The 57,671-nt window shown below is 52.3% G+C and carries 56 protein-coding genes, 1 tRNA gene and 1 pseudogene (2 of these 58 cut by a window edge); 28 read left to right on the forward strand and 30 right to left on the reverse strand.

From position 1 onward, the window contains the following. A protein-coding gene (locus HRU10_00325; GenBank protein ID NRA25679.1) for a glucosidase crosses the window boundary here: on the forward strand, nt 1-2,307 show its 3' portion. 363 nt of this gene lie to the left of the window's left edge; only the last 2,307 of its 2,670 coding nucleotides appear in the window; its start codon lies off the left edge, out of view; the stop codon is at nt 2,305-2,307. Nucleotides 2,308-2,389: 82 nt separating this feature from the next. On the opposite strand, the gene hprK is transcribed toward HRU10_00325, so the two are convergent. The 4 genes from hprK to HRU10_00345 all read right to left on the reverse strand — a co-directional run bounded on the left by hprK (nt 2,390) and on the right by HRU10_00345 (nt 5,325). Beyond that, complete coding sequence (hprK, locus tag HRU10_00330) at nt 2,390-3,337, reverse strand: HPr(Ser) kinase/phosphatase (GenBank protein NRA25680.1); 948 nt, start codon at nt 3,335-3,337, stop codon at nt 2,390-2,392. 156 nt (nt 3,338-3,493) lie between these two features. Next, nucleotides 3,494-4,264, reverse strand: coding sequence for an LPS export ABC transporter ATP-binding protein (gene lptB / locus HRU10_00335; GenBank protein ID NRA25681.1), 771 nt, complete (start codon nt 4,262-4,264; stop codon nt 3,494-3,496). 12 nt (nt 4,265-4,276) lie between these two features. Further along, nucleotides 4,277-4,882, reverse strand: coding sequence for a hypothetical protein (locus tag HRU10_00340; protein ID NRA25682.1), 606 nt, complete (start codon nt 4,880-4,882; stop codon nt 4,277-4,279). After that, nucleotides 4,879-5,325 (reverse strand): hypothetical protein, encoded by a 447-nt coding sequence (locus HRU10_00345; protein ID NRA25683.1) that lies wholly within the window; start codon nt 5,323-5,325, stop codon nt 4,879-4,881. The genes HRU10_00340 and HRU10_00345 overlap by 4 nt, the downstream gene beginning before the upstream one ends. Nucleotides 5,326-5,392: 67 nt before the next feature. Here HRU10_00345 and HRU10_00350 point away from each other — a divergent pair, with 67 nt between their 5' ends. After that, nucleotides 5,393-5,671, forward strand: a complete 279-nt coding sequence (locus HRU10_00350) for a hypothetical protein (protein NRA25684.1) — start codon at nt 5,393-5,395, stop codon at nt 5,669-5,671. A 71-nt stretch (nt 5,672-5,742) separates the two neighbouring features. On the opposite strand, the gene HRU10_00355 is transcribed toward HRU10_00350, so the two are convergent. The 4 genes from HRU10_00355 to HRU10_00370 are packed head-to-tail and all read right to left on the reverse strand — an operon-like array spanning nt 5,743 to nt 9,068. Next, entirely contained in the window at nt 5,743-7,113 is a 1,371-nt protein-coding gene (locus HRU10_00355; protein ID NRA25685.1) for a hypothetical protein, read from the reverse strand. Beyond that, nucleotides 7,079-7,711, reverse strand: a complete 633-nt coding sequence (locus HRU10_00360; protein ID NRA25686.1) for a hypothetical protein — start codon at nt 7,709-7,711, stop codon at nt 7,079-7,081. Before HRU10_00360 ends, HRU10_00355 begins: the two co-directional genes overlap by 35 nt. A gap of 13 nt (nt 7,712-7,724) precedes the next feature. Further along, a complete protein-coding gene (locus HRU10_00365; protein NRA25687.1) occupies nt 7,725-8,249 on the reverse strand; it encodes an HAD-IIIA family hydrolase in 525 nt (174 codons plus the stop codon). A 3-nt stretch (nt 8,250-8,252) separates the two neighbouring features. Beyond that, nucleotides 8,253-9,068, reverse strand: a complete 816-nt coding sequence (locus tag HRU10_00370) for an AAA family ATPase (protein NRA25688.1) — start codon at nt 9,066-9,068, stop codon at nt 8,253-8,255. Nucleotides 9,069-9,202: 134 nt separating this feature from the next. Here HRU10_00370 and HRU10_00375 point away from each other — a divergent pair, with 134 nt between their 5' ends. After that, the gene (locus HRU10_00375; protein ID NRA25689.1) at nt 9,203-9,586 is read left to right on the forward strand and encodes a septum formation initiator family protein; all 384 of its coding nucleotides are present in this window, start codon (nt 9,203-9,205) and stop codon (nt 9,584-9,586) included. 51 nt (nt 9,587-9,637) lie between these two features. Here the strand turns inward: HRU10_00375 and HRU10_00380 are convergent. Together HRU10_00380 and HRU10_00385 are read right to left on the reverse strand one after the other, a co-directional pair. Next, nucleotides 9,638-9,724 (reverse strand) — tRNA-Tyr (locus HRU10_00380). A 205-nt stretch (nt 9,725-9,929) separates the two neighbouring features. After that, entirely contained in the window at nt 9,930-10,829 is a 900-nt protein-coding gene (locus HRU10_00385; GenBank protein ID NRA25690.1) for a LysR family transcriptional regulator, read from the reverse strand. A 77-nt stretch (nt 10,830-10,906) separates the two neighbouring features. Here HRU10_00385 and HRU10_00390 point away from each other — a divergent pair, with 77 nt between their 5' ends. Beyond that, the gene (locus tag HRU10_00390; GenBank protein NRA25691.1) at nt 10,907-12,346 is read left to right on the forward strand and encodes an NADP-dependent isocitrate dehydrogenase; all 1,440 of its coding nucleotides are present in this window, start codon (nt 10,907-10,909) and stop codon (nt 12,344-12,346) included. A gap of 3 nt (nt 12,347-12,349) precedes the next feature. Here HRU10_00390 and HRU10_00395 read toward each other — a convergent pair whose 3' ends face one another. Both HRU10_00395 and HRU10_00400 read right to left on the reverse strand, forming a co-directional pair. Beyond that, nucleotides 12,350-13,006 (reverse strand): SGNH/GDSL hydrolase family protein, encoded by a 657-nt coding sequence (locus tag HRU10_00395; GenBank protein NRA25692.1) that lies wholly within the window; start codon nt 13,004-13,006, stop codon nt 12,350-12,352. A gap of 18 nt (nt 13,007-13,024) precedes the next feature. Next, nucleotides 13,025-13,918 carry an exosortase/archaeosortase family protein gene (locus HRU10_00400; GenBank protein ID NRA25693.1) on the reverse strand — a complete coding sequence of 298 codons (894 nt, stop codon included), beginning with the start codon at nt 13,916-13,918 and terminating at the stop codon, nt 13,025-13,027. A 125-nt stretch (nt 13,919-14,043) separates the two neighbouring features. On the opposite strand from HRU10_00400, the gene HRU10_00405 reads away from it, so the two are divergent. After that, complete coding sequence (locus HRU10_00405; protein NRA25694.1) at nt 14,044-14,394, forward strand: hypothetical protein; 351 nt, start codon at nt 14,044-14,046, stop codon at nt 14,392-14,394. 182 nt (nt 14,395-14,576) lie between these two features. Here the strand turns inward: HRU10_00405 and argS are convergent, their stop codons facing one another. From argS to HRU10_00425, 4 genes are all read right to left on the reverse strand, one after another. After that, nucleotides 14,577-16,340: an arginine--tRNA ligase gene (argS, locus tag HRU10_00410; GenBank protein NRA25695.1), complete on the reverse strand. Its 1,764-nt coding sequence runs from the start codon at nt 16,338-16,340 to the stop codon at nt 14,577-14,579. Between the two features lie 164 nt (nt 16,341-16,504). Beyond that, nucleotides 16,505-16,783, reverse strand: a complete 279-nt coding sequence (locus HRU10_00415) for a hypothetical protein (protein ID NRA25696.1) — start codon at nt 16,781-16,783, stop codon at nt 16,505-16,507. 397 nt (nt 16,784-17,180) lie between these two features. Further along, the gene (locus tag HRU10_00420; protein ID NRA25697.1) at nt 17,181-17,651 is read right to left on the reverse strand and encodes a cytochrome c; all 471 of its coding nucleotides are present in this window, start codon (nt 17,649-17,651) and stop codon (nt 17,181-17,183) included. A gap of 2 nt (nt 17,652-17,653) precedes the next feature. Further along, nucleotides 17,654-19,231 carry a 2,3-bisphosphoglycerate-independent phosphoglycerate mutase gene (locus tag HRU10_00425; GenBank protein ID NRA25698.1) on the reverse strand — a complete coding sequence of 526 codons (1,578 nt, stop codon included), beginning with the start codon at nt 19,229-19,231 and terminating at the stop codon, nt 17,654-17,656. Between the two features lie 437 nt (nt 19,232-19,668). On the opposite strand from HRU10_00425, the gene HRU10_00430 reads away from it, so the two are divergent. Continuing rightward, nucleotides 19,669-20,079 carry a BlaI/MecI/CopY family transcriptional regulator gene (locus tag HRU10_00430; protein NRA25699.1) on the forward strand — a complete coding sequence of 137 codons (411 nt, stop codon included), beginning with the start codon at nt 19,669-19,671 and terminating at the stop codon, nt 20,077-20,079. Next, complete coding sequence (locus HRU10_00435) at nt 20,076-21,590, forward strand: M56 family metallopeptidase (protein ID NRA25700.1); 1,515 nt, start codon at nt 20,076-20,078, stop codon at nt 21,588-21,590. Before HRU10_00430 ends, HRU10_00435 begins: the two co-directional genes overlap by 4 nt. Before the next feature lie 178 nt (nt 21,591-21,768). On the opposite strand, the gene HRU10_00440 is transcribed toward HRU10_00435, so the two are convergent. The 6 genes from HRU10_00440 to HRU10_00465 all read right to left on the reverse strand — a co-directional run bounded on the left by HRU10_00440 (nt 21,769) and on the right by HRU10_00465 (nt 26,620). After that, nucleotides 21,769-23,187, reverse strand: coding sequence for an MATE family efflux transporter (locus HRU10_00440; protein NRA25701.1), 1,419 nt, complete (start codon nt 23,185-23,187; stop codon nt 21,769-21,771). A gap of 50 nt (nt 23,188-23,237) precedes the next feature. After that, the gene (locus HRU10_00445; protein NRA25702.1) at nt 23,238-23,651 is read right to left on the reverse strand and encodes a hypothetical protein; all 414 of its coding nucleotides are present in this window, start codon (nt 23,649-23,651) and stop codon (nt 23,238-23,240) included. A gap of 215 nt (nt 23,652-23,866) precedes the next feature. After that, complete coding sequence (locus tag HRU10_00450) at nt 23,867-24,409, reverse strand: GNAT family N-acetyltransferase (protein NRA25703.1); 543 nt, start codon at nt 24,407-24,409, stop codon at nt 23,867-23,869. Nucleotides 24,410-24,414: 5 nt separating this feature from the next. Continuing rightward, nucleotides 24,415-24,876 (reverse strand): hypothetical protein, encoded by a 462-nt coding sequence (locus HRU10_00455; GenBank protein ID NRA25704.1) that lies wholly within the window; start codon nt 24,874-24,876, stop codon nt 24,415-24,417. Nucleotides 24,877-25,029: 153 nt separating this feature from the next. Further along, the gene (locus HRU10_00460) at nt 25,030-25,950 is read right to left on the reverse strand and encodes an aldose epimerase (protein NRA25705.1); all 921 of its coding nucleotides are present in this window, start codon (nt 25,948-25,950) and stop codon (nt 25,030-25,032) included. Between the two features lie 19 nt (nt 25,951-25,969). Further along, a complete protein-coding gene (locus tag HRU10_00465) occupies nt 25,970-26,620 on the reverse strand; it encodes a tetratricopeptide repeat protein (protein ID NRA25706.1) in 651 nt (216 codons plus the stop codon). Nucleotides 26,621-26,738: 118 nt separating this feature from the next. Between HRU10_00465 and HRU10_00470 the strand changes: the two genes are divergently transcribed. The 8 genes and pseudogenes from HRU10_00470 (at nt 26,739) to HRU10_00505 (ending at nt 33,796) form a co-directional block, all read left to right on the forward strand. Continuing rightward, nucleotides 26,739-30,212 carry a DEAD/DEAH box helicase gene (locus tag HRU10_00470; GenBank protein ID NRA25707.1) on the forward strand — a complete coding sequence of 1,158 codons (3,474 nt, stop codon included), beginning with the start codon at nt 26,739-26,741 and terminating at the stop codon, nt 30,210-30,212. A 245-nt stretch (nt 30,213-30,457) separates the two neighbouring features. Next, nucleotides 30,458-30,688, forward strand: coding sequence for an AbrB family transcriptional regulator (locus HRU10_00475; GenBank protein ID NRA25708.1), 231 nt, complete (start codon nt 30,458-30,460; stop codon nt 30,686-30,688). Then, nucleotides 30,689-31,078 (forward strand): type II toxin-antitoxin system death-on-curing family toxin, encoded by a 390-nt coding sequence (locus tag HRU10_00480; protein ID NRA25709.1) that lies wholly within the window; start codon nt 30,689-30,691, stop codon nt 31,076-31,078. Between the two features lie 230 nt (nt 31,079-31,308). Beyond that, complete coding sequence (locus HRU10_00485) at nt 31,309-32,196, forward strand: DMT family transporter (GenBank protein NRA25710.1); 888 nt, start codon at nt 31,309-31,311, stop codon at nt 32,194-32,196. Between the two features lie 158 nt (nt 32,197-32,354). Continuing rightward, nucleotides 32,355-32,612 (forward strand): hypothetical protein, encoded by a 258-nt coding sequence (locus HRU10_00490; GenBank protein NRA25711.1) that lies wholly within the window; start codon nt 32,355-32,357, stop codon nt 32,610-32,612. Further along, nucleotides 32,609-33,031, forward strand: coding sequence for a PIN domain-containing protein (locus tag HRU10_00495; protein NRA25712.1), 423 nt, complete (start codon nt 32,609-32,611; stop codon nt 33,029-33,031). Before HRU10_00490 ends, HRU10_00495 begins: the two co-directional genes overlap by 4 nt. A 16-nt stretch (nt 33,032-33,047) precedes the next feature. Next, nucleotides 33,048-33,443, forward strand: a pseudogene (locus tag HRU10_00500) (redoxin family protein). Between the two features lie 80 nt (nt 33,444-33,523). Then, entirely contained in the window at nt 33,524-33,796 is a 273-nt protein-coding gene (locus tag HRU10_00505; GenBank protein NRA25713.1) for an antitoxin, read from the forward strand. Between the two features lie 18 nt (nt 33,797-33,814). Here HRU10_00505 and purU read toward each other — a convergent pair whose 3' ends face one another. From purU to HRU10_00525, 4 genes are all read right to left on the reverse strand, one after another. Continuing rightward, nucleotides 33,815-34,678, reverse strand: a complete 864-nt coding sequence (purU, locus tag HRU10_00510) for a formyltetrahydrofolate deformylase (protein ID NRA25714.1) — start codon at nt 34,676-34,678, stop codon at nt 33,815-33,817. A 6-nt stretch (nt 34,679-34,684) separates the two neighbouring features. Continuing rightward, nucleotides 34,685-37,918 (reverse strand): carbamoyl-phosphate synthase large subunit, encoded by a 3,234-nt coding sequence (carB, locus tag HRU10_00515; protein ID NRA25715.1) that lies wholly within the window; start codon nt 37,916-37,918, stop codon nt 34,685-34,687. Nucleotides 37,919-38,125: 207 nt separating this feature from the next. Beyond that, nucleotides 38,126-38,899: a ribonuclease III gene (gene rnc / locus HRU10_00520; GenBank protein ID NRA25716.1), complete on the reverse strand. Its 774-nt coding sequence runs from the start codon at nt 38,897-38,899 to the stop codon at nt 38,126-38,128. 3 nt (nt 38,900-38,902) lie between these two features. Then, the gene (locus tag HRU10_00525; protein NRA25717.1) at nt 38,903-39,682 is read right to left on the reverse strand and encodes a ParA family protein; all 780 of its coding nucleotides are present in this window, start codon (nt 39,680-39,682) and stop codon (nt 38,903-38,905) included. A 156-nt stretch (nt 39,683-39,838) separates the two neighbouring features. On the opposite strand from HRU10_00525, the gene HRU10_00530 reads away from it, so the two are divergent. The 5 genes from HRU10_00530 to HRU10_00550 all read left to right on the forward strand — a co-directional run bounded on the left by HRU10_00530 (nt 39,839) and on the right by HRU10_00550 (nt 45,973). Further along, on the forward strand, nt 39,839-41,263 hold the full coding sequence (locus HRU10_00530) for a hypothetical protein (GenBank protein ID NRA25718.1): 1,425 nt from the start codon (nt 39,839-39,841) through the stop codon (nt 41,261-41,263). Continuing rightward, the gene (locus HRU10_00535; GenBank protein NRA25719.1) at nt 41,256-42,500 is read left to right on the forward strand and encodes a hypothetical protein; all 1,245 of its coding nucleotides are present in this window, start codon (nt 41,256-41,258) and stop codon (nt 42,498-42,500) included. Before HRU10_00530 ends, HRU10_00535 begins: the two co-directional genes overlap by 8 nt. Next, complete coding sequence (locus HRU10_00540; protein ID NRA25720.1) at nt 42,500-43,327, forward strand: hypothetical protein; 828 nt, start codon at nt 42,500-42,502, stop codon at nt 43,325-43,327. The genes HRU10_00535 and HRU10_00540 overlap by 1 nt, the downstream gene beginning before the upstream one ends. Then, entirely contained in the window at nt 43,324-45,597 is a 2,274-nt protein-coding gene (locus HRU10_00545) for a hypothetical protein (protein ID NRA25721.1), read from the forward strand. The genes HRU10_00540 and HRU10_00545 overlap by 4 nt, the downstream gene beginning before the upstream one ends. A 115-nt stretch (nt 45,598-45,712) precedes the next feature. Beyond that, a complete protein-coding gene (locus HRU10_00550) occupies nt 45,713-45,973 on the forward strand; it encodes a hypothetical protein (protein ID NRA25722.1) in 261 nt (86 codons plus the stop codon). Between the two features lie 95 nt (nt 45,974-46,068). Here HRU10_00550 and HRU10_00555 read toward each other — a convergent pair whose 3' ends face one another. The 3 genes from HRU10_00555 to HRU10_00565 form a co-directional block, all read right to left on the reverse strand. Further along, entirely contained in the window at nt 46,069-47,964 is a 1,896-nt protein-coding gene (locus HRU10_00555) for a metallophosphoesterase (GenBank protein NRA25723.1), read from the reverse strand. Between the two features lie 135 nt (nt 47,965-48,099). Beyond that, nucleotides 48,100-48,834, reverse strand: coding sequence for a hypothetical protein (locus tag HRU10_00560; protein ID NRA25724.1), 735 nt, complete (start codon nt 48,832-48,834; stop codon nt 48,100-48,102). A gap of 183 nt (nt 48,835-49,017) precedes the next feature. After that, the gene (locus tag HRU10_00565) at nt 49,018-49,920 is read right to left on the reverse strand and encodes a cell surface protein (protein NRA25725.1); all 903 of its coding nucleotides are present in this window, start codon (nt 49,918-49,920) and stop codon (nt 49,018-49,020) included. A 32-nt stretch (nt 49,921-49,952) separates the two neighbouring features. Here HRU10_00565 and hemW point away from each other — a divergent pair, with 32 nt between their 5' ends. From hemW to HRU10_00580, 3 genes are all read left to right on the forward strand, one after another. Next, nucleotides 49,953-51,152 (forward strand): radical SAM family heme chaperone HemW, encoded by a 1,200-nt coding sequence (hemW, locus tag HRU10_00570; protein ID NRA25726.1) that lies wholly within the window; start codon nt 49,953-49,955, stop codon nt 51,150-51,152. Next, a complete protein-coding gene (locus tag HRU10_00575; GenBank protein ID NRA25727.1) occupies nt 51,140-51,844 on the forward strand; it encodes a DUF429 domain-containing protein in 705 nt (234 codons plus the stop codon). The genes hemW and HRU10_00575 overlap by 13 nt, the downstream gene beginning before the upstream one ends. Before the next feature lie 83 nt (nt 51,845-51,927). Continuing rightward, entirely contained in the window at nt 51,928-52,170 is a 243-nt protein-coding gene (locus HRU10_00580; GenBank protein NRA25728.1) for a TIGR03643 family protein, read from the forward strand. A 25-nt stretch (nt 52,171-52,195) separates the two neighbouring features. On the opposite strand, the gene HRU10_00585 is transcribed toward HRU10_00580, so the two are convergent. After that, nucleotides 52,196-53,074 carry a 50S ribosomal protein L11 methyltransferase gene (locus HRU10_00585; GenBank protein ID NRA25729.1) on the reverse strand — a complete coding sequence of 293 codons (879 nt, stop codon included), beginning with the start codon at nt 53,072-53,074 and terminating at the stop codon, nt 52,196-52,198. A gap of 200 nt (nt 53,075-53,274) precedes the next feature. On the opposite strand from HRU10_00585, the gene HRU10_00590 reads away from it, so the two are divergent. The 5 genes from HRU10_00590 to HRU10_00610 all read left to right on the forward strand — a co-directional run. Further along, nucleotides 53,275-53,559, forward strand: coding sequence for an acylphosphatase (locus HRU10_00590; GenBank protein ID NRA25730.1), 285 nt, complete (start codon nt 53,275-53,277; stop codon nt 53,557-53,559). 16 nt (nt 53,560-53,575) lie between these two features. Beyond that, on the forward strand, nt 53,576-54,442 hold the full coding sequence (locus HRU10_00595) for an ABC transporter ATP-binding protein (GenBank protein NRA25731.1): 867 nt from the start codon (nt 53,576-53,578) through the stop codon (nt 54,440-54,442). Further along, the gene (locus HRU10_00600) at nt 54,435-55,232 is read left to right on the forward strand and encodes an ABC transporter permease subunit (protein NRA25732.1); all 798 of its coding nucleotides are present in this window, start codon (nt 54,435-54,437) and stop codon (nt 55,230-55,232) included. The genes HRU10_00595 and HRU10_00600 overlap by 8 nt, the downstream gene beginning before the upstream one ends. Then, nucleotides 55,229-56,023 (forward strand): tetratricopeptide repeat protein, encoded by a 795-nt coding sequence (locus tag HRU10_00605; protein ID NRA25733.1) that lies wholly within the window; start codon nt 55,229-55,231, stop codon nt 56,021-56,023. The genes HRU10_00600 and HRU10_00605 overlap by 4 nt, the downstream gene beginning before the upstream one ends. A 136-nt stretch (nt 56,024-56,159) precedes the next feature. After that, a protein-coding gene (locus HRU10_00610) for a putative monovalent cation/H+ antiporter subunit A (GenBank protein ID NRA25734.1) crosses the window boundary here: on the forward strand, nt 56,160-57,671 show its 5' portion. The gene runs 804 nt beyond the window's last position; only the first 1,512 of its 2,316 coding nucleotides appear in the window; it begins with the start codon at nt 56,160-56,162; its stop codon lies beyond the right edge, outside the window.

Consider the following 57,671-nt stretch of genomic DNA (forward strand, 5'->3'; position numbering starts at 1 on the left):
TCGCTCCCCACGCATGCTTATGCCAGGGCCCTCTATAAATATCCGCAGGCAGCCTTTCCCTATTCCTGGCTCCGGGAGGAGAACAGCCGCCGCGGTCTCAATGACTTGGAGTTTGAGATCGAGGATACGGGTGTCTTCCACGAGAGCCGCTACTTCGATGTCGACCTCGCCTACGCCAAGCAAGGACCGGATGATATCTTGATCACCTACACGGTGACCAATCGTGGGCCCGATGCGGCCCCGGTTACTGTGTTACCCAGCATTTGGTTTCGAAATACATGGGCTTGGGGCTGCGAGCACGAGGGCTGTACGCTCAAGCCGCGAATTGAGATGGCTGATGATGCTGGACTGACCTTGAACCATGAGTCACTCGGGCCCTTCCGCTTTTGGGTAGAATCTGCGGATGGCGATCCCTGGCTATTTACTGACAATGAGAGTAACAACCCCCTGCTCTTTAACAGCGAGCAATACACGCCCTACGTGAAAGATGCCTTTCATCGTTTTGTAGTTCAGGGGGAACCGGATGCTGTAGATCCCGCCCAGCGTGGCACTAAGGCGGCTCGGCTGATCCGCATGCACCTTGCGCCGGGGGAGAGCCGCACAGTTCGTTGTCGTTTGGCCGCACAAAAGCAGGCTCCGGCTGATCCGTTTGCCGACTACGACGCTATTTTTGCCCGACGCAAAGCCGAGCATGACGCCTTCTATGCCGCGGTTATCGAGCAGAATGTCAGCGAGGACGACAAGAACATCGAGCGCCAGGCTTATGCAGGGCTCTTGTGGACCAAGCAGTTTTATCATATCTCCGTGGTCGATTGGCTCAAGGGAGATCCCGATACGGTGAAACCGCCCGAAAGCCGCCTTCAGGGGCGCAATAAAGACTGGAAGCACCTCTTCAATCGCGACGTCTTGAGTATGCCTGACAAATGGGAATACCCCTGGTTTGCCGCTTGGGATTTGGCCTTCCATATGATCCCGTTTTGTCGGATCGACCCCTGGTTCGCGAAAGGACAGCTCACCCTCATGCTCCGCGAATGGTACATGCATCCGAACGGGCAAATCCCCGCCTATGAATGGAACTTTAGCGACGTGAATCCACCCGTTCATGCCTGGGCTGTCTGGCGGGTATATAAGATGACCGGACCGCGGGGGCATCGGGATACGTCGTTCCTAAAACATGCCTTCCTGAAGCTGTCGCTTAACTTTACATGGTGGGTAAATCGGAAGGACGAAACCGGTAAAAACCTCTTTGCTGGCGGGTTTCTCGGGCTGGATAATATCGGGGCCTTTGATCGTTCTAAACCTTTGCCCGACGGCACCTCACTCCAACAAGCCGACGGCACGGCCTGGATGGCATTCTATTGTTCTACGATGCTGAGTATGGCGCTGGAATTGGCGCAGGAGGACCGCGCCTATGGAGAGATGGCGAGTAAGTTCTTTGAGCATTTCATGAATATCGCAGACGCCATGAATACGGTGGGCGAGACCGGCCTTTGGGATGAGAAAACAGGGTTTTACGGCGATAAGCTGCGCACGCAGGACCACGAAATTCCCATCCGTATTCGTTCACTGGTAGGGCTCATTCCCTTGTTGGCAGTGGAGATTTTAGACGACGATGTGACGGAGAAACTACCCGGCTTCCGAAAGCGTATGCAGTGGTTTCTCGATCACCGGACAGATCTGCACGACCAAATTTCTATGATGGATTGTTCGGAGCGAGATGCGCGTCGGCATCTGCTCGCTATACCGTCGCGCGAACGCCTCGAACGCGTGCTCAGCGTTTTGTTCGATGAGGATGAATTTCTGTCTCCCTACGGCTTTCGTTCGCTTTCAAAATACCACGAAGATCATCCATTTGAATTACATCTAGCGGGTGAGACGCACCGCGTGGCCTATACGCCAGGCGAGTCGGATTCATGGCTGTTTGGCGGAAATTCGAATTGGCGCGGGCCTATATGGTTTCCTTTGAATTACATCCTAATCGAGGCCTTAGAACGCTATGGCTACTACTACGGTGACGACTTGAAGGTCGAGTTTCCTACCCGTAGTGGAAATTGGGTGACCTTGACCGAAGCAGCTCGCGGCGTGTCGCTCCGCCTCAACCGTATATTCGAAACAGATCAGGAAGGCGCGCGCCCGGCGCATGGAAAAAACCTGCTCTACCGTGACGATCCGCATTTCAAAGACCTCGTGCTCTTCTACGAATATTTCCAAGCGGACACCGGTCGCGGCCTCGGAGCTAGTCACCAGACCGGCTGGACGGCCTTGGTCACCGAACTGGTCCGCAAAGGTATTGGTGGGGAGATGTAATCCGCGAATACACGCGGATGAATACTAATTTCTTTGATATTCCGGTGCATACTAAGGATTGAAAAAGCCGTTCATTCGTCACTTACTCGCCGCTCATGTGGGCGATGAGACGTTCGTTGAACTCGCGGGCGGAGTCGTGCCCTTGGTTGCGGAGGGCGAGGACCATGGCGGCGACTTCGACGAGCCGAGCCATGTCACGACCAGGGCGGACTGGAATTTCGACTCGGGGGATGTCCATCCCGAGAACCGAGGTATAGTCTTGGTCGAGTCCCGTGCGGTCTTCGACCATGCCTTGTCTCCATTCGACGAAGTTGATGATAAGATCTAGACGCTTCTCGGGGCGCACAGAGCGTACACCAAATAATTTCGCGACGTCGATGATGCCGATGCCTCGACACTCCATGAATCCACGATTGAGTTCTGCGCTGGTACACATGATCTCTCGGTCGCCGACGAGGCGGAGGTAGGTCAAGTCATCAGCTACTAAGCTGTGTCCGCGTTCGATAAGGGCGAGTGCACATTCACTTTTACCGACACCACTTTTTCCCTGGAGCAGGACACCGATGCCTCGGATGTCCATAAGGGTCCCATGTAGAGTGGTCCGTGGGGCAAGCTTATCCTCGAGAAGAACGGTGCCTTCCGTGGTGAAATTTTTCGTGGTAATGGGCGTGCGGATGAGTGGGATGCCGTAGTCTTCGCACATCCGGATCATAGCCCGTGTCGGCATGAGCTGACGTGAGACGACAATGCAGGGGATGCCTTTTTCTGCGATGCGCCGCAGCGAATTGAATTGTTCCTCTTCAGATTGATCGCGCAAGAAGGCCATTTCTCCCGCACCAAAAAGCTGGATACGTTTGTTGGCGAAATACTTGGTATAGCCTGTCATGGCTAGTGAAGGCCGATTAATACTCTTTTCGCGAATCACTCTATCTAGGCCCGATTCACCCGCAAACAGGTGCATATCAAGCTGGTCCTTAAATCCGTCGTAAAACTCGCGGACAGGGATACTTTCGATGGTAGAGACGCGCATCCTCATAATGATTCCTTACAAGAATGATAGCGCGCAACCGGTGCGAGCAAATTGATGCCCATATGGTTCTGGGTCACTACAAAGCGTGCCCCTCCAGGCTATTATGCACACAACATGGAGGGCGGTGCTTCGCCACCGCTTCGGCTGCCTGACAATCTACATTTCAAAATCGTCCCCAAGATAGAATTTCCTGCTATCGGGGTCGTTGATGAGAAACTCGCTGGTGCCGTGGCTGAGGATCTGACCGTCGTAGAGGAGGTAGGCGCGGTCGACGATGCGGAGGGTTTCGCGGACATTGTGGTCGGTGATGAGTACGCTGATTCCTTTCGACTTGAGATCAGTGATGATCTTCTGAACGTCGGCAACGCTGATGGGATCGACTCCACTGAACGGCTCGTCCATGAGAATGTAAGTGGGGTCCATGATCAACGCGCGCGCGATCTCGAGGCGCCGGCGTTCGCCGCCGCTGAGTGTGTATGCCTTTTGCTTACTCAAGTGAGTGAGCCCCATGGATTCAAGGGTCTCGGCGATCTTTGCCTTTCGCTCCGATCGTTTGAGTGGCAAAAGCTCCGCGACGATTTCGATATTTTGCCAAATCGTCAGGCGGGCGAAAACAGAAGACTCTTGGGGCAGGTATCCGATCCCCATGCGTGCGCGTTGATTGATAGTTTTGCGCGTGATATCTCGATCGTCGATTGATACGGCCCCTTCGGTGGCACGGACCAGGCCAACGATCATATAAAACGTCGTTGTTTTTCCTGCTCCATTGGGTCCGAGCAGGCCAACGATTTCACCGGGGCGTATTTCGAGATCGACTCCCTGGACGACCAGGCGTTTGCCGTATTGTTTTCTTAGGCCTTGGGCGACGATCCCTCCAGAAACCGTTGTGGCGGATCCTGAACTTTCCATTTCAATAGTCTTTGCCATTTTAGAGATGGGCTACTCAGTTTTTTCTGCAGGCTTGTCCTCGCCAGATGCTTCTGGAGGGCTGAATGCTTCTTCGATATCGACTCCGAGATCTTCGAAAGCAGGGAGAATAACCCGTGCTCTGCGATCACCTGTTTCGTAGCCTTCGACGCGGGCTTGTTGTTTTCCTTGTTCGAGCACGATGCGCTTGCCTTCGACGCGGGCGCCCTGCACGTCGATAAATACAGGATCTTCCAGCAGCTCAATATAGCCATCTTTGGGAAAGATTTTTACCAGGCCTCCGGTGGCGATACGTCCCTCTTGCTCAATCCTGACATTTCCTGTCGCAATCAGCGATTCGATGCCGCCGATTTGGCCAATGAGGCTCGGGTCTTGGTCGATATTGGTGGCTTGGTCTCGTGTGGCGATGACTTCGAGGATGTCGCATTTGGCCACGAGATTGGTCCCCTCGATTCTGACATTTCCTTCGAAGGTAAAGACATTTTCTCCGGGTGTGCTCCTCAGGATCACGCGATCACTATCAATGATGGTGCGTTCGATTGGGGCATTTTGTGCGTCTACTACTCCAATCAGAATGAGATAGAGGCACATCAAAATCTTGGGTAAATGGGGTCTCATTTTAAAAGGGAGTTGAGGGATAGATTAAATAGAACACGCACGTCTTCTTCGATCATCAGGGTCTGAGTGGGTGTATCCCAGCTCCAATTTTCTCCTGTGACTACAAAAGACTCTCCTTTTGCAAAGACCGAACCTTCGCCTCGGGCTTGTCCTGTTTCGTGAAAGACGGAAGCTCTTTGGCACTCGATGCGTAGAGTGGCTTCCGAGTGAGCGTGGTTGCCATAGGCATGAAAGGTCGCGCCCCTCACATCAATTTGTTCCGCGCTCACGTAGACGCCTTCCATACCGGAAACATCCCAGAGCAAGCGGCCTTCATCGGAAAATATTGGGAGACGGAAATCTTTGATGGGTGCGTTGGATTGGATCTGCGCTGTGAGTATCCCCAGGCCAAGGATACATATAGCTATGGAAGTTCGGGTGGATCTACGGAATAATCGAAGCATAAGTCAGGCTGACAGTTCTCAGAGCAGATAGGTTGCAATTCATGGTCCGACGCCTGAGATTTAATGAATGTTCAAGCTCGCTTGGTCTGTCTTCAAGTATTTTGTCCTTCTACCCATCTTTCTATTCTTGGTATATTTTGGCGCACTCCTGCCCGTGTCTCGCTGCGTAAGTCTGTTAGACGTCCCGGAAACGCTGCGTGAAGGTTGTGATGCTTTTGCCCAATTTGGAGATTTTTGTGCTAAGCATGTCAGGGTTTATCGGGCCTATTACAATGCATGGTTGCCGGATGGGGCTCACATTGAGGGGGAAAAGGTCCCAGTTGATGAGGAGCCGCGGTCGTTGTAGCGGGCCTGAGACCTTCACTGCGAATGCTGCTTACCCGTAAGCGACCCTGCTAACCTGAGTATGGTGTGCCATCAGAGCGGTTTGCTGTAGACGGCCCCGTTGCCATCCTGGAAGTAGATGACGCGATCTTTGATGTAAAATAGTGTCACCATCAAATCTTCATTCACGCGTTCACCTTTCTTAAAGACGATGGGGCCGATGCTTGCGCGTTGGAGGCTCTCACTGTAGCTAGAAATAACTACGGTAGAAATCCAAGCTGAGATATTTGGGTTTTGCGGAATGTTAAGTACGGAGCTCGGCTCCGGATCACTACGAGCAATCCGTTTGTTTTCTCGTGCGGTAACCACCGGTTTTTCGACTGCCTCGATCGGTGGCGTTGGGAGTACGGCGCTCGATTGACCCGCGGCTGTATTCTCCTCTTCCAATGGTGTCGGTGTCGCTTCTAAATCGATTTCGTTAAGCACGGCTCTTTGTTTGTTGTGCTGATCGGCTAGTTCTCGTGCCGTTTGTGTCGTCGTGACCATCTGATTTAGCCGAGCTGAAATAGGATTAGAGGTCTGCTCGGATGAGGAAGTGGTTGAATCGGCCGGATCGGCACTGGTTTCTGAAGTTAGGTCAGTTTCTGCCACCAGTAGCGGGTTGGTGACAACGACAACGGGAGCTGTTTCTTCGGCTGGAGCGGGGACGGGTTCGCTTTGTGTAGTAGTCTTAGCTATTGAAGGCGGACTGGGTGTCGTCGTTGGCGCCGATTCTTCGGTGCCCGCGACAATCAGCCAACCAAAGTACCCACCGAGACCCAGCAGTAAAATGAGGACCGCCGCAAGGATCACTAGGGCAGACTTGCCAGATTGTTGCTTGGGCTCTGCAGTTTCTGGCGTGGCTTCTTGTGAACTCGGCTCCTGTTCTGTTTCGTGAGGCTCCGAATCGGTTACGCTATCTTGAATTGCTTCGCTTGAAGAAGGTTTAGTCTGCTCTGAGGCGGAATCGGCGGCCGTTTTGAGCCCAAGTTTTTTTGGAGCATCGGCTGATATATTTTCTTCCGAGCTCTCTTCTCCATTTTCCAAGCCTTCTGGAGTAACGGCATCAGTTTGAACTGGATTTTGAGCCTGAGTCGTCTTGGGAAGTTTTGGAGTATCGAAAGCGATTTCTATATCAGGATCGAGGAGAGGATCGGGAGTGGCCTGAGCCTTCTTGAGACCCTTGAGTGGGACTTTTTTGAGATCTTTGCCGGCCGACTTGGTATCAGCAGTTTCGGAATCCGAAGACTTTGGCTCTGCCTTTTTGAAAGAAATCGCCTTTTTTTCAGTGGCATTTTCCGAATCCGATTTGGGTTCGGTAGAAGGGTTCTTTTCCGCTGACTCCTTGTTGCCCTCGGGAGTATTTCCAGAGAGCTTGAGGCGCATCGGCTTAGAATCGTTTGGTGTATCGGACTCCTGACTCATCGACAAAAACTACGGCTTGGCCTCTTATTTCGGCAATTTTGACCTGAAGCTGAGGGTTTAAAGTATCTCCATCCCAATACACCTGCCCATCGATGTAGATGCGGTCCTGTCCCTCGTCGTCTGATAACAGCACACCGGTAACGCTAATCTGCTTGAGTAGGTCCACAATTTTAGGATCTGCAGCAATGCGCTTGGGCGGCGATGCAGGTATCGGTAGTGAGGCCGACGGAGTCGTTGCCTCGACTGCTGGTGCTTCTTTGGGCGCTGGCTCAGATAGTGGGGATGGGATGTCAGCGACAGGTTCTGGAGCAGGAATCGGCGTGGGCGCTTTTTCGGCTGCTGGCACTGGAATTTGGGCGACGGTTCGCGCCACGGATTCGGGGGTGGGGGTTTTACCCGAAATGATGTAGAGAGCGACTCCAATCAGAAGCGAAACGACCACCACTGTAATGGAAGCAAACACCCAGGGCCAAGGCGAAGCTTGTTGGGGCTGAACTTGAGCACCATGTTGGCTGCGATCGTCCTTATGGAGCAACATGCCCGTGTTATGTTGCCGGTCTCGCTGGGCTTTCTTGAGGGCTTCGTTAATCAGGGACATGTTTGAAAAGGGACTAAATCGCGCTGGGGTTAAAGGACGCGGTATGGCCGTGAGCTTGGAGTATAAGGTCGCATACTTCGCGGACGGCGCCGAAGCCTCCCGGTTTCTTCGTAACGTAGGCGGCAGCCTCGATGGCGCTGTCGGTGGCGTCGCTTACGGCAATGGGAAGGCCGACGGCGGCCAACATTTGTAAGTCTGCTAAATCGTCTCCGATGTAGGCTACAGCTTCTATGCTGAGGCCCCATTTCTCGACGAGCTCTTGAGCGCGTTCGAGTTTACGCTTTTCATCCACATAGACGTCGTTGATACCGAGTTGTCTGGCTCTGTGTTCGACGACCGGGATGGGGGATGCGCTGATGATGGCGAGATGGAATCCGTGTTCACGTAAGCGGACTAAACCGAGACCGTCTTTGATATCGAAGCGGCGGCTTTGCTCGCCTGATGCTGTGATATAGACGCCGCCGTCCGTCAGCACCCCATCGCTATCCAATATGAGAGCGCGGACTTTCGAGAAATCGGGTTGTGGGGATCGGCTCATGATCTATTTCCCAATGCTGTCGATGTCTTTACGCGCTTTTCTGACATCCCACCAGCCGATGGACTCTGACTGCCGTATGAAGGCTGCAAGTAGAGCCTTGTCGCACAAATTATTGATGCGGCGTGGGGTCCCGCTGGTGGCCCTGTGAATACTGCGCAGTGCTCGAGGTGTGAAGTGGGGTTTTCCGTTGGCACCCGCTAGATTGAGACGGTGCTGTATGTAAGCCTGAGTATCTTCGACCTGGAGGGGCTGTAGGTCATAAAATACGAGAATCCTTTGCCGTAATTGGCGCAGGCGATCTTCCATCAATTTCTCTTTTAGCTCAGGCTGTCCGATAAGGATAATCTGCAATAGCTTTTGGTCGTCTGTCTCGAGGTTGGACAACAAGCGCAATTGCTCCATGACCTCGAAGGAGAGATTTTGAGCTTCATCGATGATCAATACGATATCTTTACCATCGTGAATCCGCTCAAGGAGCGTACGGTTGATTTGATTTTGGAGATCTACCTTCGATCGTGCCTTTGAAGCTTCGCCGAGTTCGCTCAAGATTCCTTTCAGGAGTTGGGTCTCAGACATCCTCGGATTGACGATAAGCGCGGTGTCGTAGCGCTCGGGTGCGAGTTCTTCGAGAAGTTTTCGGCAGAGAGTAGTTTTACCACAGCCGACTTCACCGGTAAGAGCGATGAATCCCTTCTTCTCTTGAACTCCATAGCGCAAGTTCTGCAGCGCCTCTTCGTGAGTCTTGCTCAAAAAGAGGAACCGGGGATTCGGAGTGATGTTGAAGGGCATTTCCGACAGACCGAAGAACTGTTGATACATGGTAAAGAGAACTGCCAGCGCTTTGAGAGGAGGTTAGAAAACGGATTAGATGGATGAGATTTGAGAGAGGAATTATCGTTTCGCACGATCTCTATTTTCGGTGAATATTAGATTTGTGCGATATTGCGCTCTCAATGTTAAGAAAAACTTGGCTTCACACGATTAGTTATGCACATAGTAAGTATTTGATGGGTAGAGGCATCCATAAGGTATTCACAGCCGCGCTAATTGGTCTACAGATTTGCGTGGTTTGCCTCTTTATTCTTTGGAACAGAGAGACACATCAGCATTTGACGACACAGGAAACTCGGGGCGCTGCACTTGAGGAAGAGGCAGCTCAACTCGCGCAGTCTATCGATCAAGGCCGTGCTCACATCCATGCGTTACGCGAAGACAAGGCCTACCTCGAAGCGGTGGCTAGAGAAAAGCTGACGCTCGGTGAAAGTGATGAGTTCCTGGTAAAATTTCCCGATCGCCTTCGTTTTAACGAGGAATCAGCGCTCGGCGTTGATCATTGATTTTGGCGACAAAAAAGCTCCGCGATCATAACCGCGGAGCTTTTCTAAAAGTGGTGGTGAGAACAGGATTCGAACCTGTGAAGGCATTACACCGGCTGATTTACAGTCAGCATCCGTTGGCCGCTTGGATATCTCACCTTTTGAGGAAGCGGAGAGAACAACAGGCCCAGATCGCTTTGCCAAGAGAAAATTCTTAGATGTTTCCTCAAAGGGTGTGACCAGAAGTGCGGGGCAAACTGATGTTTAGTAGGGTGATCGCGAGAGCGATTGCCTCCATGCGGATCAAAGCTCAAGTCAAGCAATGGCTGTCGCCATCACTCTATGCTTAGAATCTTATTTAAATTTAGCTCGTTAAACCCTCTTGGCCAGCACGTTGCAGGATCTCTTCGAGGAACGGGCTGGGGTACCGCCTTGGCTGAGTGATGGCGTAGAAATTCTCTCTCAAGTTTGGGATCTTTATCCAGTCTCGAAGTTCTCCGGTGACTAATTCGTCTTTCACCACGACAGGCGGTATGAGCGCCATGACACTCATTTCTCTGGCTAAGAGGCGAAGGGTGGTCATGTCGTCTGCCTCTGCCGCGACAAGTGGACGGATGCCAGCCTGTTCCATGATGTGGTCGAACTGTATCCCGATGTCATTGGCCCGACTTGGTAAAATTAGAGGGAAACGATTTAAACTGTTGGGGAATTGAAAATCGTTCGGCAAGGCCAATTCAGGCTGCCCGATGAGGGAGACGGGTTGTTCCGCGAGACGGTGGTTGCGCAGAGGGCGATTGCCTTCTTCAGGGGCTGGCCGATTTGCCAGCACCACATCCAGCGTGTGCGCGCGTAGCTGTTCCAACAGTTCGCCTTTACTGGCTGAGTGAATAATTACTTCGACTCGGTCGTCACGAATGAGGCTTCTCAATAACGCGATTTGAAAGTTGCGAGATAGGGTAGCTACAGCGCCGACACGGAAGGTCGAGGCATAGAGTCGGCTGCGGTTGTTGAGCGTGGCGATGAGTTCATCGCCAGTCTGAAAAATGGTTTTTGCGTAATCGAAGACGATGCGCCCTTCCTCGGTCAAATGAAGGCTCTTGTGTTGGCGATCAAATAAAGCGCAGTCCAAATTTTCTTCGAGCTGGCGTAGTTGGATGCTCACTGAGGATTGGGACACATGGAGTCTCCGCGCCGCCTCTGTAAGTGTGCCAGCTTCTACGATACTAAAGAAGTAGCGCAGATGATGATAGTTGAGATTATTCATATATAAAAAAGAACGATTTTATAGAATAGTTAAATTATACAAATCAATAGATGGTGTTATCTTCTTCTCACCGCATTATGAGCAAGCAGCATCACATCACTTTAGCACCCGGAGACGGGATTGGACCCGAGATCATGGACGCCACTTTGAGGATACTCAAAGCAGCGGACGCTCCCCTTACCTGGGAAAGCGTCCGATTGGGAGAAACCGTCTTCAATGAAGGTATCTCATCGGGAATCGAGCCCGCTGCGTGGAAATCGATGCGCGCGACTGGCGTGCTCCTCAAAGGGCCCGTGATGACCCCGCAGGGAAAAGGCTTCAAGAGCGTCAACGTCACTAAACGGAAGTCGCTGAATCTCTTTTCCAATGTGCGTCCTTGCAAAGCCTACGCGCCCTTTATCGCATCCGCGCACCCAGACATGAATCTGGTCATTATCCGAGAAAATGAGGAGGATCTTTACGCGGGTATTGAGCACCGGCAGACGCCTGAAGTGCATCAAGTATTAAAGCTCTTGAGTCGGCCAGGATGTGAGAGAATCGTGCGCTACGCCTTCGAATATGCTCAGGCCTACGGCCGCAAAAAGGTCAGCTGCATGACAAAAGACAACATCATGAAGCTGACAGATGGTTTATTCCATCAGGTCTTTGAAGAGGTGGCCGCCGAATACCCTGAGATCGAACACGATCATTATATCATCGATATCGGTGCCGCTCGTTTGGCTGATACGCCTGAACAATTTGATGTGATCGTTTCGCTCAATCTCTATGGAGATATCCTATCAGACATTGCGGCTCAGATCGCTGGTTCTGTGGGGTTGGCCTCGTCTGCAAACATCGGCGATACCCTGGCGATGTTTGAAGCGGTCCACGGTTCTGCTCCAGATATTGCAGGCAAAGGGATCGCCAATCCTTCAGGCGTCCTCATCGCGGCGACGCAATTGCTGGTTCATCTGGGCGAGGCCGTGTGCGCAGAGAAAATCAAGAATGCTTGGCTCAAGACCATTGAGGATGGGATTCATACCGGGGATATTTACCAAGAGGGTGTCAGCTCTGAGCGTGTGGGGACAGCTGCATTTGCGGATGCAGTAATCGCCCGCCTCGGCTTGAGTCCAGAGAAACTGGCTCCAGTGAATTATGAACCCAACGCCATCCAAGTATCCACACAGTCCGTGATAGCGAAGAAGGAGACGATCGGTGTCGATGTCTTCCTGTGCTGGGACGAAGCGGAACGCGATCCAGGAGCTTTGGCCGCCAGACTTGAATCCGTCGATAGCAGCACGATGCGTCTTCGGTTGATTACCAATCGCGGTGTTAAAGTCTACCCAGACGGTGCGCCTGAGACTTTCTGCACAGACCATTGGAGGTGCCGTTTCCGTTCAGATTCTGATTGCGTTCAATACAGCGAAATCCTTGATCTGCTACGCTCTATCAGTGGAGCGGGATTGGACGTCATTAAAACCGAAAATCTCTGCACCTTCGATGGCGTCCCTGGCTTCTCCATGGGGCAGGGCGAATAGCGCCTACCAATCAAATCCGATCGCATCCAGCAGGGCGCGGGCGAGACTCATGTGCCCTGCTGGGCCCATATGAATGCGATCCCAGGCGATGGCAGTCGGGTGGTGAACGTCAGTCAGTTGATCCACGGCGCTTTGGCTATCGACGAGTAGAGCATCAAACTTATCGGCCAGCTTTTCAACGATGGCGGCATACTCTGCCATAAGCACACGCATTTTGTCTTTGGGGTCTTCCTCTACGACGTAGGGGGTCACTAAGATCAGCCCATCTAAAGATCGCCGTGTCTGCTCCAGCAGTTTTGTATAAACAGTTTCAAACGTATCCAAAGATACGTGCTGATCTCGGTTTGTAGGTGAATCAAAGTGACGCCATACATCATTGATTCCTACAAATACACTTAGCCAATTGGGTTTGAGTTCGATCACATCCTCGTTCCAACGGTCCAGTAAATCGAGGATGCCATCACCAGATATGCCTCGATTGCTGACTTTTATGAAGGCCGCGGGATAACGCGATGCGAGGAGTGCATGTATGTAAGAGACATAGCCGCGGCCCAAGCCGACCCATGGGTCGTGAGGCAACATTTCTCCGGCCTCTGCACGGTCTGCGTTGGTTATAGAATCGCCGATGAAGACAAAGCGGGAATGGGGTTGAACGAGCATGTTAAAGATTATGTGGGGTTACTTGGGTTCTAGAGGTATCTTTCGCTTCGGAGCCCAAAGTCTCCATATCAGGAAAAGAGTTCCAAGAAAGGTGACTGTTCCCACTATTTCGTGCATGACGAAATAGTGCTCACCAACCAATGGTGCTAGAATCAGAATAATTACGATACGCAGCGTATTGGCCAGGTATCCGAGGAGGAGAGCGCCTGCGACAGTCAAGCATGCGGTGATCACACGACTTCCACGGGCGACAGCGAGTAGACTTGCCAACAACACAGCTGAGCCCATGACGCCAAAACCATTGCATTCTGGAGCTACTTCGAAAGGGCGCCCGTCGACCACAAAAATGAGTTTGATAGTGTTCGATGTAGTATCCTCAAAGAGCCCCAATTTCGTCTCTACGCCCAAATTTTTGAAAATCCAATCTGCGTTGTGCCCTGCAAGCATTCGCAGCGGCCAGTCGATCGTAGGGAAAACGATAACTAGCAACAGAAAGACGCAAAATGCCAGAGTCCAACCGTAGGCGATTCTTGGGAAACTATTTCCTAGAAAAATGTGCAGCCAGGCAAAGATCATCGCGGTCAGAGCTATTGGATACAGCACAGAGATCTTAAGGATGAAACCTGTGAGGAGAAACAGAGTCGAGAGCGCTACAGCGAAGAGAACGGGTCGCCCCATGATTGGCTGCAGCCTAACCTTCTCGCGTTGATCCAAGGTCAACATCACGCCTGCGAATCCTAGAACAATAAATGCATGTAGGATCTGCGACTCTTTTGATGCGGCGTCATACAGCCAAACCATAAGGGGCGCAAATGCTAGGATAGAAGCGATACCTAGCAGAACGATCTCAAGCCACGAGGTAGGCCCAGCGTTCACGCCATGAGTCGAGGTAGATGGTGGGGAATCGCTCAATGACGAAGAATCTCAACTATAAATGAGCTAATGGAAAGCACTATAATGTCACAAAAATGAAACAAAAATTACGTAAATGTCACATTGAGACTTGAAATTCACATAGTGGTCCTTTTACTGCAGATATGGAAAATTCATTTCAAGTTTCTTACATCGGCCGCTTCTTCTGGATTTTTGCATTCCTTGGATGCATCACTCTCGGCCCGTCGGCGTATGCGAGCCATCACGACTCTCACGACAATAGAGAGTCTTCATCTATTGTATTACCTGCTGAATTGAAGAGTCAGTTCAGCGCTAGCGATTTCGTGATCGTTCAATATCAGCGATCTTCGGACATTGGCTCAGATATCTCCATTCAGATCATTGCTTCCACTGCACCTCGGGTAAATGACATCATCTTGGAGAAGCTACGATCTCACCCGTGTCACCTGCCGGTTGACGGTGAAGTTTTCCGTAGACGTATATTACTGAAGTAGTATTTCTAAATTTACTCAGGACATTGTCATTGAGTATTCAGGTCAAAAGCCGGAGTGTATATATAGATGCTCCGGCTTTTTGTTTATTCGGCATTCCGAGCCGATATACATCCCTGGGAACGTCAAGCCCCAGCTCGGCATTGGGCTTTGAGCCAAATGCGCGATGTAAGTGCCTGTTTCACTTACATCCGCTCCAAAGTCGGTATGCCCAAAATTCCCAGCCCCAACTTAAGAACCTGCAACGTCTTTTGACATAGCATGAGACGGCGTGTGCGGACCTCCGAGTCTTCGACATCGACTTTGTCAGCATTGTAAAAGCTGCTGAAGCTCGAAGAGAGCTCAAAGAGATAGCTACAGATGAAGTGAGGGCGTAGATCCGAAAGTGACTGTTTCACTGCATCGGTAAAGCCCATCAATTGACGAGCCAGCGCCCGCTCAGCGTCTGTCTCGATGGCTGAGTCGGTCTTAAAGTCTTCAGCCGGGTCCTCCTCGAGCTTTCGAAATATACTGTTAATCCGAGCTACTGCATAAAGGAGATAGGGAGCTGTATTCCCTTCGAAGCTCAGGAGTTTGTTCCAGCTGAACACATAATCCGTTGAACGGTTCTGTGACAGGTCCACATAACGAATAGCGTTTACGCCAACCACCTCCGCGATGTGGCGCCGCTCGTCTGAGCTGAGGCTTGGGTTTTTCTCTGCGACGATTTTTTCGCAACGCTCGATTGCTTCGGCGATCAGGTCTTTCAACTTAACTGAGGTGCCTTCTTTGGACTTCAGCGGCTTATTATCCTCGCCGAGAATTGTTCCAAAGCTGACATGCTTCATTTCCGGTAGATCCCAGCCGCGCGCCGCATACCATTTATTGGCGGTCAGGAAAAGCTGCTCGAAGTGATCACTTTGCCGCGAATCTACCACGTTAATCATCCCGCTTGCCTTCAGCTCATGCGTACGGTCATAGATCGTTGCGAGATCGGTTGTGGCATAGTTTGAGGCGCCATCGGCTTTGCGGATGATGAACGGTTGCTTTGAGAAACGCTTGTGTTCGGGATGGAATACTACCTGTGCACCTTGGTCTACCTCTGAAAGACCGGTCTGCTCCATCTCACCATAGATGAAATCTACCTGATCACGGTAATAGCTCTCGCCATGGACGATATCGAATTGGACGCCCAGCTGATTATAGATCCGTTGAAAAACGGTCCAGCTTACCTCGGTAATCTTCTTCCAGAGAGCGACGTTCTCAGGGTCGCCCGTCTGGAGCTTGACCAGTTCATCGCGGACGGTTTGTGCCAATTCCTCGGAGGATTTGTAGGCGGCGTAGCCGTCCTTGTAAAATTGTTCCAAGTCTGCAATCGGGTCCTCGTGATCGGCATCCAAGTCATAGCCGGCCGCCTTGATCCCATAGATGATCATCCCAAATTGGGTCCCCCAATCGCCGATGTGGTTGTCTCGAATGACATCGGCTCCGGCAAATTCGAGTAAGTTGGCGATAGCGTGGCCGATGCAAGTCGAGCGGATATGACCTACATGCATTTCCTTCGCGGTGTTGGGGGAAGAGTAGTCGACAACGATCTTCTGTCCCGCCTTCAATGCCGAGCAAGGCTGTCCAAAAGCATCGGCATCCTCATGAGCCATAAGCCATTGTGTGAGGGCCTCTTTGGAAAAAGTAAAGTTGACGAAACCCGGCCCCGCTAGGCTGATTTCCACACCCGCGGCCTTAAACACACCCGAGGCGACCAAAGCATCCATCAGCGTCTGACCTAGCTGGCGTGGATTGGTCTTATTGCGTTTTGCGAAGGGCAACACACCATTGGCCTGGTAGTCGCCAAAACGCGCATCTGCCACCCGCACATCTGGCTCAAATGAGTCGTCAAAAGCGTCTATCGTCCGTGCTACTGCGCGGACTTGTTCTTCAATAGTTGATGCAGGGTCTAGCCAAGCGTCCATCGCGCCATCGAAGCTGAGGGGAGATCACAGGTCAAAGTTTTTGCTTGAATCCGCTAAGACACGCGAATGAACACTAATTTTTTTGAAAGAGAAAACTGGATAGTGCCATCATCGAAAGGTAAAGGCCCCCAAACATTTACATTAATCGGCAGATAATATTCCTGTTATTTTACCAGTCTCGGGATTGCCCCCACCGGGAAAAACCGGAACGCCGAGTCCTGCACCCATTTGAGCAACACGGCTTGGTTTCCATGTAGGACTTGGGCTCTGTAGAAGGTTGGCCGACCTACTTGAATCACCACTTCGAAACCCGCAGTTTTGAGGAGCTCAATATCATCTAAAGCTGATTGGGCTACGATTTCAGGTTTGTCGTGCGAAATATCGATGTCGCGTGAGTAGCGAATTGTGTCAGCTGCCTCATTGAGAACCGTGGCACCGAACACAAAGCTGTCCTGAGAACGAGAAGGCTACAAAGCTGCAAAGATTGCCTTTTGAAATGCACTTATTGGCATAATCGATCTGCCAATAAGAACGCTCGTTGATCCCCGTGTTTCCTGAGTCCGTCAATAATCAGAGGTAGACTTTCTTTGGTCACTTCGAAATTCGGAGCAAACGACCAGAAGCAGAGCGTCCGATACTGTTGAAAGCTTCTTTGGCTAAAGCTATGTGTCGAGCATCTGTATGAGTTGTAGGCACCTGAATGTTATCTTGGGTAACTTTGGCTACATCTTCAAGACTATGCTCGAGACAAGGCCTGGACAGATAAAGGCGGTGCTATTCAAAAGATTCGCGTTAGTTCGCGTCCATTAGCGGATGAATACATTCGCTCTATCTCGCGGATCACTCACCGCGAACTAAGCTGACCATCTCGGGTGACACCCCGCTCGCTCCGTCGCCAAATGCGTTGCGGGTGTAGGAGACGACTGCGGCGACTTGTTGGTTACTGAGGTGGTCGTGCGGGAGCATACGGACCGGCCACTTGGATGGTGCGCCACCCAGGGCATCACTGCCCCGCAATACCCAGTCGATGAGGACATAGGGATCACCAGCGAGTTTTTCGGATCCAATGAGTGACGGTTGCATCCCCGGCATACCTCGGCCGTCGGCCATGTGACAGGCTAAGCAAGATCGAGTGTAGACACGCTTACCTTGATCAATCACAGCTTGGCTGACTGTGACCGTAGCGGGATCGATGATGGCGGGTAGGGTGGAGAGGTCGACCGGTTCAGTGGCCTCCTCGGTTTTTCCACCACCACACGCGGAAAACGATAGGGCGATGATTGAAATTAGAGCAGAGACGGAGGTTCTCATGCTCACACAATCAGCGATTTCCCTGTCATTTCCACCGGTTTTTCAATTTTCATGAGATCAAGGATGGTGGGCGCTATGTCGGCCAGGCGATTATCCTCTTGGAATAGCGTCTTCTCTTTGACCGCTGCGCCATACAGCACGAGTTCGACAGGATTGAGCGTGTGTGACGTATGAATCGCATCAGAGTCGGGGAAGCCCATCTGATCGCAGTTGCCGTGATCTGCGGTCACGACAGCAACACCGCCTATTTTGTCGATGGCTTTACAGAGTTTTTCTACGCCACGATCTACGATCTCACAGGCACGCACACAGGCAGGAATACTTCCAGTATGCCCGACCATGTCAGGGTTGGCAAAGTTAACTACGATCAGTCCGAAGCGTTCGCTCAAGATGGCTTCTTCAGCGGCATCCATCACGCCTTGAGCCGACATCTCGGGAGCCTCGTCATAGGTGGAAACGCCTGGACTCGGCAAGACTTGGCGCTCTTCCTTGGAAAAGGATTCGTCGCGGTAGTCATTAAAGAAAAATGTGACGTGGGGGTATTTTTCGGTCTCAGCGCAGCGGAACTGCCGGATACCCTTATCGGCGAGAAAACTGCCAAGGATGTTAGGCATTTTGGGCGGTTTCGGGAAGACGATGTCAGGGCACAGGCCCTTCTGGTAGTCTGTCATGGTGGCATAAACCAGATCGAGTTTTTCACCGCGATCAAAGCCGTCGAAGTCATCGGTAATGAGTGCGGCGGTGATTTCTCGTGGTCGGTCGCCACGGAAGTTAAAGAAGACCACGGAATCACCATCGGAAAACGTAGCACGGGGCTCACCCGATTCATCGGCGATCCAAGTAGGGGGCACAAATTCGTCGCCTTTCATCGACTCACCCGCCGGAGCATCATAATAACCTTGAATGGCGGCTTCCGCCGAGATCGCGATGGGTGCATCTTTGCCGGTCAGCATATTGTAAGCTCTCTCTACCCGGTCCCAGCGTTTATCGCGGTCCATCACCCAAAAACGGCCGCAGACCGAGGCGATTTGGCCGATGCCGATCTCCTTACACTTGGCCTCTAGATCCTTAATGTAGCCCAAACCGCTGGTAGGTGCGGTATCGCGCCCGTCGGTAAATGCATGGATGTAGACTTCCTCAATTTCTGCCATCCACGCGATCTCAAGGAGCTTGTAAAGGTGTTCGATCATGGCATGGACTCCGGCATCGGAGACGAGTCCCATCAGATGGAGTTTCCCGGAGCCTGATTTTGCCCGGTCAAAGGCTTTTTTCAGCGCAGGGTTTTCCAGCATAGCACCAAGATCCTCCAGGCCCTTGTTGATGCGCATGATTTCCTGATCCACGATCCGGCCTGCTCCGATGTTTTGATGACCGACCTCGCTGTTGCCCATGATCCCTGGTGGTACGCCCACATCGGGCCCGTGCGCGGCCAACTCCGTACGTGGCCACTCAGCGGAAAGATGATCGCAAAAGGGGGTATCTGCCTGAGCGATTGCGTTGAAAGGTGCCAGTTCCGGGACGTTGTTCACGCCCCAGCCATCACGGATTGCGAGAAGGACCGGTGTCATAATCTCGACCATTGCGGGCGTGAGCCCTCAGGCAAGACGGGAATCGGCGAAATCACGCATCTCTTCAGGAAAAATTATCCGCGAATCCGATTGAGTGCTTACGGACTGATGGTCCTCGTAGGAGACATCTCTACAAAGCTGGGAACGCCGTGCCCCAGCTCGGCTCTTCGAAAACCATGTAAGTCAGTTGAAGGATAATCCGCTAATGAACGCTAATTCACGCGAATGGTTTAATGCATTTTGGCCGCGTGTATTTGTGGTGCCTTTTCAACATTTTTAGAGTGGGCCGTCAGTCTGTGTTTCTGCCCAACATTAGCGTGAGTTCGTGTCTATTAGCGGATCTGAAACAGGTTGGTTTTGTCGGTGAGTTATGTCCCGTTGATGTATGAATTGCTAAAATTTTAACTTTTAGCTTGCGTGAGTCTGAATTGTTAGAGAACTAACACTTCATGCCAAAAGATGATTTAGATGCCCTGAGTCGACGGGAGCGGCAGATTATGGAAATCCTGATTTCGCAAGGCAGTGGCTCTGCAGCCGACGTGCGAGAGGCTCTATCTGACGAGATCAGTGATTCAGCTATTCGGACTTTTTTACGTATCCTCGTTCAGAAGGGCCATGTGGTGCATCGTAAAGAGGGGAGGAAGTTTATTTACTCCCCGACCACCTCACCCGCCAAGGCGAAGCGCCGTGCGGTCCGCGATGTGGTGGCACGTCTCTTCGACGGATCTCTCGCCGGAGCCGTCGCTGCTTTCGTCGGCGATAGAAACGACACACTCACTCCTGAAGAAATCGGCCGAATTGAGCAGCTGATCGAGCAGGCTAAACAGCGCCAATCCTCAAACACTACCCCAGAAAGATGATTCCTGAATCCCTGTCATTATTCGCGGACATCACCATGAAGACATCCGCGATGCTTCTGCTCGCTTGGTTATTCGATCGCCTGGGAAAATTTTCATCGTCGCAGGTCGCTGCATTATGGACGATCGCGTTTGCCGCAGTCGCGGCTACGCCACTAACCCACTGGTTGCCGAGCCCGATATCGGTTTGGGAGAGCATGTTTTTCGATGCTGAGGAAACTTTTGTAGTATCTGTCGTTTTCTCGGATTCCCAAACCTCAGACACTCGGACGATCGTTAATAACTCAGCAACGGGTTCCGTGCTTCATAGCATCCACTTCGGTTGGTATCTGTGGGGCGCCTGGGGCGCGGGGGTGTTCTTCTTTCTTTGGCGCTGGGTGCGTGGTTATTTGAGAGCGCGCAGGATCACTCTGGATTCGGTTTCGTTGAACGACTCGGAAATTAGGCTGCCCTTGTCAGAAGACGATGTGATCTCATCCGAGCACATACGGGTGAGCGATGCGGTGCCTTCGCCCTTTCTATTCGGTTATTTGAACCCGACCCTGATGCTACCTGCTTCAGCTGATCGCTGGTCCACCGGAAAACTCGTTGCTGTTTTCGCTCATGAGAAAGCTCATGTGCGAAGAAAAGACCTATGGGTTCGAGCACTCGCGGAGGCGGTGACTGTAGTCTTTTGGTTCAATCCACTGGTCTGGCTCGCAGCCCGCCGGTTGAGACTAGCCCAGGAGAAAGCCTGTGATGATCTTGCTCTCGAATCAGGTGTGGAGCCTCTCGCCTACACATCGACACTAGCACAGATGGCGAGTGCTCTCATAGACGACTTACCCGACGCCTCGACCGTCTCTATGGCGAGAAAGTCAACACTACGCAGTCGGGTTGAGGCGGTTTTGGATATGAGTCAAAAGCGTTCTCCTGCCGGCGGCAAATTTTGGTTAGCTTGTATGCTCACCACGGGATTCTTAATTTCGACAACAGGTGCTCAGGAAGTTCGGAGTTCTGATACCACTTCCACGCCGATCGATCCGCTTACAGGACCTGTTGAGCCTGAAGAGAACGTAGTGGAAATACGCATGAAGGTCATTCAGGGAGTGCGTTCGACGGTTGAAAATGGAGCTTCCGCACCTCCACTTTATTTGACTGGCGCAATCGGCGGGGTTCAATTACCCGAAGATATTGGTGATGCTTTGGCTGCTCCGCCTATCACGATGCTGGAGAATCGCACCGGGGTCATTACGGTTGGCGATGATTATCTGGATAACGGCGTGGAGAAAACTGTGGGTCTCCAGACGAAAGTTACCGTTACAAATCTGGAAGATAAGTCCTATCTAGTTCAGTTATCTGTTACGCTGTCGGCACTGCAAGAGGCAGGGAACGGTGAACTCGATTACAAAGAGAAAACCACTCCGTTTGAGATCGTTATGGAATCTGGGCAATATGCCCTCATTCCTGGTATTGAAACACCTGACGAAGACCAAGGAGGTATTACTCTGCTGATGGAACTCACCCGACCATAGCTCGGCGACAACCATGTCAGCCAGTTCCATTGATTATCCGCTAATGAACGCTAATTCACGCGAATAGTTTGATGTACTTTGGCTGCATGTATTTGTTGTGCCTTTTCGACGTCTTTCGAATGGATCTTCAGTCTAGGTTTCTGCCCATCATTCGCGTAAATTCGCGTTTATTAGCGGATTATCTCTCCTCGTCGACCAAGGATCTTCGGATCACCCCGCGGGTCCGGGAGGCCATAATGATCGCCGAGACCCAGAGGCCTGCGGAAAGAGCGGCCCACATGCCGGCGCCCTCGAGAGCGAATCCGATGTGTGCGAGAGGCTGGAGGAAATCCGGGACGCGCGAGAGGTCGAGGCTAGTGCCGAAGGTGAGGAAGAAACAGAGTGGAATGGCGAAGCACCAGAAGATGAAGAAGCTCAGGATCGTCGGTACGCGGATGTCATTATAGCCGCGGAGGATGCCCATGAGGATAATGTTACAGCCATCGCCGAGTTGGAAAAAGGCGGCGATGAGCAAGAATGTCGCTGCCAGCGCGGCGACTTGAGCCGTCTCGGCCAGTCCGCGATCAAGAAAGATCCAGGGCAACTGGTGGCGGAAGGCGGCCAGCACGGTGGCTGGGCAGGCCATGATGATGATCACAAAAAGGACGTTGGCCCATGCTATACGGGATGCACGTTGGTTTTGATGCGCACCGAGAGCCTGGCCGATGCGGATGCTGATAGCAAAGCTGAGTCCCAGGGGGATCATAAAGGCTAGGCCCACGAGGCTAATCGCAATATTGTGCGCGGCTAAGCTAACCGCTCCGATCCATCCCATCATGATCGCCGCAACATTGAAGGAGGCGACCTCGAAAGAAATCTGAATGCCCGTGCCGATTCCTGTCTTAACAATATCCTTCACGGCGCGCCACTGTGGCAGAATCAATTCGCGGAGGCTCCAGTTGCGTTCCAGGAGCCCCGCTTTTTCGTAGCCAATCCACATCAGAACAAAGCAGATGATGCGGGCTAATAGGGTAGCCAAGCCTGCTCCATCCAAACCCATCGCCGGTGCGCCAAGGTTACCGAAAATAAAGATCCAATTGAGGAAAACATTTACAGGGACCACAGCTAGGGTCCAGATGAGAGGAATCCATGGGCGGTCGATAGCCTCGCCATACGATTTCAGCGCCGCCATCATGAGCACGGGTGCCGAGGACCAGCCTAACAAAATGATGTAGGAGCGTGCGTGGCCCAGAACGGCGGGCTCCTGGCCAAAATATTCGGCGACGGGTAGAAGGGCGTGCAAGGCCACTGCTAAGAGAACACCGAGCCAGAATGTAGCGTTGATTCCAGCTCCCAGCGTGGCGCGCTGGCCGGCCGAATCACCGGCACCATAGGCCCGAGCCGTGAAAATAGATACGGCGATGCTCAACCCAAAGCCGACCATAAAAAAGAGCATATAGAAGTTTGCTGCAAATGCTGCCGCTGCGAGCTCATCCACGCCGACACGTCCGATCATGGCTGCATCGACGAGCTGAGTCAGGTGCACAGCCATCTGGCCCATCATCATGGGAAAAGCGAGTTTGAACGTATGCCAAACCTCTGAGCGGAGCGAGTTCACGAGCGGCGCACCATGTCAGCTCAGTCCGTCGTGGCAAACCTTCAGTGGACTTATTTCGGAGGGTGGTCTGCTTTCCCAAAGAGACGCTTTGCTTCTGGCTTAGTGAGCAGAATCAGCGAACAAACTCCAAGGGCTGTGCCTAAGGGAACGGAAAGGCAGGCGAAGATAGCGGCGACGACACAGGTGGTATGGTGCTTGAATTTGATGAAACACCACCCCACATAGCAAAATGCCGCAACGTGCACGACGATCAGGACAGCAACGGAGATTTCGAGTACGCGGATGATCTGTTTGAGATCAATGCCAAGATCTAGCTGTCGGCTCAAGGCGTCCAAGTCAGGTAGGAAAAGGCTGTGTAATCCGATAAAAAAAAGCCCGGGCAATGCGATGAGGCCGAAGAGAATATAAAATACTCCAGCGAGCTTGAGCCTATCGTGAGTGACTTTTAGATCAGGATCGGACACAGTTTTTTTAGCATCGGCAGAATCGAGTAATGGCCAACTGTTTAATTCTGATGTCGAAAGAGGCGTGGGTGTCGATGAGTTATTGATCCGCGAATACACGCGAATGGACGCTAATTTTTTGTGTGATTGTCAGGGGTCTATGGGGGATGGGGTGACTCTATCCACATCTAGTTTGCGCCTGTGTCCCTTTGCTTGAGAACATGGCCTTTAAGTCCTCAAGTCTTTGGATTAAGAATCCCGTAGACTCGAACGGTCATATAGGCATCCCCCTTGCGGATTTGATCCTTGAGCTCGCCTTCGAATTCCATGCCTACCTTCAGCATGACCCTTCCAGAGGCCGGGTTGTCATGAAGATGGCATGAGGTAATTTTGTGTAGGCTCATGGATTCAAACCCGAACCGAATGAGGCAACGGGCGGCCTCGGTGCAATAGCCTTGGTTCCAATAGGGGACGCCTATCCAGTAGCCGAGTTCAGCGCGGTTGTGGCGTTTTTGAATTGCAAGTCCTATGGCTCCGATGAGCTCACCTGTTTGCTTGAGGCATAGTGCGTGATTGATGCTGCCCTGCGCGAAGTAATCCTTAGCATGGGTAGCAATCCACTGCTCAGCCATGCCGACTTCATAAGGATGAGGCACATTGAGTGTCGTTGAGGCGATTTTTTCATGTCCAGCCAGTCGCTGCATATCGGTAGCGTCTTCAAAGGTGAACGGCCTCAGAAGAAGGCGCTCGGTCTCTAAACTGGGGATCGGGTGTGGCATGGCTGCTAAATATCCTGGCCTTTACCTTTTTCTAGCGCATCTGCATCGGATTTGTCTTTTGGTCGGGAAGTCGATCGTTTGTTTTGTATCAGTTTCTCATAGCCAATGTAGGCGACACGATCATTGCCATCTACAAGGAATTCTGCCTCCGGGTAAGCATCCTCGAAAGTTACTCCAGATATTTCAGTCAGAATTTCGATTCGGAGTGGCGGGCGTCCAATCCGCACCATTTTTCCCGGTGTTCTGAAAAGTTCGCGCAGAACAGGATCTCTAAAGCCAAAATCGTTGAAAGTCTTGAAGATTCGATCGGCATTGTCTCGGGAGACCTCGATGAAGATATCCATGTCACCAGTTACCCGAACGTAACCGTGCAGGGCCAGCGCGTATCCACCGACGACTAAGTATCTGACTCGATGCTTCTCAAGAAGCTTCAAGAAGTCTTTGAAGTCTTTCGGAAAAGGGATCATATTGATAAGCGTTTCTCCTTAGAAACTCAAGGGCCTCTAAGCGCTCTATGGGCGATCGCGTTAACCAATATCGCACGTCATTTACCTCGTCTTCAAAGTCATGCAACGAGCCGATCTCTATATGCGCTTTGTCTATGCTGTGCTCTTTCATGGCTATCCCAGCTCTACGCGCACACGGTAGGATTGGCTGGTATTGGGGGCGACCCAGTGGAGGCCTTTTTCGGTTTCGGCGGCATTGGGTGGGCCCATCCAGGGTTCGACACAGTAGAAGAGGCTGTCGTGTTGGTCGGTCCAAGTGGTTAAGGCATGCCAGGCTGCGGGGCCATGGGAGTCCTCCCAACTGAGCTGGATCCATTCTTCGCCTCCGGCAGGCCCGAACTTTGCATCGGGGCGCTTGAGTTTGGTGTGGATGCGATCGTTGATGGCGTCATTACCAAAATTCTCCACCTGTTGGACGGTTTTATCTTCGAGTAGATTGCCCCGCGTATCTTGCCGGAAGCCTTTGCACTTGGGCAGGTGGATCTCATAGTGAGAGCGTTCTAAATCGGCGTGCCAGGGCAAATTGAAGTAAAAGTGATGGCCGGCACTCCAAGGGATCTGTTCTGTCCCGGTGTTTTCAAGCGTGAGTGTCACTTCAAGAGCGAGGTCGTGGAAGCGGTAATCGACAAAAAAATTGTAGTCGAAGGGGTAGTTTGCCTGAGCCTCGGTGTCCGGTAAAAAACGTGCAATGAACCCGTCAGCTGCAGCATTCTCTAACTGAAACGCACCTTGCCGTGCATAGCCATGATTCGGCATGGGCCGTTTGCCTTGAGGGCTTTTCCAATAGCCCAGTTCGCCTTTAAAAAAACTACGTGCTGAGAAGGGAAAGAGGATGGGATTGCCGCCGCGGATTTTTCCTGCCTGAGACCAGTCGGCTTGATCTGGCCAATGTAGGATCTCGCGCACACTGCCATCGGCCATCTCGATGTCCCACCGCATGAGCCGAGCCCCTTTTTCAGGGTGAACCCAGAATGTGGAGGGGCCCCGTTGCCAGCGATGGATTTGTTCGGATTGGTGTGCGATCTCGGTGTGCATCGGTCCCGTGGATGGAGTCCTAGACCCGTCCTGGGGCGATGGCTTGTAGACGCGCTATCCATTGTTGACCTGTTTCCAGGCCAAGCAAGTAGGCGGTTTCTGTCTCGAACGCCGCATTATCCTCGGATTCTAGAGCAAGGACCGCCAGGGCGTAGGCCGCTTCGCCGCGCAGCACCTCTGGGTAGTCTTCTGTCTTCAATTGAGCGAAAATGGTAGTGGCTCCTGACGTATTGCCATTCCGTGCTTGCGCAAATGCTAAGCCAAGCTCTGCACGGCCATTGAGCGGTGTGTCTGCTAGGGTGGAGGCCGCTTCTTCGTAAGCCGTAATCGCGGCTGCAAAGTCGCCCGATGCATAGGCCTCATCGCCAATTTTAAGAAACGCAAACCCGCCGAGCGGGCTATTGGCTTCTTCCTCGGCAAAACTACTCAGGCTTTCGCTATGGAGTGCATCGAGATAAGCCGCGCTCTGGGATTCCTGAGCGCTTGCACGCGTCGCCGAGATGGCTTGATTTCCAATAACTGCGACGATGAAGACAACGGCTGCAACAATCACATACCCTTTGGAGGCATTCCAAAATAAAGCGAGGCGCTCCTCATCAGAGGGTTGAGGGGTTTCGGGGGTGACTTCGACCAAATTGCGGTCGTCTTGCGGCTTCTTGGGTGTGCTCATGTGCGTTGGAAAGTGGAAACAAAAGCGGGTGTAGGATCAAATTCAATTAGAATATGTTTGCTCCACTGTGTTGCTGGGTTTCGCGTGGAAAATACTCAGTTTTTTTGAGAACCTAAACATGCCGGATTCTAGCTCAATCGATCTGCCTCTTTTTGGCCCATGGGAGTGGGCCAAGCATATGCCGCGCGATGCGTATCGTGCCCTTGGCGACAATCAATCCAGGATGCGTGGAGAAGAATATTTCCTGTCAGGCGCTGTGCTGGACCTAAGTTATGACGTGGCGAACCATACATTTTTTGCCCGGGTGCGTGGAAAGCGGATCTACCAGGTAGAGATCGGGGATGCATCGAGTTCATTTTATCACTATTGTGACTGTCCAGTGCATGATATGCATGCTGCATGCAAACACGTGTTTGCAGTCGTAGCCTGGATTTATCTGCTGACCCAAGGGACCAATGTGCTGCTTTATGCACCGCCTGAGCGCCATTTGATACGCCTGGCCAGGAGCCTGAGTGAGTCTGTGAGCGGGTCGCGTATCGACACCTCTAGCAGGCAAACCTTTGCGTTCAGTGGGGACCCCGACGATCGCATCAGGTCTGATGCTCGCCCTTATCTTGTGTTGGAAGTCGAGGATGGCCACCCGTCGATCTCGCCTGAGGGCTGTAATCCCAATGCTCCAGGATTCAGAAGTTTCATGGACAAGGTGGATAGTTACCTCGCATACACGAGGCGGCAGTTTGATGATCAACCCTATCCGCTGGTCATGCGTGAGGTGCTTTCAGAGATGGGCGCTGACTTATGTGTGCGGTCCGAAGGCTCAGAACTGGTGCGCCTCAATGGAACCTACGAGACCCACGCAAGCGATGGAATGCTCGATCTTCAGACCACTGCAAACAGAGTGGTGCTTAGCTTGGTGCCAGATGATGATTTAGAGGATCTTTGGCCGCTCGACCCGTTTTTTTTCAAGACCGATGGAACGCTCGTCGCGTTTGAGGCACGTTTCCAATCAAGCGTTCCGAGCATGATGGACTCTACGGGTCCGATTTGGCTGCAGCCTGAGGAACTTAAAGATCCACGGTGTCTTTGCTCAATCGACCAGGATACATTTAATCGATATACCTTTCACTTTAAGAGCACCGAACTGGCCGGGGACCATATCAGCCTTGCAGTAGATGGACATCCTTCGGCCTCTTTGGCGGAATTAAAACCGATCCGCGTGCGTGCGAAAGTATCGATCCAACATCGGCCAAAAACTGGAGGCTATGTGGTCAGTTGGAGCTATTCGGCTGATGATCTCACAGTGCCTCTCGATTTTTACGAGCAGTCGGTTCAGCGGTTTTTGGCTTATGACGAGGATGCGCGCGTGCTTTTCCGGGCACAGCGGCGTTGCAGCCATCTAATCCATACCATGCGTCTGCTTTTGATCACCCCGAAATCAAAGGCCAAAGCAGTCATCAAGGAAGCGTGCCAACATTCCAGCCTGACGAGTGCCTATGATATGGATGAATTCGCTGGCGATTTCTTGAAGAGTTTTACCTCCTTATGCGTTTTTAAAAAGAGCAACCATCATCTTTTTGCTACGGAGTCCGGTTGGGCTCTGTTGAATGGCGTGGGTGCGGCGGTGTGCCAAGTCTTGATCGGCGTGCGTGAACTGGAGCGTGAGACCTTGAACACTGAATATGTGGATGAATCCCTGTTTATTGCAGAAGCGGATTTTCCAGCCTTTATCCGGCGCGTTGTGTTGTTAAGCCAGGCGTGTGATTTCGACTTAGAGTTTGACGATGCCCCGGTCGCAATGGCTCCTGTAGCCATCCAAGTAGAGGCCCAAGAAGGTGAGAAAATCGATTGGTTCGAACTCAAGGCTGAAGTGCGGTGCGGGGACCTCAACATCGATGCCTCAGAATGGGACGCCTTGATCCGTGGAGAGCTATTATTAACCGACGAAGATGGTAAACTGGTGATCCCCCACCTAGAGCAGGACTCAGCGCTCGGACGCTTGCGCGAATTGTTTGGTCCGGTGCGCAATAAGAAGAGTTCAGCAACCACTGCTGCTCTAAAAATCGAAGTTCAGCGGCTTCAAATACTCGACTGGATCGACCTGCGTAAAAATGGCGTGCAGTTAAAGTTACCCGCTGAAGCGGAGGCGATCTTTGAGCGGCTTAGGCAGTTCGATCGTATCCCAAAGCAGGCAGTCCCCAAAAGCGTTGAGGCGAAATTACGCGACTACCAAAAACGCGGATTCGACTGGATGAGCTGGCTCTATGGGCATCGATTTGGCGCATGTTTAGCCGACGATATGGGCTTGGGGAAGACGCTCCAGGCGATCACGTTTTTGTCACAGATCTCTGGAGAGAATGGCAGAAAACGGGGCAAAGTATCGACGCACCTCGTGGTCTTGCCCCCGTCGTTGGTGTTTAACTGGCTGAGTGAAATTGAGCGCTTTTGCCCGACGTTGTCTGTCTATGAATACTTGGGGAGTGACCGCTCTCTAGACCGCTGTGATGGAGTCGATGTCGTCCTGACTACTTATGACACGGTACGCAGAGACATAAGCGCGCTTGAGAAAACCACATGGGATATCGTGGTACTCGACGAAGTGCAGGCCCTTAAAAATGTGAACGCCGTGCGGACTCAGGCAGTATCAAAGCTGAAACGCCGGTTCACGCTATGCCTGACAGGCACACCGATGGAGAATCATGTGGGCGAATACTACTCGATCATGCACCTGTGTTTGCCGGGGATTTTTGGACAATATGCCGCATTTCGTAAGCAACTTAAGGAGGGTGAAGACCACGTGTTACGCCGAGCTCGACCCTTCGTATTGCGGCGTACTAAAGAGGAAATTCTCAAAGAACTGCCCCCGAAAGTAGAGTCGGAGATCTATCTCGATATGACGGAGGAGCAGCGTGAGATCTACACGCGTACCGTGGGTGAAGTCCGTGCGGAGGTGATGGCCGCCTACAAAAATAAAACAAAAGCCCAAGCTGGGATCGTTGCATTGACCGCGCTCTTACGATTGCGGCAAGTCTGTGTGTCTCCCGAGATCATCGGCAAGCCTGTCAAGCAGACCGCTCCCAAACTCAGTTTTTTGTTGGAGCGCATGGAAGAGCTACAGAACGAAGGATCTTCAGCGCTCCTTTTTTCTCAGTTTACACGCACGTTGGATCTGCTTGAAGACGTCGCCCATGAGCATAATTTGCCTGTTTTGAGACTGGACGGAAGCACTCCGGCCAAAAAACGCAAAGAGGTAGTCCGTACCTTTCAAGAGTCAGATACACCTAAATTCTTCCTGATTAGCCTCAAAGCTGGGGGCGTCGGGCTAAATCTGACACGTGCCCAATACGTTTTCCATGTCGATCCATGGTGGAATCCTGCCGTAGAGCGTCAGGCTTCGGACCGAGCTCACCGCATGGGCCAACAAAAAACCGTCTTCATCCAACGCCTTATCATGCGGCACACTATCGAGGAGAAAATCATGCTTCTCAAAGAGCGTAAACAGGCTGTGTTCGATCAGATTATAAACAGCGGAGACGCCTCCATCCGCGGCAGCTCAATGATCGGGCGCGACGATATCGATCTCTTGCTCAGCTAGTTGCGGCCGAAGCATTCTCCGCGAATCTAGTCGCTCGCATGGTGGAGGTTTTTGGGCAATGGGTTACGACAGGCATGTCTCTCCCGATCTATTCTAGAGAGAGCTGGAGGGCGGTGCTTCGTCGCCGCCGGGAGATTAGTTAAACTTCGGTCGTTGGCATTGAGTGACGCCCAATACCTTGAGCAATTGGCTCAAAACTGACTGTATTCTTGACTCATCTAGGCGAATTTAACAAATGTTATAACATGGCCATCGAAGCAAAAGTCAGAAAAATCGGAAACTCTCTCGGAATCGTTCTCTCCAAAGAGGCGCTACAGGTCCTCAAAGTCGAAGAAGGCCAAGCAGTCTACCTTACAGAAGCTCCGAGGGGCTCATTGAATATCAACCCAGATCGACCCGGGTTTAAAGAGAAGATGGAGATCGCCGAGGAGGGTATGAATCGATACCGGAATGCATTGCGAGAACTTGCTAAATAGATGGCAAGCGAACCAAATTGGCTCGAGCTAGCAGATGTTGTCTCTACCCATCATGCATTGATCTACAGGTTTGGCGGTTCCGACGGAATTCGTGATGAGAACGCATTGGAGGCTGCCTTGGGGCGACCTATAAATCGGTTTTATTATGAGGATCCCACTGTATATGAATTGGCCGCATCTTACGCGTTCGGCTTGGTGGTAAATCATCCATTTATCGATGGTAATAAGCGCATCGGTTTCATGGCGGCTTACACGTTTTTGGGAATTAATGGTTATCGTCTTACCGCACCCGAGGAAGAAGCTGTCCTCAACACGCTTGCTCTCGCTGCTCGCCAGATGGAAGAGGCTGAGTATGCTACTTGGCTCGAAAATGGGTGCGAACTGCGCTGAATATACGTTTCACGATTTCTCATCTTGCCAACCGCTTAAATAGTTGGTTTTTCATGAATCGTCTTATGCGACAGATCAAACTCAGCTGGCTCCTTATTATTCGTGTGAAAGCACACGAAGTGGGTCGGCTGTAATGAGAAATATACGGAGGCCCTTTCCAGGGCTTCTGTTATTGCAAAGAAAATGTGTTTGTGAGCTGAGCCGTGGAATGGGTTTCCAGAAAGGAAACCATGACAACACCAGCTCAAGCCACAGAATCTCATGAAAGTCGAGGGGTCATCTTATCGCTTGCTTCGATAGGTTGCTTCTCTGCGACCGCACTGCTCCTGAGCTACCTTAACAAAGCACACGGAGTCGATGGCTGGGTCAGCGCGACTTACCGTGGCTTTCTTGGATTGGTCGCGATCGCCATTATGCAAAACCGTGCAGGTAAGCTAGCGCTGAGCCATATCATCACCAATCGCCTGCTGTTTTTGCGCGGACTGATCGGGGGCATCGCTATCCCGATTTTCTACATTTGCATCATCGAGATCGGAGCGGGCCGCGCGGGCATGATCACCGGCTCGTATCCGCTCTTTGCGGCCTTTTTTGCTATGGTCTTCATAAAGGAATCCGTCCGCTGGGTGTATGGTATTTACATCGCTATCGCGTTTGCCGGGCTGGTGAGCATTTATTTCGATCAAGGCATCGGCGGAGGGGAGCCATTTTATGACATTCTCGCGATCTTTGGCGCAGCAGCAGGCGGCATCTGTGTCGTTCTCATCCGGCATCTGCGCCACACCGAGAATACGTCTAATATCTTTGCATCCCAGTGTGTGTTTACCCTGGTAATCTCTTTGGCATTTGCTGGAGATCGGATCTTTATCACGGATCCCATGGCGCTTGGACTGACAGTTTTAGCGGGGATCATCGTTGTCGGTGGCCAACTGTGTGTCACGGAGTCCTTTCGTTACATTACCGTAGCCAAGGGATCGACTTTGCAAATGCTCACACCGGCGACGACCTGTGTGTTCAGCGCACTGTTGCTGGGCGAGAGCTTCGGTGTTTTTGAGATTGTTGGAGGCTTTGCCATTCTCTTCGCGAGCTTTCAAATCGTGCAAATGAAAGCGAAAGGATGACCAATTTCCAAATATGGGTGGGGTTGGTTCGCAGCAATCGGCCATTCGACGATGCGGCCCCACCTTTATTGGTCTGATTACGCTGAGTGACTTGAGGAATCCATCCAGACTCGATAGCTCAAAAGTAGAAATCGAAATTGACTCTGACGTATAAAAAAATGAAAGTATACGTCATGCAAACCAAGCTTACTCTCAGAGTAGACGATGCTATTATCCGGAAGGCTAAGAAGATTGCATCGAAGCGCGGTACGTCAGTATCGCGAATATTTAGTGAGCACATCTCGGAAATATATGATGGGCAAAACCTTGAAGATCTTGGAGAGACAACGCGCTCAATGATCGGAGTCTTGCGAGGCGCAGATATCATGAGCGATAGAGATGAGTATCGTGAGCACCTGAAAGCCAAATATCTATGAAAGTCGTTATCGACACGAACGTGATTCTAGATGTCTGGCTGGCTAGGGATCCGTTCTTTATTGATTCTGCCCGCGTGCTGTCTGCTGCGGAGATCAAAACCATCTCCGGAGTGATTTGTCCCACCACAGTCACCACGCTACATTATATTGTAAAAAAGTATCGAGGAGAGGCCAAGGCGCGCGAGCTTCTGGAGAGCATACTAAAGATTTGCTCGGTCGGTGTGTTTCGAAATATGGAAGTTATGGGTGCTCTGAACAGCGAAATCACTGATTTCGAGGATGCAGTCGTCGAGTCAGTTGCGTTGAAGACTGGGGCAAATTTTATTGTAACTCGAAATCTCGCAGATTTTAAGAAATCACGTGTGCCAGTTGTCGAACCATCTAGACTTGGGGGAACAGATTCAGCTCGTTTGGAGTGAAGTAACAAAGAATTTAATGAATCAGAACCTGAATAGCTTGCCTGCCGACTTGTCGATTCCTGAAGACGATGGCGCCTGCGCTCATCTTGAGCATGCAACACTGCCTTCTGTGGAGCTATGCGCAAATTTGGCAACTGGGAGCGTCCGTGTATGGCCTCAGCACACAGTCAACGGAATATCAGAGAGAGGTCGTCTCCAGATTGCACTTACCCTATACGCTTCTGAGTGATCCGGCCCTATGTTTCATCCATGCTTTCTCTCTTCCGACTTTCGAAGCTAGCGGCCAGACTCTGGCAAAGCGCGTGACCTTGGTATGCCGAGATCGAAAAATTGAGAAAGTGTTCTATCCCGTCTTTCCCCGGATAAAAACGCAGACCAAGTGATTGAGTATCTGGCGATGGAGAGTGAATAAACTGTTGCCAATAGGCGCGCGTTGGATGCTTTTTTGAAGACTGTAACTCCGAGCAGAAAGGAGACAAAAAGATACATTAAATGAAGGCACCAAATCTAGACTCAGAGGAGAAAGAGCTCCTAGAAGAATTGGAGCGTGAGGAATGGGTTTCTAGCGTATCATCTCCAACGGATCTCGCATTGTTTAAACAAGCTGCGCGAAATACTCTCAGAAAAGACAAACGCGTTAATATCCGTATCAGCGAGCGGGATCTCAGGTCTATACAAAAAATAGCGCTCAAAGAAGGTATCCCTTACCAAACACTCATTTCCAGCGTTTTGCATAAGTTTGTGAACAAAAAGATAGAGGTGTGATTACCTCATGAACCGTTCCTAATCGAACACCACCGTTTTGTTATCGTAGACGAGGATGCGTTGCTCGAGGTGCCAGGTGGCGGCTTGGGCGAAGGCAGATTTTTCGAGGTCTTTACCTTTGCGGATGAGATCGCGAACGCCTTGCCGGTGGGAGACGCGTGCGATTTCTTGTTGGATGATAGGGCCCTCATCGAGATCGGCGGTAGCGTAATGGGCAGTAGCTCCAATCAGTTTAACGCCGCGTTGATAGGCCTGGTGGTAGGGCTTGCCGCCAGCGAAGGCGGGGAGGAAAGAGTGATGAATGTTGATGACGGGGCAGCCGCAGTTGCTGATCATGTCTGCTGAGAGGATCTGCATGTAGCGGGCAAGGAGAACGAGTTGGACGTCATGTTGGCGCAGGATCTCGATCTGATGAGCTTCGGCTTCAGCCTTCTGTCCTGCCGAAACAGGTATGTGGTGAAAGGGCAGCCCGTAGTGCTCTGCTGCTCCTCGGAGATCTTCATGATTCGAGACGACACACGCGAGATCGCCTCGAATCTCACCTGCCTGGAACCGGAGGATAATATCGTGGAAGCAGTGTGCGATCTTCGAGACGAAGATGGCGACTTTGGGCCGATCGGACGAGAGGGCGACCGAGCAGGTCATACCGGAGGCGCGGGCCAGGGCCTCAAACGAGGCGGCTTTCTCGCTGAGATTGGTTCCTTCGGGGTGTGTCCACTCCAGCCTTTGGAAAAAGATGTTGGCCTCGCGGTCGTGATGTTGATCGGCGTGGCGTATGTTGCCCTCGTTCTGAAAAATCCACTGTGCCAGCTGGGCAGCGATGCCCGGCTTGTCGGGGCCGTGGAGGAGGGCGATGAGGGTGGTTGGCTCTATTTTCGCCATCGTCAATTAGGCGTTGAGGAGCTGGGCGTAATCCTGGACGGGGCGGACCACGATATCGTTTTGCTTCACGGCTCGGATCGCATCCACTGCCGCGCGGGCTCCTGAAATTGTGGTGAAAATGGAGATATTGCGCTTTACCGCCTCGGTGCGGATCAAGTTCTCATCTTTGCGGGGTATAGTGCCACTGGGTGTGTTAATGATGAGCGAGATTTTTTCGTTCTTGATCATATCGATCACATTGGGCCGTCCCTCAGATAGGCGGAATACGCGGGTGACTTGGACGCCGTTTTCTTCCAAGGCCCGTGCAGTGCCGACGGTGCTGACGATGCCGAAGCCCATGTGGAAAAGCTGCCGGGCAATATCGATCACTTTCGCTTTGTCCGAATCTTTCACGGATAGAAACACTTCGCCTGAGAGAGGAAGAGCGGGTTTGGCGGCCATTTGGGCTTTGGCAAAGGCCAGCCCAAGGTCGGCATCGAGTCCCATGACCTCACCCGTCGAACGCATCTCCGGGCTCAGTAAAATCGGAGCTCCTGGGAAACGTGAGAAGGGGAAGACTGATTCTTTGATTGCGTAGAAAGGCGGGATCACTTCCTCAGTAAATCCGAGTTCTTTAAGCGTCTTGCCGGCCATGATCCGGGCGGCCATTTTCGCTAGTGGCACACCGATGACCTTTGAGACGAACGGAACCGTCCGTGAGGCCCGAGGATTGACCTCGATGACAAACAGCTCGCCGTCTTTGATGGCATATTGAGTGTTCATCAGGCCGACGACCTTGAGCGCTTTTGCGAGAGATTTGGTCGCCTCGGTTACGCGTTCGAGCATGGCCTTGTCCAGGGTATGGGGGGGCATCACCATAGTGGCGTCACCGGAGTGCACGCCGGCAAATTCGACGTGCTCAAGCATCCCGCCAATGACCACGGTCTCTCCGTCCGAGATGCAGTCGACGTCGAGTTCGATAGCGTCTTCGAGAAATTTATCGAGCAGGACAGGTTTGCCCGGAGCTACGTCGAACGCCTCGCGCACGACATTCCGCATTTCTGCCATGTCATAGACGATGAACATCCCACGGCCACCGAGAACGAAGCTGGGGCGGAGTAAGATAGGGAAGCCGAGGTCTCCCGCCATAGCGTAGGCCTGCTCGGGCGAGAGAGCCGTGCGGTTGTCCGGTTGGCGTAAGCCGATTTCGGTAAGGATATTTTTGAAGCGCTCGCGGTCTTCGGCGAGGTCGATGGAGTCGGGTGTCGTGCCGATGATGTTGACTCCATGAGCCTGGAGCTCAGTAGCGAGGTTGAGCGGTGTTTGCCCGCCGAACTGCACGATCGCACCCTCACATTGCTCTTGGTAGTAAATCTCCAAAACATCTTCGAGCGTTAGTGGCTCAAAAAATAAGCGGTCAGAGGTGTCGTAGTCTGTGGATACTGTCTCTGGATTGGAATTGACCATGATTGTTTCGAACTGGTCTTCCTGAAGCGCAAACGATGCATGGACGCAGCAATAGTCGAACTCGATGCCTTGGCCGATCCGGTTGGGTCCGCCGCCCAAGATCATGATCTTCTTCTTATCTGTCGGATCGAGTTCGTTCTCACTGCCGTAGGACGAGTAAAAATACGGAGTATAGGCTTCAAATTCGGCCGAGCAGGTATCGACGAGGCGGTATTGTGTCAGCACACCCAAGTTCTCCCGCACTTTGCGCACAGCGAGGCGATTGGATCCCACCAGATTTGCGATCTGCGTATCGGTAAAGCCGTACTCCTTTGCCCGGCGCATGATGTCTTCGGTCAGCAAGTCGAGACGGCTGTCTTTTAGCGACTTCTCCATGTGGACGATCTGTTGGAGCTGATGGAGGAACCATGGATCAATGCCGGATATCTCATGGATGTCTTGGATCGACATGCCTTGAAGGAGGGCCCAGCGCAGAAAAAACACGCGCTCAGCAGATGGGCGAGACAAGCCCTGGCGTAGATCTGCTCCCTCGGGGAGGTCAAAGCCTCCTTTTTCGCCGCCACCGCCAAACCCGAGCGCGCCGATCTCGAGCGACCGCAGGGCCTTTTGGAACGATTCTTTAAAGGTCCGGCCGATGGCCATCGCCTCGCCCACAGACTTCATCGAAGAGGTCAGCGTCGAGTCGGCGTCGGGGAATTTTTCAAATGTGAAACGCGGAATTTTGGTGACGACGTAGTCGATGGTCGGTTCGAATGAGGCCGGCGTCTCCCGGGTGATGTCATTGCGTAGTTCATCGAGTGTGTAGCCGACAGCCAGCTTTGCCGCGATCTTGGCGATGGGAAAGCCCGTTGCTTTTGATGCGAGAGCAGAAGAGCGTGAAACGCGTGGATTCATCTCGATGACGACCATGCGGCCATTCTGCGGGTTGACCGAAAACTGGATATTGGAACCCCCTGTTTCAACGCCGACTTCGCGAATACACGCGAACGAGGCATCGCGCATGAGCTGATACTCTTTGTCAGTCAAGGTCATGGCTGGAGCTACGGTGATGGAGTCACCCGTGTGCACGCCCATGGGGTCGAAATTCTCTATGGAGCAGATGACGACGCACTGATCTTTGCAGTCACGCATGACTTCCATCTCGTATTCCTTCCAGCCGATGAGGCACTCTTCAACGAGCACCTGGGTAGTGGGCGAGACGTCCAAGCCGTTTTGGATCATCTTCTCGTATTCCTCGCGATTGTAGGCAATGCCGCCTCCAGAGCCACCGAGTGTAAAAGATGGGCGGATGATAATCGGAAAGTCGCCGATTTGCTCGATGGCCTGATTGGCCTCCTCCATATTGTGGACAATCAGCGATTTTGCGCAGTCGAGGCCGATCTTATACATGGCCTCTTTGAAGAGTTCGCGGTCTTCTCCTTTGTTGATGGCCTCTTCCTTCGCACCGATGAGCTCGACGCCGTATTTGTCCAAAATACCTGCACGTGCCAGATCGAGGGAGAGGTTCAAGCCGGTTTGCCCGCCGAGTGTGGGGAGCAGGGCATCTGGTTTTTCGCGAGCGATGATCTTTTCGAGGATCTCGACCGTGAGGGGCTCGATGTAGGTCACATCGGCAAACTCGGGGTCGGTCATGATCGTAGCGGGATTACTGTTTACCAGAACGACGCGGTAGCCTTCCTCACGCAGTGCTTTACAGGCCTGAGTGCCGGAATAGTCAAATTCGCAGGCTTGTCCGATAATGATCGGGCCGGAGCCGATGATGAGGATGGTTTGGATGTCTGTCCGTTTTGGCATGGGCGCGTTCGAGTTAGTCGCAAATCGGCGAGAAATAACAGCCGAGCAGCCATCAGGCGCAAGGGAAATTGCAGTGAAACCACGACGGGGAGGTAGGATATGGCTGTTGTTTGGGGATTATCCGCGTATGCACACAAACTTTAGCGAATGCATATGGTTTCTGTGAGAGTTTTTATATGAATGCTGTGCGGATAAAAAAAATCGCGTTCATGCGCCTTCATTTGCGGATGCCTCAAATGGATTTTCCCCAGCATCGATGCGATCGCAGGCCTCGCGTGCGGCGCAGTGTTCTGCTTTTTTACGAGAGTTCCCTTTACCCGTTCCCATGAGGGTATCGGCGATGCTGAGTTCGACGGTAAATTCGCGCTCGTGCTCGGGGCCGTCGATGTGGGTGATGGTATAAGCGATATGCTCTAAGTTACCATGTTGTTGGACCCATTCTTGGATGCGGCCCTTGGCGTTGTGATCCTTTAGAGCTTCTTCTAGCCGCCAATTGAGGTCGCCGTAGATTTGAGCGATGACTTTTCGGCAAGCGCGGATGCCGCTATCGAGAAAGACACCGCCGATGAGGGCTTCGAGCGCATCTTCCATCCGTGAGGTTTCACCGCGTTTAAAATTTTTTATTTCCCCGTGTCCCAGGTATAGACAGCCGTCGAGTTCTATCTCGGCAGCGAGTTCGCTCAAGATCTCGCCCTTGACAAGAGCTGATCGACGTCGGCTGAGCGGACCCTCTTGGAGATCGGGAAATTGGCGATAGAGCATTTCTGAGAGGACCATGCTCAGAGCAGCATCGCCGAGGAATTCAAGGCGCTGGTTTTGGAAATATTGATCTTGGACTTGAAGGGCCCAAGAGGGATGAGTCAGACACTGTTTAAGGAGCTCTGTGTCTTTGAAGGTATAGCCGATGCGTTCCTGTAGCTTTTCCAGCGCGAGGGGTGTGGGCTCTTGCCCGGGTTGCATCGGTGTGTCGGTTTCGGGCACGGTCTATTTGAGTTTGAAGCGGCGGATGGCCTCGTTCCCTAGGTTTTTATAAGCGATGGCTCCTGCGCTGTTGGGATCGTAATCGAAGATAGATTGGCCAAAGCTAGGCGCTTCGCTCAAGCGCACTGAACGAGGGATGATGGCCTTGAAGACTTGTTCTCCAAAATGGCCGCGCACTTCATTGACGACCTGTTGAGAGAGTCGTGTGCGGACGTCAAACATCGTCATGAGGATGCCGCCAAGCTCCAGGTCTGGATTGACGCCGGCATCTTTTAATTGCTCTACCACGCCGAGGATCTGCCCGAGGCCCTCCATCGCGAGGTATTCGCATTGGAGGGCGATGATCAGGTAATTTGCTGTAGCGAGCCCATTCATCGAAATCATTCCCAATGCGGGCGGACAATCGAGGATAACGGCGTCGTAGGCGCCGCTATTTCTAAGGGGCGCAATGCATTTCCTCAGTTGAATCAAGTAGTCATCGCGCTGACTGAGCTCAATTTCTACCGCAGCCATATCCACTTCCGATGGGACGATAGATAGGTTTTTGATGCTGGTTTCTTTGACCTTTTCGGTGGCGAAGCCATCGCCGAGTAGGGGAGTGTAGAGGCTCCCGCCACGTTCCTTTTCAAAGCCGAGGCCCGAGGTGGCATTGGCTTGAGGATCAAGATCGATTAGCAACGTTTTGAGCCCGCGTTTTGCGAAAGCGACGGACATGTTGACGGCCGTGGTGGTTTTACCGACGCCGCCCTTTTGGTTTGCGATAGTAATTACCGGGGAAGCCATAAGAGAAAGTTCTAGTTTTCATAACCTGTCGAGTTGAAGGCAATCTTGCTTTTGGGAATTTGCTAAGGTGCCCTCATTAATGATTCTTAGTCTAGGGCATAACAAAAGCTCTTGAAGCACAGTGCACTTACAGTTCATGTAGATCTCTAACACGCCGTGTCCCCTGTCTATCCCATACCCAAAAACCAAGAAGACCTGCTTACATGGTGCCATAAATCCAGTATTGGATGGACGGATGCCGAGGCGGTGGAGCGTGGCTTGAGCGAGGGGCAGCAGCTCGAGATAAAACAGGCTTCCGGGCAGGCTGTCGATACACTCAAGCGGGCGCTATTGGTGGTAGAAGGCGCCAATCTGGCACAGGCCAAACTTTTGAGCTGGGAAGCCTTTCAGAGCCAGCGCGACTCTGGAAAGCTTCCGCCCAATACCTGGGTTTTTGATAGCCGATCAAAAAGCTGGCAGGGATTCAATCTCGCCGACGCGCCCGAAGCCATCAGTTCGGTGGAAGAGGTGGATTCTGTCTCGATGGTGGATCCCACACCTCCAACCGAGACGAAAGAAGCGCCTGTGGCTAAGGTCGAAGCGAAACAGCCCGCCGCCGCGCAGCCAGCAACTGACACCCAAAAATTTTCAAAAGATACTGTTAAATCTACCGATCCAATGCTCCCCGAAATCAATATCTTCAAGGACAACAAGCAGCACTTATTTTACTCCCTAAAGCATCTGCAGGCTCGCATCGATACAGGATTCTTCTCATTGGCAGACTGGGGTTGGGATGATGATGTGAATGATTGGGTGCCCTTGTCTCAACTGCTCCCAAAGATAGAGCCATTGTTTGCCGATGAGTCGGTTGCTTCAGCCGATCCGGATAGCAGCGCTTTAAAGGCAAAAGTGTCTGAGCTTGAAGAGGAAAATAGAGTCCTCAAAGCCACGGTCGAACGCCTGAAACAGACTTCTGAAGATACTTCGCGCACCACCTTGGAGAAAGACGAACTGAGGACTGAGGTAGAATCGCTTCAGCGTCAGCTCGATGACAGCCAGCGCAGGCAGTCTCAGGCTCGTCAGGACTTTGAGGAAGAACTGGAGCGACAGAAATCCGCGCATCAAATTGAAGTGGATGAACTCAACCAACAGCTGTCCTCACTGCGCAAGTCTTTCGAAAACCTCGAACAAACGGCCCAGGAGAACGAACGTCAGCTCGAAGAAAAGAGTGATTCACTAAAATCTTCTCAGATGACACGGCGTCAGCAAGAGACTACGATTAGTGAGTTAGAAGGCGAACTTGAGGACTCTCGTAAACATGGGCGTTCCCTTGAAACTGAGTTAGAGGATGAGCGCAAAAACGTGGCCGATAAAGAAGAGCGTATCTCTGGCCAGGACCTGCGCATTGAGGAATTACAAGAGGAGCTCAGGCTCGCTCGCGTGCGTGTTGAAGAGCTTGAGTCGACGGTCAGCGACCGCACGCTGGACGCTGAAGTGACGGTTGCCAAACTGAGGGAGCATCGCGAGCGCCTGTCCCATTTGGACGAACAGATCGAGGCGGTGATTAGCCGGATTGATAAGGAGCCTAAAACCGATGGCTGATGTCGAGAAGTCACTCCGGGAGAATCCGGACTGGTTTATTGAGCCCAAGTCATTTTTTTGCCCTGCGTGTTGGGGGGCCTTTGGCTTAGGTTCTGTGATGAATATCCGTTCGTCTGCGACCGATCGCCACGATCCCATTCTGGGACCGGGTCATCCAGAGCGATTTTATCCTCGGCGATTTGACGCGAATGGCGGTGCTCTCGATTCCGAAGGCAACCCTTCTTTTGATCTAGCCTGCCCCCACTGTCGCCGGAAATTACCCCAAGGCTATTGCGAGAAGCCCCACCACATTTTTTCACTAGTTGGGGCGCCGGGTGCTGGAAAATCCTACTACCTGAGTGTCCTGATCGATGTGTTACAGAAGGTGCTGTATGAGGACTTCGGAATCACTTTTAGAGACGAGGATCCATCGGGTAATGTGCTTCTGAATGAGATGAAAAATAGGCTGCTGAGTGCTCAGAGTGCGGAAGAAGCTATTTTGGATAAGACCACCTTAGAGGGTAAAATGTATGAGCAGCTGCAATACATGGGGCGTGAGTCTGCCCTACCCAAGCCCTTCGTCTATACCATGACCCGTCGTGATGAGGTGGAACGCAGCGCGTCCTTGATACTCTATGATAATGCTGGAGAGCATTTTCAGCCCAACATCGACATCGACCACTCGCCTGGAGCCTTACATGTGGCTCACTCATCGGCGCTTTTGTTTTTGTATAACCCTGCGACGAATCCCGGTTTCCGAAAAGCGCTCTCGCACGTTGACGACCCCCAACTCAATCAAACGGGTGTGCCCGATACGCAAGATGTCCTGATCGCGGAGATGGAGACGCGCATGCGTCGTATTCGAGGGCTTTCTTCTAACGTGAGGATCTCAACCCCGTTGGCCGTGGTGGTCGGCAAGGCCGATCTCTGGCGCTCTTTGGTGGATTGGGACGCATTCCGGCCTCCGGTGCTAGACGGAGCAATCAGTCACGAAAATGTGCAGGCAAATTCAGCACTGCTTAGGACCTTGTTGCTGAAACACGCCCCGGGGGTCGTCGCAAATGCCGAGTCCCTGTCCACCGAAGTCGCCTATTTCGCTGCGAGTGGACTCGGGCATTCTCCTAAGCTTTTACGTTCGGGTCCGATGGAGGGATACCTTGCTCCGGACCCCCGTCGCTTGCGTCCGCAGTATGTTGAGGTGCCCGTTCTTTGGGCCCTATCGCATTGCGCGTATAACCTCATTCCCAGTGGTGCCTGATGCAAGGTAAGTTACATCAACTCGTCTTTACTTCAGTCGCTCAGGGCTTGGATCAGGGGGCGCATGGATTCTGCACGGTCGCTCGAAGCCCCGAACTACCAGAGCGGCTGGTCCGTGAGTTGGAGGCGCGGAGTCGTTATGAAAATTGGAAGGGTGCGCGGCCTACCATCCATCGTTACCATCCCCTGGATGTGAATGGAAAGCGCTTCTATATCCTGACCCGCATTGGTTTTGCTGGGACGGATTACAGCCATCGAGCCAATCACCTGGCACATCATCTGATATTGGAAGGAGACTCTGCTTGTTTTACGCAAAATCCAGCGAGTATTCTGTTACACTGGACAGGATTTTTTGAAAAATACCAGGGTAAGGCGCGATGGATCGAGCCACTTGATTTAGCCGGATTTAACAAATCGTTGCGTAAGAAGGATGGATTTCTGCCCGCGAAGCATTGGGAGGCGATGACTCAAAGTGGGGAGAGCGCTGCCGCGTGGCTGGAGGCTACATTTGACAGCGGTAGTGTTCAACCGTTGGTTTTGATGACCGATAAAAGTGACACGACTTTGCTACTCCGAGCATTTCAAGAAGCCCTTGCTCTGCTACCTCCCCCTCTGGGCTGGGAATTTCCTTTTACGACTTTCGTTCAAGAAGTTGACGTCGCCACGGAATACCGTTGGGTCGCGGGATTGTCGGGTTCTTCCGTAGAGGCGTTGGCGGATAAGTTGAAAGTCCAAAGAGAACACCTGAGTCCATCGTTCAGTCTCAAATGCGACTCTGCTGCCCTGCGCGGCATGGCGATGGGAAGAAACTTGTTTGTAGCGGAATGAGTGATTGGAAAGAGCGACTTCGAGAGCACTTATTGGCTGACGTGCGCGCGGATTGGGACGAGCAGCGAGAGTTTTGGCTGCGTATTCGCGAAAAGCTTCAAACTTGGGTGAGCGAGTCCAATGAGAAGGTCTTGGCCGGGGCTATTGTTGAAGCGGCAGAGTATTGGAGCGTCCGTGGGGTTGTTTATGACTTTATTAAACACGCCTCTGCTCTAGACCAAGCCTTTGAACTGGATCCTGGAGTGTACCCGGTATTGCCTGAGTCCTTATTTATCAAAGACAACTTGAAGCTCGAGGACACCGGTCCCGTGCGGACTGGATTGCGTTATGCAGTGCGTTCAGGCGATGAGGAATTTCGTCAGCGCTGCGAGCGTATCATTGTATATTTAGAAGCTTCTGGAGACTCGGAAGTAGGGAGCTGGTTAGAGCGGGTCGTCATCGAAGCTGCTCGACAAAAAGAAGTGGAAGAACGCGAGACGGCAGCACAAAGAGCAGCCAAAAGTTCCCGCAATAAGGCCTTGGTAGCCGCTCTAGCGATAGTGCTTTTTATAGTGCTCGCTGGCGCGGGCCTCTACCAACGAGATTGGGCAGCCTACGAAGTAGCATTAGATGCCGAGCCTTTCGATCCTGAGGCCCTTCAAATTCCGCTATTACCTCCAGCATTTTTTCCCGGCGTGCCCGAACGCTTGGCCGCATTGACCGATGTTGAGAGCCTGAAGGCGGACGCACGGCTACAGGCTGCAGACGCGATCTTCCGGATGGAAGCCGCATTGTCAACAGGAGCCGCATACGTTGAAGTAATGCCTGAGTTTTCTGAAGCCCAATTGGCTTTCGCGGCTGCGGTGGCAGACCTGGCACCCAGTGATTACCCGGAGCTCAATGAACAGCGACGCGAACTCATCGACCGCTTGGACTCGCTCGAAGCGGCTGCGCTAAAAACCTTAGCTCAATGGAAAGTCGAAACTCTTTCAGGCATTAGGACCGCACTGGATCGCATCGCTGAAGAAGTGGAACCAGAGGTGTGGGTAAGTGATCTTCCATACGTGTCTGAGGCTTTGACTTCGGCATCGGTATGGAGTCCGGACGAACGCCTATTTTCCCAGGCTTGGACCGTCGCTGAGCGCGATGAGCTTCGAATCCAAGAAAACCGTCTTTCTTCGATGCTGCGCCTGGCTTCTTCTTGGACTGAAGCTCAAACATCATTGATCGAGGCAAAGGGTCCTGAAGCTGTCGAGGATGCTCTACGAACGATGCGTCGGCTCGCTGAATCGGGTGCACCTTTTCTCGATGCGAGAATGGCTGAAAATAGCCTCAGCCTTTGGGAGAGAGCACGCAGCGTTTCGCTCGCATCTGTACTGGGCCTCGAAGATCGCGCGTTGTTGAGAAATGATATCGGCGACTGGAATCTGAAAGACCTGAGCATGTCGCCTGTGGGTGCAGCACGGGTGAATGCTCTCCTTCAAAACGAAGATCTCCAGCGGATACAACAGGCGTTCCTCAATACCTACCAGGGAATCGCCGATGCACGTCTGGTTTACATTTCTGGGGATATCACAACTGAGCAGCAACTGGTCGATGATTTGAGGCAAATTTTTCTCATAAACCAGTCGGCGCGAATTTGGAGTGAGCGGGGCTTTGAAGAGCGTAGATATACCGCAAACCGCGACGGTCTCGGAAGGATACGTGGGCAACTCTTAGAGGATGGCATTGCGGCGCCAGAAAGCGCCTTGCTGATGTCGCTCGCTGAGATCTGGGATACTGCTAATTCGACTTGGACAGAGTCCCCTGTGGGTCTCATTGAGCGCGGAGTCTCCAACGAACAATTGTCACCCGCTTTCCGCATATTCTTAGCCCGGTGGACCGTGCGCGCCTTCCAAGGGAATCAAAAGTTCTTTCCAGTGGAATGGCAGGAAGGGTTAATGACTCTGGAGTCGAATATCGAGGCGATGGGTTTGAATGCCGAAGCGACGACTTGGCTCAGTGAAGGAGAAAACCAGCGCGCCTACACGCGCTTGTTAGACCAAGTGCCGATGGAAAGCTGGACACTGCGTCAGTCGCGCGTGCTTGAACGATTGGAACAGTTGAGCAAACAGAATCTAGTGCTAGATGGCTATGTATATGACGGAAAACGCGTCACTTTCGAAGGAAACGAACCAGCGGACGGTCCAGCGTATCTGGTCCACGAGCCAGACGCTCCACTGAGCATGGAATTAGAAGTTAATGTTAACGCAGAAATTTGTTACCCCCGCTTTGTGCTGATTTCACAATAGTTTGATGCCGTTTCAGATAGACTATTAAAATCAGTTTCTGCCCTTTAAAATAAGTCCGTCCTCCACGGCAAATATCCAGTGCCTTCTTCCCGAGTCCCAGCTACCCCATGCCGCAGTGATCACGGTAGACTCTCACGAGTCTTACCATACCCATGTCAGCGGCTTTATGGTGAATCGTCAGCTCATCTATGATCGCGCGTTGCATGCCCTAGTAGAGAATGTGAGTCTGGGCAACCGTGGGAGTCCTCGCTATCTGAAGGAACATGTTATTCAGCCGGTTTGGGAGGTCAGGGAGTCTTTGAAGCGGAGTCGAATTTCGATTCGGAGGGCTAAAAATTCTTCTAATGATCCGGTAATCCACGCGAATGAACGCTAATTTTTTGTTCTCGGGGATAATTAGGTGATCTGCACTTGGACCGTTGGATGGCCCGTTTTGAGATAATGCGAGTGGTTGAATTCGTATGGAATATGTTAAAGGTCGAATGTGCCACTGCCCGGCACCATTTCCTCAGAGCGCCAGTCTTCGGGCCACCAAATTTGGGCAGATAGTTCGCTGGTGCTATCTCTGTCGTTTTGGCCGATGGAGAGGCGGACTTTACTCGCATCGCCGCCAGCGAATGAATCGATGACCGAAATGGGGATGGAGATGGTTGCACGGTAGCTACCGTCTGGGTTGGAAATGCATTCACTGGTAACACCCTCGGGGACTTTTACCCCGTAGTTATAGCTATAGGCTCGGGTGGGCACATCGGGCACCAGATACATGGCGAAGTAGTTCTTGTTTTGGTCTTGCCAAAAGCGGGTGGTTTCAATGCTGCGTAAGGGGTCAGTAATTGGACTGATGCGCAGCTCTATACCGTCACCACCGCTCGCGTGTTCTACTTCGGAAGGCGGCACGAGGGCGTCGTCAACGGCGATGATCTCTATTTCCAAATTACCTTCGATCTGTTCGACTTTGAACTGGAATGAGCCGTCCTCGGGGCCCGACCAAGCATCCGTGTTGCCGCCGATGAAATCGTCGCCGCCGACCGTAATCCAGTCTAGCGCATCGCCTTGTGCGGGGTAGGTCGGAGCGATGTTAACGATGAGTTTTTCGATAAATTCTACGCTGATGTCGTCATCCAGATTTGCTGCGACCGCGTAGGGAATCTCAATGGGCGTAGGTAGGACAATGGGGCCGCCACTGGATGAACGTATTCGAAAGGGAATCTGTAATTCGGTCTCAGGCTCTAGGTCGAACGCGCTCGTTTCTGCCGTTATTTCAAGGACTGGTATTTCAGGGATCTCTAGAGTGATGGTAACCGTGTCCCGCCCCTTATTTTCCGCGTAAATCTCGGTATCCCACACTGCGGGCATCTCTCCCTCGTTGCTGTAGTGGGGGCCCACTGCTACTTTGACGAGGCGGAGCGTATCGAAAGTGAAGCTGCCTGTTTCGGGCTTCGAAAAATCTTTGGGTAAGACTCCGTCGATCAGGATGTTCGAGATAATCGGCCCTGTGTCGGTCATGGTGATCCAAGCGATTTGATCGACCTCGCCGTATTCGGGTCCGCGTAATTGGCTACCGCCACCAGTCGTGCTAAGGATAATATAGTCTGAGTTGTTGATATCGTAATGCGCATAGCGGTGGTAGTGGCCACACATGACGGTGTGCTTGCGCTCTTTCAGTAGAGCTTCCACTTCGAGCCATCCGGTCGATTTTTCGCTATCGCCGCGTTTAGCGTAATTCATTTCATACTGCCACAATGGCTTGTGCATAAAGACCATGGTCCAGCGCACATCAGTATGCTCAGCGAGTGTTTGCTCTATCCAGGCGATCTGTGTCGGGGTGATGGTTTCTGCTTTGGTATCTTCAGAATTTAGGCAGAGAAAGAGCACATCGTTGTAGACGAAATGATAGTAGGCGCGGCCTAGGCGTTCCTCCCAGAGTTTGGCCATGACGTCGTTGGTCATATCGTGGTTACCGGGGACATAGAAGAAGCGCATGTCCAGCGGAGCGATTTTTGCGTCAAACTCGTCCCATTCAAAAACGAGGCGATCTAGGTCTTCGGTGTAGCCTTCGATCAGATCTCCCACACTCATCACAAATTCAGGTTGGAGTAGATTGAGCTTTTCGACCGCGGTTTCTACGATGCCGGGTCGCATACTCCCGGTATTATCGGCTATGACGGCAAACTGAAATTCGCGTGGATCGTTCTTGAAGCCTTTGCGCGTCCAAGGGGTGGGGCCGTCGGTGACTTCTATGCGAATGTCATGTGCGGGATGTGAGATTTGTGGACCTAGTGGTGTGTGCGCATGATCACCAGAAGGATGCGCGAACACGCATGTCATTAGGCCAAAACTCAAGAAAAAGGGGATGGATCGGTGCATAATCTTTGAGGAGACAGCAGATACCAATCCGAACCCGATCCGTTTTTGTTGGGTGGTCGCGAAAGCGGATTTTGACCACCTCTGGTTCTGGCCGTCTACGGCAATACGATCCTGCCGCTCCGAATCTAGTAAATCCTAAGATTCTTCCTCAGACTCGCCAAAATCACGTCCTTCTTCGCGACATTCGTTGATGACGCGGAGCCACACTTCGCGAAGATCAAACAGGCGCATGGTCACCTCTTCACTGAAGGGATGGCTGAGGCGATCGGGCAAAAATTCAGGAATGCGGCCCGTCGTGGAAAGGAGCTGATTCAAACAGCGGAATGCATGTTTAAAATAGCAGATACCGAGGGCAAAGTCCCCCAAATCGAGCATATTTACAGCTAGAGCCACGTTGAGTTCGATGTCCTTCGTTGCTTTAGCGGCATCCCAAATAAGGTCTGCTGGAACAACGATCTCAGGTCGGCGGATGATGCCTTGATGGAGGGCGTCGATGTCACGCACCAAGGCGCGGCTGACTACGAACACTGGGTGCTTCTGTGCGCTGTAAGGGTCTACATCTTCAGGCGTCAGCTCAGATGGCTCTTCGCTAGAGGATAGGTCTAAGGATGGTTTTGAGAAATTTTCCGGCTCGGCTGTTTCCGACTCGTCGGGATTGGCTGACCAGTCCTCCTGATCCCATCCCATTTGCTTGGCAGCCTCGTCGACGCGCTCGGGATTGTCGGTGAGGCGTTGATAAATTTTCTGAAAGCGAGCGACTTCCTTATCGCAGCGTCCAAGGTATTGGGCCCAATCAAACTCGTTCCAGGCGAGATCGCCTTTGTCGTCCCACTCTCCTTCGAAGAAACTATCCGATTCAAATTCTGCCATTATCGACTACTGAGAAATTTGTTCCTGGTGCATCCAGACTGCAAACTCTATCTATAATTAATTCGTCCGAATCCGCTAAAGCCTTAACCGTGCCGACTACAGAATGCCGAGGTAGGAAAATTGTGAAAATGTGAAGCGCGGTCAGTCGATCGGAAAATTTTATGCGCTTCATTGTGCCAGAGCTTACTCGCTGATTGTGATCGGTACTTCGATTTCGCCTTGCCCTGCGATGGAGATGAAAAGTGAGCCCGACCCTATTTTTCCTCCCTGTATCTGTACAGTGTTGGTTTCTTGCCCAGCGGCGATAATTACTTCAGGCATGATGACGCTCTCGGGTATGTCTGTAGTCACTTCGATGGGCAGGCCGCCGGGAGGCGCCGGGGAATCGATTCTAAATGTTAAAGGTCGGGCGGATCCGCTACGGATGTTGAGGGATTCCGGGAGCACCGAGATTTGTGCTGCATCGATGCGGAATTTTCCGAGAGGAATGCTGCCATACCCAGACTCCCAGACGACATCATAAGATTGACCAGCGAGTAGGCCAGGCACTGTAAATTCGATGATATTCTCCGAAACGTAATTTGTGTCTGCAACCACCGGCCCCATAGAAATGGTATCGGATGGGCCAAAACCACGACCCAAAACAGGGATAACCGTTCCGACCGGCGCGCGATTGGCCTCCATTGTCACCACATAACGATTGGTCAGATAAAATTCGTTCAAGCTTCCGGTCTTTTCTTTATGAAGAGACTTCTCATTGCTGTGCTCAGATTTGTACTGCGTCACAAAATAAAAGCGCGCTGCGTCGCGTCCTACGGGCAAGACATAATCAAAGTTGAAGACCCCCGGAAGGCTCTCGTCGGCAACCATAGGATACGTTTCACCGTCGATCACGACGTCCATACGCACACTGTCGGCGTCGACACTGCCGTCTCGGATCTCCGTGGTCGCACTCAACGTGTAGATGCCCGAAGGGTTTTGTGGCATCCTTGCAGGTGTCAGATTCGTGGTTGTGATGTAACACCCAGAGAGTAGAAACGAGAGAGTTGCTGCGAAGGCCGTTGCAATCAGCTTAGAAAATTTCATACGCGAGATTGCGGAAGGTATTGAAACTCAAGATGACATCGCAAGCAAAAGAATTGGCAGGAACGGAGCTAGGGCTTTACGTCCACATACCCTTTTGCGCCACGACTTGTGACTTCTGTGCTTTTTATCAGAAACGACCTGGCAGATGGGATATAGAAAACTACCTGGATGGCATTGCTACTGAGCTAAATAGCTATCCCGCCGCCGAGTTTAATCGCGTGTCTACGATCTTCTGGGGAGGTGGCACGCCTGGCTTGCTCGCACCGAAAGACATCGAGGTGCTCGGTGCGATGATCCGTGATCGCGTAGGCAATGCCGTGAGTGAATGGACTGTCGAGATGGCGCCGATTACCGTGCATCCAGATCGCATCCGTGTTTTGAGAGAGATGAGCGTCTCCCGTATTTCGATGGGTGTTCAGAGTTTCGACGATGCGCTGTTGTCGTCTTTGGGGCGTCTGCATCCACGCAAACAGATTTTTCGGGCTTGGGATATCCTTACCGAGTGCGGCTTCGAAAATGTAAATCTCGACCTCATATTCGCGATTCCTGGCCAGGATGATCGCGCGTTGCTGAATGATCTCCGCCAAGCCATTGATTTGGGCCCTAAACATATTTCCACCTATTGCCTCACCTTTGAGGAAGACACCGCGCTCTACGTCAAACTTAGCGAGGGCAAAGTGGCCATCGACGAGGAAAAAGAAGCCCGGCAATACCGTCTAGCTTGGGAGACTTTAGAAGCAGCGGGTTTTGCGCAGTATGAGGTGTCAAACTTCGCTCAGCCGGGATTTGCTTGTCAGCATAACATCAACACCTGGCGCATGCAGGAGTGGATCGGCGTGGGGCCTTCGGCATCTTCACAGTTTGCAGGCAGGCGCTATACAAATCCCCCCTCGCTTCAGGATTGGCGGGGAGCCCTCAGTGATGGGACGTTAGCCCAGCAACGTATCGATCAGATAGACCTGACTCCCGAGATCCTCAGTGCCGACGCCCTCGCATTCGGCCTGCGGAAAAATGAAGGGCTACCTTTGGATATCGCTTTAGGGCCTTGGGACGACAGAGCACTATATCGATATGAGCTATTTCCCTGGCTGAAGAGCCTGGAGGATGAAGGCTTAGCCACCATTCAAAACGAACGCATCATTCTAACAATCGAAGGTCGACTCGTCGCTGACGCTATTGGTTCTGAAATCATGGAGCGTATGGGAGAGGAGATTTTCTCATGTTCGGCGTAGACGGTGCACGTGGAGGTTGGATCCTTGCTGGGTGTGATGGGCAAGGAGGGTGGGCCTATTTTGTCCCGGGTTTGGATGTTGTTTTGGAAAAAACAAAAGACGCCCGTGTTCTCATCGACATGCCGATTGGCTTGGCTTCCGTCGCCCAAAAACAGCGGCGTTGTGATGCCGAGGCGCGAGCATTTTTGGGGAAAGGTCTCACTAGTCGTGTTTTCACTCCGCCTATCCGCGAGGTCATCCACTGCGAAGACTATGCCGAAGCCAACGAGGCAAGCCGACGTTTGATCGACAAAGGTATATCCATCCAGGCTTGGAATATCGTGCCGAAAATACGTGACGTTGAAAATATCCTCCTGGCCCAGACCCAACTACAAAAATTGTGGATCGAGGCGCATCCGGAGGTTGCTTTCGCCTGTCTTAACGACGGGGTTCCGGTGCGTGAGCCTAAAATCAGCCTCCAGGGGCAGGAAAAACGCGAGGGGATCCTTCGACGTTATAGTATCGAATTTCAGGCCATTTGGCTGGCATTAGCGACGGGTGGAATCGGGGGGCGCTTTCAAAGAGACGATGTCCTGGATGCTTTAGCCCTCGCAGCGCTCAATCGCCACTCGATGCAGCTCCAATACTTGCCGACCGTCTTTGAGCGCGATCCCTTAGGGCTGCCCATGCGTATTGCATTTGGAAGGGTATGAAGCTGGATGATCTGGGGTGACGGCGATCGCCGTTTCCTGATTGGCTCAGCTTGAAGCTCATTCATTCTTAGTTTTCTTAGTTTATGGATTCTCGAAAATCGCCTCCCGACGACCTCATCATTCGCTTGGCATGGGAGGACCGGACAACGTTTGACGAGATCAAGAAGAAGACGGGATTGTCCGAAGCGGAAGTGATCCGAGTGATGCGGCGTTCGCTCAAGCGCTCAAGTTTTAGACTTTGGCGTGAACGAGTGAGTGGTCGGATTACAAAGCACCGAAAGCTGTTTGAGCGTCGGATGAAGAGGGAACGGTTTGATTCTGAATAGGGATCCTATTTCCGCGCTCCTTGCCTCAAAACAATACTAGCAAATCGGCCCATTGTCCGTCGATGCGGGAGTCTTCCTCCTTTATTTCTCGCTCAGATTTCTTGGCTACAGCACGTATGGCATCGCTGACCTGGTCGATCTCTTCCTTTAGTATGCCACTCAATGCTAGTGTCCCGCCCGGCGCGACTGCAGAGACCAGGGCCGTTGCACAAGGCACTAGGATGTTGGTCTGAATGTTGGCCAAGAGTAGATCGGCACTTGCTGCCTCGAGATCGTCAGGCACAGATCCCACGCTAAAGGGGATCGGGCTGAGGTGTGCGTTGAAATCATTATGCTCGTCGGCAATGCGGACGGCTTCAGGGTCGAAGTCGAAACCAGAAACTTGCTGGAATCCTAGCGCGCGTGCACTGAGGGCGAGGATGCCCGAGCCACATCCGGCATCGACAATGTTTAGGCTGTCAAAGCTCGCATGCCTTTCTGCGAAATCGACGAGACGCCGCGCGCAGAGGCGGGTGGTTTCGTGTGCTCCGGTGCCAAACGCCATGCCGGAGTCGAGATAGATGAATGCCTGCCCCTCAGGAGCCGCTCTGTCTTCTTTCTCCCAGAGTGGAATCCAGTGCAGGTGACGATCACTCCAGTATTTGAGGTGGAGTTTATAGGCTTCTTTCCAGTCCTGGTCCTCCAGCGTCTCGAGCTCGAATCCTTCAGTCAGGCCTTGGACGTCAGTCAGCAACACCCGAAAGGCATCGGTAGCCTCATTTTTTTTGTCAAAATACCCGAATAGATAAAAGGGATCGCGTGGCTCCTTTTGCTCTAGGATCCAATAAGACTCCTCCTGGGATTCGAGAAACCAGGTGAGGAGTTCTACTTCTTCTTCAGTGAGTTCTTTCTTGAGAGTGATCATTGCGACTGTTGCGAGGACGTATCGAATTCAGAATATGCAGTCGAGCCGCTCTGTCGGCTCGTGGGTTTGGCTGAGCTTTGGAACAAAGATTCAAGAGACACGAAGGAGCAAAGCACCTAATGATGCCAAAGATCTTGTTTATCAGAGCAACTCGAAAAAACCTCGAATCCTTAGCGGCCTGGGTTCAACGTTCACAATCTATGGCACTCGATACAGCGGCGATACGGCAAGAAGTCTGGTTTTCCGGGCATGTCCAGGGGGTCGGATTTCGATACCAAACTCGACAGGTTTCCATGGAGTTTGATGTCTCGGGAACGGTGCAGAATTTATTGGACGGTCGGGTGCATTTGGTCGCCGAGGGGGAGGGGAAGGAGGTAACGGCGTTCATGGATGAGGTTAGCCACCAGATGAGCAGTTATATTAAAGACGTCGAAACGAGCGAGGTGTTGGATCCGAGCGGTCTGAGTGGTTTCTCAATCATCTAAATCTATTTTTCCGACAATGAGTAGCGTGGACCTGGTACAAGCAAGTGATCTCACCCGAGATTTCCCTGCTGAGTTGAAAGGCTACCGTATCCGCGCCGTGGATAGCCTGTCATTTTCCATGCGCCCTGGGTCTGTGATGGGTTTGCTGGGACCGAATGGCTCTGGGAAGTCGACGACGATCAAAATGATTCTCGGTCTCTTGCGCCCGACTTCGGGAACCTTGACCGTCAACGGCAAGGCTCCGACAGACCGCCTCACGCGGCGTCACATCGGTTATTTGCCTGAAGCCCCCTATTTTCAGAAATTTCTTACGGGGCGGGAGTTTGTTCAATCGATGGGTCGCCTCTCGGGTTTGAAGGGTGATGGGCTTAATGAGCGGACCCAGGTCGTGCTTGAGCAGGTCGATATGATGGGTGCGGCAGACCGGCGAATTGGCACCTATTCAAAAGGCATGCTGCAACGCATTGGTCTGGCGCAAGCTCTGGTGCACGATCCGGAATTCCTTATTCTTGATGAGCCGACCGCCGGTGTAGACCCGATCGGGTCGGCCGCTATCGCGCGCCTCATTCTGGATCTCAAACGTACCGGTAAATCGATCTTGCTGTGCTCTCATTTGCTGACGGAAGTCGAGGGGCTATGTGATCAGCTGTTGATGCTCTATCGGGGAAGGATGCTTCTCTCGGGGACTACCGAAGACATCTTGGAGGCGGGCGATGTCTGGTCGCTACAGGTGAGTGGATACGCAATGAATCGGGAGAGCGCGGCCCGCATGGCGCTTGAGGTCGAGGGGCTCAAGCTGATATCGGCACGGGCGTCGGGGCGGCACTTATCCGACGTGTTTCTGGAAAAAATTCACGCTGTGGAGGCTGATCGGGATGACTAATTTATGGATCATCGCGGGCCTTACCTGGCGAGAAGCGCTGCGGCAGAAATTTGTCCTGGCCACGGTATTTTGCAGCCTCGGCCTTGTGCTGAGCAGCCTGTTTTTTAGGCAGTTCGACTTTGGAGGGCAGGAGCTAAAATTTGTGCGCGATTTCGGCTTTGGCGCGATGACGCTGTTTGGGGCGTTGCTGTGTATTTTTGCGACGGGGCAACTCTTTTTCAGCGATCTGGAAAATCGCACGGTCCACCTCATTCTTGCACGACCGGTATCCCGGTGGGTCTTTGTGTTGGGCAAAGCCTTGGGTGTGCTGTGCGTTGTCTGGGCGTATCTGGCAGCTATTGGGCTGACCTTGGCACTACTGCTTGCATGGCAAAGTTCTCAAATGGATGGTAGCGTGGCGATCGTCTGGAGTGATCTGCTGGTATATCTTTGGCTTCAAGGTGTACGCAGTTGTGCGCTTGTCGGTGTCACGTTGTTGGTCGCTTCCTATGCGCGCAGCCAACTGCTGACGGTCATGGTGGGGGTCATTCTTTGGATTGTATTCCAGCTCCAGCATCTGGCGCGCGATGCTTGGGAAAATGGGGCGGAGGGTTGGCAGGCAATCGGTGTCGGGCTGTTGCGTTTTTGTGTGCCTGATTTTCAGCTATTCGATCTGGGTGATCAATTGGTGCTGCGGGATTCGGGTGTGCTCGAGTGGGGGGCCTTCGTCCAGGTATCGGCTTATGGTTTGGGATTTGCGGTTTTGTATGTGAGTCTAGCGATGTTCATTTTTCGGAAGCGGGAGATTTGAGCGTGTTAGTTCGGGCAGAGAAACCTCGTGATTGGACGCATGCTTTTCGTTTCGTGGTGGTTTTATTTGTGGCATGCACGGCTTCCGCGACTTTGCAGAGCTTGGCTCCAAAGGGTACCCTGGTGTCACACGCGGAAACGATGTTGGCCCAGCCTGCTGCTGTAAATGATATCGTCGTTGATGCGGGATCGGGAGTGATTTGGGGGGTCCTCGGGGGCTTTCGGACCATCGTGGCCGATTTTCTTTTTTTGCGTGGTTACATTGCTTGGGAAGATCGGAAGTTGACCGAGTATGAGACCCTGGCTGAGCTGGCGGTCTTGGTAGATCCCAGGCCGGAGATTTTCTGGAAATTTGCTTCTACGACCATCGCTTTTGATATGCCTGTCTGGCGAATTGAGGAAGGAGGGGGTATGGAAAACGTTCCCCTAAGTGTGCAGCGCCGCATTCGTTTGGAGCATATGGAGCGGGCGGTGGCGTTTCTTGAGAAGGGAGCCGCTCGGTTCCCCGAGAATCCTATGTTCCCGATTGAGATGGGCAAAATCGTGCTGAATGCCTCGGAGGATTTTGATCGCACAGCAGAGCTTTTCCTTCGTGCCTGGCGGATGGATACTGCGCCACCCTTCATCGGACGATTAATCTCACGCGTTTTAGAGTCGGCAGGGCGTCCTGAAGAGGGCCTGCAAATTTTGCGTCGAGACCTTGAGCGGATCGATCCAAACCACCCGGAGGGGTTTATTCCCCTGATCCATCAGCGAATTTCGGAACTCGAGGAAATTGTCGGTTCTGACTAGATCTGGTGCGGTGTGGAGTGCTGATTCCGTGAGAAGTTTTTTACCAAAAGTCCTGAAAAATCGACTTCTATGACTTGAAAGGCGAAGAACGTGAATATGATGAGCGCAGTTATTCCGATAACGGTGCCTTGTATTGATAATTCTTAGCCTCCTGATTATTTTTCTGTGCGCGCTCCTCGCTCCGCTCGTGGTGAAGGTAGCGAAAGATGCCTCTGGCTACATTTTGGCCTTGGGGCCGTTGGCGGCTTGCGCACTTATGGCGCAACACATACCAAGCATCTACAATGGGGAGCCAATCACGACCCACGTGGATTGGTTTTCGTCCCTCGGCGTCGCTTTTGCGCTGAAACTCGATGGTCTCTCGATGCTCATGGGCTTGCTGGTGACTGGGGTTGGCGCGTTGGTTGTAATCTACGCAGGCGGTTATCTCCATGGGCACCATCAGCTCGGTCGATTCTTCCTATACCTTTTGGCATTCATGGGGTCGATGCTCGGACTCGTGTTGTCGGATAACCTGTTGATGCTCTTCATTTTTTGGGAGGGCACGAGCATCACATCTTACCTCCTGATCGGCTTCAATCATACCCAGAAGGAATCGCGCTGGAAGTCGTTACAGGCGCTTTTGGTGACTGGGTTTGGAGCCGTGGCCATGCTGGCTGGTTTCATCCTGATCGGGACAGTCGCGGGGACCTACAGCCTGAGCGAAATCAACCTGTCTGGTGATGAGTTGCGCTCGAGCCCTCTGTATTTGGCAATGATCGTTTTGGTGCTTCTCGGAGCATTCACCAAGAGCGCTCAGGTGCCTTTCCATTTCTGGCTCCCCAATGCGATGGCGGCGCCGACTCCGGTAAGTTCATACCTGCACTCGGCGACCATGGTAAAGGCGGGCGTCTTCCTCATGGCGCGGCTTAATCCGGGTCTCGGACAGACTCCTGAATGGTCATGGACGTTGACTATTTTTGGCAGCATCACGTTGTTGCTCGCGGTGGTGATCGGTCTGTTTCAGGCGGATCTCAAACGGATTTTGGCCTACACGACCTTGGCGGTCCTGGGTATGTTAACCATGTTGCTGGGCGTCGGCACCGAGCTGGCTTTTCAATCGATGGTAGTCTTTCTATTTGGGCATGCCCTCTACAAAGCTGCTTTGTTTATGAGTGCAGGTTCCATCGATCACGAGGCTGGTACGCGTGACGTCACGCGTCTGAGTGGCCTCAGGACTCTGATGCCGATGACGGCGATTGCTGCAGGTCTTGCTGCTTTGTCGAAGTCGGGTTTCCCTCCGTTTTTTGGATTTATCGGCAAGGAGTATGTCTACAAGGCCGGCGTGGCCATGGAGGGTGTTCAACAGTATGTCTTGGGCGCGGCGTTTGTTGGTAATCTCATCATGCTAGCATTGGCGTTCAAAGTCGGCGTGGCTCCCTATTGGGGAAAAAAGGCAGAGAATTTGCCCAAGAAACCGCACGAAGCACCAGTTAGCATGTGGATCGGTCCCATGATCTTGGCGGTGCTGGGCCTGGTGTTTGGCCTGTTTCCACAGTTGGTAGCTGGCAGCTTGGTAGCTCCGGCGGTTTCGGCGATTGAGGGGCAAAAAGTGGAGCTGACACTCAAGCTATGGCACGGGATCAATCTACCTTTGTTGATTAGCATC

The organism is Opitutales bacterium, assembly GCA_013215165.1.
Classification (GTDB): Bacteria; Verrucomicrobiota; Verrucomicrobiia; order Opitutales; family JABSRG01; genus JABSRG01.

Coding starts and splice junctions, on each gene's coding strand:
- hprK (NRA25680.1), bottom strand. CDS start 3,337: ATGCGCGTCTCTACCATCGAAAGTATCCCTGTCCGCGAGTTTTACGAC.
- lptB (NRA25681.1), bottom strand. CDS start 4,264: ATGGCAAAGACTATTGAAATGGAAAGTTCAGGATCCGCCACAACGGTT.
- HRU10_00340 (NRA25682.1), bottom strand. CDS start 4,882: ATGAGACCCCATTTACCCAAGATTTTGATGTGCCTCTATCTCATTCTG.
- HRU10_00345 (NRA25683.1), bottom strand. CDS start 5,325: ATGCTTCGATTATTCCGTAGATCCACCCGAACTTCCATAGCTATATGT.
- HRU10_00350 (NRA25684.1), top strand. CDS start 5,393: ATGTTCAAGCTCGCTTGGTCTGTCTTCAAGTATTTTGTCCTTCTACCC.
- HRU10_00355 (NRA25685.1), bottom strand. CDS start 7,113: ATGAGTCAGGAGTCCGATACACCAAACGATTCTAAGCCGATGCGCCTC.
- HRU10_00360 (NRA25686.1), bottom strand. CDS start 7,711: ATGTCCCTGATTAACGAAGCCCTCAAGAAAGCCCAGCGAGACCGGCAA.
- HRU10_00365 (NRA25687.1), bottom strand. CDS start 8,249: ATGAGCCGATCCCCACAACCCGATTTCTCGAAAGTCCGCGCTCTCATA.
- HRU10_00370 (NRA25688.1), bottom strand. CDS start 9,068: ATGTATCAACAGTTCTTCGGTCTGTCGGAAATGCCCTTCAACATCACT.
- HRU10_00375 (NRA25689.1), top strand. CDS start 9,203: ATGTTAAGAAAAACTTGGCTTCACACGATTAGTTATGCACATAGTAAG.
- HRU10_00385 (NRA25690.1), bottom strand. CDS start 10,829: ATGAATAATCTCAACTATCATCATCTGCGCTACTTCTTTAGTATCGTA.
- HRU10_00390 (NRA25691.1), top strand. CDS start 10,907: ATGAGCAAGCAGCATCACATCACTTTAGCACCCGGAGACGGGATTGGA.
- HRU10_00395 (NRA25692.1), bottom strand. CDS start 13,006: ATGCTCGTTCAACCCCATTCCCGCTTTGTCTTCATCGGCGATTCTATA.
- HRU10_00405 (NRA25694.1), top strand. CDS start 14,044: ATGGAAAATTCATTTCAAGTTTCTTACATCGGCCGCTTCTTCTGGATT.
- argS (NRA25695.1), bottom strand. CDS start 16,340: ATGGACGCTTGGCTAGACCCTGCATCAACTATTGAAGAACAAGTCCGC.
- HRU10_00420 (NRA25697.1), bottom strand. CDS start 17,651: ATGAGAACCTCCGTCTCTGCTCTAATTTCAATCATCGCCCTATCGTTT.
- HRU10_00425 (NRA25698.1), bottom strand. CDS start 19,231: ATGGTCGAGATTATGACACCGGTCCTTCTCGCAATCCGTGATGGCTGG.
- HRU10_00430 (NRA25699.1), top strand. CDS start 19,669: ATGCCAAAAGATGATTTAGATGCCCTGAGTCGACGGGAGCGGCAGATT.
- HRU10_00435 (NRA25700.1), top strand. CDS start 20,076: ATGATTCCTGAATCCCTGTCATTATTCGCGGACATCACCATGAAGACA.
- HRU10_00450 (NRA25703.1), bottom strand. CDS start 24,409: ATGCCACACCCGATCCCCAGTTTAGAGACCGAGCGCCTTCTTCTGAGG.
- HRU10_00455 (NRA25704.1), bottom strand. CDS start 24,876: ATGATCCCTTTTCCGAAAGACTTCAAAGACTTCTTGAAGCTTCTTGAG.
- HRU10_00460 (NRA25705.1), bottom strand. CDS start 25,950: ATGCACACCGAGATCGCACACCAATCCGAACAAATCCATCGCTGGCAA.
- HRU10_00465 (NRA25706.1), bottom strand. CDS start 26,620: ATGAGCACACCCAAGAAGCCGCAAGACGACCGCAATTTGGTCGAAGTC.
- HRU10_00470 (NRA25707.1), top strand. CDS start 26,739: ATGCCGGATTCTAGCTCAATCGATCTGCCTCTTTTTGGCCCATGGGAG.
- HRU10_00475 (NRA25708.1), top strand. CDS start 30,458: ATGGCCATCGAAGCAAAAGTCAGAAAAATCGGAAACTCTCTCGGAATC.
- HRU10_00480 (NRA25709.1), top strand. CDS start 30,689: ATGGCAAGCGAACCAAATTGGCTCGAGCTAGCAGATGTTGTCTCTACC.
- HRU10_00485 (NRA25710.1), top strand. CDS start 31,309: ATGACAACACCAGCTCAAGCCACAGAATCTCATGAAAGTCGAGGGGTC.
- HRU10_00490 (NRA25711.1), top strand. CDS start 32,355: ATGAAAGTATACGTCATGCAAACCAAGCTTACTCTCAGAGTAGACGAT.
- HRU10_00495 (NRA25712.1), top strand. CDS start 32,609: ATGAAAGTCGTTATCGACACGAACGTGATTCTAGATGTCTGGCTGGCT.
- HRU10_00505 (NRA25713.1), top strand. CDS start 33,524: ATGAAGGCACCAAATCTAGACTCAGAGGAGAAAGAGCTCCTAGAAGAA.
- purU (NRA25714.1), bottom strand. CDS start 34,678: ATGGCGAAAATAGAGCCAACCACCCTCATCGCCCTCCTCCACGGCCCC.
- carB (NRA25715.1), bottom strand. CDS start 37,918: ATGCCAAAACGGACAGACATCCAAACCATCCTCATCATCGGCTCCGGC.
- HRU10_00525 (NRA25717.1), bottom strand. CDS start 39,682: ATGGCTTCCCCGGTAATTACTATCGCAAACCAAAAGGGCGGCGTCGGT.
- HRU10_00535 (NRA25719.1), top strand. CDS start 41,256: ATGGCTGATGTCGAGAAGTCACTCCGGGAGAATCCGGACTGGTTTATT.
- HRU10_00540 (NRA25720.1), top strand. CDS start 42,500: ATGCAAGGTAAGTTACATCAACTCGTCTTTACTTCAGTCGCTCAGGGC.
- HRU10_00545 (NRA25721.1), top strand. CDS start 43,324: ATGAGTGATTGGAAAGAGCGACTTCGAGAGCACTTATTGGCTGACGTG.
- HRU10_00555 (NRA25723.1), bottom strand. CDS start 47,964: ATGCACCGATCCATCCCCTTTTTCTTGAGTTTTGGCCTAATGACATGC.
- HRU10_00560 (NRA25724.1), bottom strand. CDS start 48,834: ATGGCAGAATTTGAATCGGATAGTTTCTTCGAAGGAGAGTGGGACGAC.
- HRU10_00565 (NRA25725.1), bottom strand. CDS start 49,920: ATGAAATTTTCTAAGCTGATTGCAACGGCCTTCGCAGCAACTCTCTCG.
- hemW (NRA25726.1), top strand. CDS start 49,953: ATGACATCGCAAGCAAAAGAATTGGCAGGAACGGAGCTAGGGCTTTAC.
- HRU10_00575 (NRA25727.1), top strand. CDS start 51,140: ATGTTCGGCGTAGACGGTGCACGTGGAGGTTGGATCCTTGCTGGGTGT.
- HRU10_00580 (NRA25728.1), top strand. CDS start 51,928: ATGGATTCTCGAAAATCGCCTCCCGACGACCTCATCATTCGCTTGGCA.
- HRU10_00585 (NRA25729.1), bottom strand. CDS start 53,074: ATGATCACTCTCAAGAAAGAACTCACTGAAGAAGAAGTAGAACTCCTC.
- HRU10_00590 (NRA25730.1), top strand. CDS start 53,275: ATGGCACTCGATACAGCGGCGATACGGCAAGAAGTCTGGTTTTCCGGG.
- HRU10_00595 (NRA25731.1), top strand. CDS start 53,576: ATGAGTAGCGTGGACCTGGTACAAGCAAGTGATCTCACCCGAGATTTC.
- HRU10_00600 (NRA25732.1), top strand. CDS start 54,435: ATGACTAATTTATGGATCATCGCGGGCCTTACCTGGCGAGAAGCGCTG.